Source organism: Trinickia terrae, from assembly GCF_005144415.1.
In the GTDB taxonomy this organism is placed as follows: domain Bacteria; phylum Pseudomonadota; class Gammaproteobacteria; order Burkholderiales; family Burkholderiaceae; genus Trinickia_A; species Trinickia_A terrae.
The window spans coordinates 1-56979 of the sequence record NZ_SWJE01000026.1 but is presented as its reverse complement, the minus strand read 5'-3'; the positions used below and the strand labels follow the sequence as shown (position 1 = coordinate 56979).

General features: G+C 64.2%; 51 protein-coding genes (1 of these 51 only partly in view). 18 read left to right on the top strand and 33 right to left on the bottom strand.

From position 1 onward, the window contains the following. Nucleotides 1–962 carry the 5' portion of an alanine:cation symporter family protein gene (locus tag FAZ69_RS31520; protein WP_240702546.1) on the bottom strand. It extends 19 nt beyond the left edge of the window, so the window shows 962 of its 981 coding nt (coding positions 1–962); it begins with the start codon at nucleotides 960–962; its stop codon lies off the left edge, out of view. Next, a complete protein-coding gene (locus FAZ69_RS31515) occupies nucleotides 959–1528 on the bottom strand; it encodes a cysteine hydrolase family protein (protein WP_136899143.1) in 570 nt (189 codons plus the stop codon). Before FAZ69_RS31515 ends, FAZ69_RS31520 begins: the two co-directional genes overlap by 4 nt. Before the next feature lie 121 nt (nucleotides 1529–1649). Between FAZ69_RS31515 and FAZ69_RS31510 the strand changes: the two genes are divergently transcribed. The 4 genes from FAZ69_RS31510 (at nucleotide 1650) to FAZ69_RS31500 (ending at nucleotide 5804) form a co-directional block, all read left to right on the top strand. Further along, nucleotides 1650–2234 carry a nucleotidyltransferase family protein gene (locus FAZ69_RS31510; protein WP_136899141.1) on the top strand — a complete coding sequence of 195 codons (585 nt, stop codon included), beginning with the start codon at nucleotides 1650–1652 and terminating at the stop codon, nucleotides 2232–2234. A gap of 75 nt (nucleotides 2235–2309) precedes the next feature. Then, nucleotides 2310–3878, top strand: coding sequence for a TIGR03915 family putative DNA repair protein (locus tag FAZ69_RS31505; protein WP_136899138.1), 1569 nt, complete (start codon nucleotides 2310–2312; stop codon nucleotides 3876–3878). A 48-nt stretch (nucleotides 3879–3926) separates the two neighbouring features. Further along, a complete protein-coding gene (locus FAZ69_RS33505; protein ID WP_169708832.1) occupies nucleotides 3927–4079 on the top strand; it encodes a hypothetical protein in 153 nt (50 codons plus the stop codon). Nucleotides 4080–4262: 183 nt separating this feature from the next. Then, the gene (locus FAZ69_RS31500; protein WP_136899147.1) at nucleotides 4263–5804 is read left to right on the top strand and encodes a methyl-accepting chemotaxis protein; all 1542 of its coding nucleotides are present in this window, start codon (nucleotides 4263–4265) and stop codon (nucleotides 5802–5804) included. A 70-nt stretch (nucleotides 5805–5874) separates the two neighbouring features. Here FAZ69_RS31500 and FAZ69_RS31495 read toward each other — a convergent pair whose 3' ends face one another. Continuing rightward, entirely contained in the window at nucleotides 5875–6186 is a 312-nt protein-coding gene (locus tag FAZ69_RS31495; protein ID WP_136899136.1) for a high-potential iron-sulfur protein, read from the bottom strand. A gap of 177 nt (nucleotides 6187–6363) precedes the next feature. Between FAZ69_RS31495 and FAZ69_RS31490 the strand changes: the two genes are divergently transcribed. Further along, complete coding sequence (locus FAZ69_RS31490; protein WP_136899134.1) at nucleotides 6364–7350, top strand: zinc-dependent alcohol dehydrogenase family protein; 987 nt, start codon at nucleotides 6364–6366, stop codon at nucleotides 7348–7350. Nucleotides 7351–7443: 93 nt separating this feature from the next. On the opposite strand, the gene FAZ69_RS31485 is transcribed toward FAZ69_RS31490, so the two are convergent. From FAZ69_RS31485 to FAZ69_RS31450, 8 genes are all read right to left on the bottom strand, one after another. Next, entirely contained in the window at nucleotides 7444–7644 is a 201-nt protein-coding gene (locus FAZ69_RS31485; protein ID WP_136899132.1) for a hypothetical protein, read from the bottom strand. A 31-nt stretch (nucleotides 7645–7675) separates the two neighbouring features. After that, on the bottom strand, nucleotides 7676–7960 hold the full coding sequence (locus tag FAZ69_RS31480) for a hypothetical protein (protein ID WP_136899130.1): 285 nt from the start codon (nucleotides 7958–7960) through the stop codon (nucleotides 7676–7678). 162 nt (nucleotides 7961–8122) lie between these two features. Then, nucleotides 8123–9844, bottom strand: a complete 1722-nt coding sequence (locus FAZ69_RS31475; RefSeq protein WP_255451595.1) for a methyl-accepting chemotaxis protein — start codon at nucleotides 9842–9844, stop codon at nucleotides 8123–8125. 78 nt (nucleotides 9845–9922) lie between these two features. Next, nucleotides 9923–10447: a chemotaxis protein CheW gene (locus FAZ69_RS31470; RefSeq protein ID WP_136899128.1), complete on the bottom strand. Its 525-nt coding sequence runs from the start codon at nucleotides 10445–10447 to the stop codon at nucleotides 9923–9925. Between the two features lie 331 nt (nucleotides 10448–10778). Further along, nucleotides 10779–11177: a hypothetical protein gene (locus FAZ69_RS31465; RefSeq protein ID WP_136899126.1), complete on the bottom strand. Its 399-nt coding sequence runs from the start codon at nucleotides 11175–11177 to the stop codon at nucleotides 10779–10781. Next, entirely contained in the window at nucleotides 11174–11875 is a 702-nt protein-coding gene (locus FAZ69_RS31460; protein WP_136899124.1) for an RNA polymerase sigma factor, read from the bottom strand. The genes FAZ69_RS31465 and FAZ69_RS31460 overlap by 4 nt, the downstream gene beginning before the upstream one ends. Before the next feature lie 20 nt (nucleotides 11876–11895). Continuing rightward, a complete protein-coding gene (locus FAZ69_RS31455) occupies nucleotides 11896–12252 on the bottom strand; it encodes a cupredoxin domain-containing protein (RefSeq protein WP_136899122.1) in 357 nt (118 codons plus the stop codon). After that, on the bottom strand, nucleotides 12245–12778 hold the full coding sequence (locus tag FAZ69_RS31450; protein WP_136899120.1) for a DUF4142 domain-containing protein: 534 nt from the start codon (nucleotides 12776–12778) through the stop codon (nucleotides 12245–12247). Before FAZ69_RS31450 ends, FAZ69_RS31455 begins: the two co-directional genes overlap by 8 nt. 189 nt (nucleotides 12779–12967) lie before the next feature. Between FAZ69_RS31450 and FAZ69_RS31445 the strand changes: the two genes are divergently transcribed. Then, entirely contained in the window at nucleotides 12968–14728 is a 1761-nt protein-coding gene (locus FAZ69_RS31445; RefSeq protein WP_136899118.1) for a peptidoglycan D,D-transpeptidase FtsI family protein, read from the top strand. Nucleotides 14729–14752: 24 nt separating this feature from the next. On the opposite strand, the gene FAZ69_RS31440 is transcribed toward FAZ69_RS31445, so the two are convergent. Beyond that, nucleotides 14753–15850 carry a GGDEF domain-containing protein gene (locus tag FAZ69_RS31440; protein WP_136899116.1) on the bottom strand — a complete coding sequence of 366 codons (1098 nt, stop codon included), beginning with the start codon at nucleotides 15848–15850 and terminating at the stop codon, nucleotides 14753–14755. Nucleotides 15851–16152: 302 nt separating this feature from the next. Between FAZ69_RS31440 and FAZ69_RS31435 the strand changes: the two genes are divergently transcribed. Continuing rightward, the gene (locus FAZ69_RS31435) at nucleotides 16153–16584 is read left to right on the top strand and encodes a cupin domain-containing protein (protein WP_136899114.1); all 432 of its coding nucleotides are present in this window, start codon (nucleotides 16153–16155) and stop codon (nucleotides 16582–16584) included. 14 nt (nucleotides 16585–16598) lie between these two features. Here the strand turns inward: FAZ69_RS31435 and FAZ69_RS31430 are convergent, their stop codons facing one another. Further along, entirely contained in the window at nucleotides 16599–17393 is a 795-nt protein-coding gene (locus FAZ69_RS31430) for a hypothetical protein (RefSeq protein WP_136899112.1), read from the bottom strand. 298 nt (nucleotides 17394–17691) lie between these two features. Here FAZ69_RS31430 and FAZ69_RS31425 point away from each other — a divergent pair, with 298 nt between their 5' ends. After that, nucleotides 17692–17934, top strand: coding sequence for a hypothetical protein (locus FAZ69_RS31425; RefSeq protein ID WP_136899110.1), 243 nt, complete (start codon nucleotides 17692–17694; stop codon nucleotides 17932–17934). A 105-nt stretch (nucleotides 17935–18039) separates the two neighbouring features. Here FAZ69_RS31425 and FAZ69_RS31420 read toward each other — a convergent pair whose 3' ends face one another. Together FAZ69_RS31420 and FAZ69_RS31415 are read right to left on the bottom strand one after the other, a co-directional pair. Then, a complete protein-coding gene (locus FAZ69_RS31420) occupies nucleotides 18040–18768 on the bottom strand; it encodes an OmpW/AlkL family protein (RefSeq protein ID WP_136899108.1) in 729 nt (242 codons plus the stop codon). A gap of 122 nt (nucleotides 18769–18890) precedes the next feature. Continuing rightward, entirely contained in the window at nucleotides 18891–20207 is a 1317-nt protein-coding gene (locus tag FAZ69_RS31415) for a polyhydroxyalkanoate depolymerase (protein WP_136899106.1), read from the bottom strand. Between the two features lie 186 nt (nucleotides 20208–20393). Here FAZ69_RS31415 and FAZ69_RS33500 point away from each other — a divergent pair, with 186 nt between their 5' ends. The 4 genes from FAZ69_RS33500 (at nucleotide 20394) to FAZ69_RS31400 (ending at nucleotide 23645) form a co-directional block, all read left to right on the top strand. Continuing rightward, nucleotides 20394–20552 carry a hypothetical protein gene (locus FAZ69_RS33500; RefSeq protein WP_169708831.1) on the top strand — a complete coding sequence of 53 codons (159 nt, stop codon included), beginning with the start codon at nucleotides 20394–20396 and terminating at the stop codon, nucleotides 20550–20552. An 11-nt stretch (nucleotides 20553–20563) separates the two neighbouring features. Beyond that, nucleotides 20564–21220, top strand: a complete 657-nt coding sequence (locus tag FAZ69_RS31410) for a glutathione S-transferase family protein (protein WP_136899104.1) — start codon at nucleotides 20564–20566, stop codon at nucleotides 21218–21220. 166 nt (nucleotides 21221–21386) lie between these two features. Further along, a complete protein-coding gene (locus FAZ69_RS31405) occupies nucleotides 21387–22583 on the top strand; it encodes a hypothetical protein (protein WP_136899102.1) in 1197 nt (398 codons plus the stop codon). A 459-nt stretch (nucleotides 22584–23042) separates the two neighbouring features. Continuing rightward, complete coding sequence (locus tag FAZ69_RS31400; RefSeq protein WP_136899100.1) at nucleotides 23043–23645, top strand: IMPACT family protein; 603 nt, start codon at nucleotides 23043–23045, stop codon at nucleotides 23643–23645. Nucleotides 23646–23722: 77 nt separating this feature from the next. Here FAZ69_RS31400 and FAZ69_RS31395 read toward each other — a convergent pair whose 3' ends face one another. Genes FAZ69_RS31395 through aldA form a run of 4 tightly spaced genes read right to left on the bottom strand, consistent with a single transcriptional unit; the run spans nucleotide 23723 to nucleotide 29400 of the window. Next, nucleotides 23723–25396 (bottom strand): GMC family oxidoreductase, encoded by a 1674-nt coding sequence (locus tag FAZ69_RS31395; RefSeq protein ID WP_136899098.1) that lies wholly within the window; start codon nucleotides 25394–25396, stop codon nucleotides 23723–23725. A 42-nt stretch (nucleotides 25397–25438) separates the two neighbouring features. Further along, on the bottom strand, nucleotides 25439–26656 hold the full coding sequence (locus tag FAZ69_RS31390) for a mandelate racemase/muconate lactonizing enzyme family protein (protein WP_136899096.1): 1218 nt from the start codon (nucleotides 26654–26656) through the stop codon (nucleotides 25439–25441). After that, a complete protein-coding gene (locus FAZ69_RS31385; RefSeq protein ID WP_136899094.1) occupies nucleotides 26653–27954 on the bottom strand; it encodes an MFS transporter in 1302 nt (433 codons plus the stop codon). The genes FAZ69_RS31390 and FAZ69_RS31385 overlap by 4 nt, the downstream gene beginning before the upstream one ends. 21 nt (nucleotides 27955–27975) lie before the next feature. Beyond that, complete coding sequence (gene aldA, locus FAZ69_RS31380; RefSeq protein ID WP_136899092.1) at nucleotides 27976–29400, bottom strand: aldehyde dehydrogenase; 1425 nt, start codon at nucleotides 29398–29400, stop codon at nucleotides 27976–27978. 759 nt (nucleotides 29401–30159) lie between these two features. On the opposite strand from aldA, the gene FAZ69_RS31375 reads away from it, so the two are divergent. From FAZ69_RS31375 to FAZ69_RS31360, 4 genes are all read left to right on the top strand, one after another. Then, nucleotides 30160–31047, top strand: a complete 888-nt coding sequence (locus FAZ69_RS31375; RefSeq protein ID WP_169708830.1) for a DMT family transporter — start codon at nucleotides 30160–30162, stop codon at nucleotides 31045–31047. A gap of 116 nt (nucleotides 31048–31163) precedes the next feature. Then, a complete protein-coding gene (locus FAZ69_RS31370; RefSeq protein ID WP_136899088.1) occupies nucleotides 31164–34499 on the top strand; it encodes a 3-keto-5-aminohexanoate cleavage protein in 3336 nt (1111 codons plus the stop codon). Between the two features lie 8 nt (nucleotides 34500–34507). Further along, nucleotides 34508–35947, top strand: a complete 1440-nt coding sequence (locus tag FAZ69_RS31365; RefSeq protein ID WP_136899086.1) for an FAD/NAD(P)-binding protein — start codon at nucleotides 34508–34510, stop codon at nucleotides 35945–35947. 88 nt (nucleotides 35948–36035) lie between these two features. Further along, nucleotides 36036–36704, top strand: a complete 669-nt coding sequence (locus FAZ69_RS31360) for an O-methyltransferase (RefSeq protein WP_136899084.1) — start codon at nucleotides 36036–36038, stop codon at nucleotides 36702–36704. 50 nt (nucleotides 36705–36754) lie between these two features. On the opposite strand, the gene FAZ69_RS31355 is transcribed toward FAZ69_RS31360, so the two are convergent. Beyond that, nucleotides 36755–37696 carry a LysR substrate-binding domain-containing protein gene (locus FAZ69_RS31355; protein WP_136899082.1) on the bottom strand — a complete coding sequence of 314 codons (942 nt, stop codon included), beginning with the start codon at nucleotides 37694–37696 and terminating at the stop codon, nucleotides 36755–36757. Between the two features lie 85 nt (nucleotides 37697–37781). Beyond that, the gene (locus tag FAZ69_RS31350) at nucleotides 37782–39047 is read right to left on the bottom strand and encodes an NRAMP family divalent metal transporter (RefSeq protein ID WP_136899080.1); all 1266 of its coding nucleotides are present in this window, start codon (nucleotides 39045–39047) and stop codon (nucleotides 37782–37784) included. Between the two features lie 336 nt (nucleotides 39048–39383). On the opposite strand from FAZ69_RS31350, the gene FAZ69_RS31345 reads away from it, so the two are divergent. Then, nucleotides 39384–40970: an inorganic phosphate transporter gene (locus FAZ69_RS31345; RefSeq protein ID WP_136899079.1), complete on the top strand. Its 1587-nt coding sequence runs from the start codon at nucleotides 39384–39386 to the stop codon at nucleotides 40968–40970. Between the two features lie 91 nt (nucleotides 40971–41061). Here FAZ69_RS31345 and ppk2 read toward each other — a convergent pair whose 3' ends face one another. Together ppk2 and FAZ69_RS31335 are read right to left on the bottom strand one after the other, a co-directional pair. Beyond that, nucleotides 41062–41985 carry a polyphosphate kinase 2 gene (gene ppk2 / locus FAZ69_RS31340; RefSeq protein WP_136899077.1) on the bottom strand — a complete coding sequence of 308 codons (924 nt, stop codon included), beginning with the start codon at nucleotides 41983–41985 and terminating at the stop codon, nucleotides 41062–41064. A gap of 99 nt (nucleotides 41986–42084) precedes the next feature. Further along, complete coding sequence (locus tag FAZ69_RS31335; RefSeq protein ID WP_136899075.1) at nucleotides 42085–42498, bottom strand: VOC family protein; 414 nt, start codon at nucleotides 42496–42498, stop codon at nucleotides 42085–42087. Between the two features lie 227 nt (nucleotides 42499–42725). Here FAZ69_RS31335 and FAZ69_RS31330 point away from each other — a divergent pair, with 227 nt between their 5' ends. Beyond that, nucleotides 42726–43760: a S1C family serine protease gene (locus FAZ69_RS31330; RefSeq protein ID WP_136899073.1), complete on the top strand. Its 1035-nt coding sequence runs from the start codon at nucleotides 42726–42728 to the stop codon at nucleotides 43758–43760. 39 nt (nucleotides 43761–43799) lie between these two features. On the opposite strand, the gene tssJ is transcribed toward FAZ69_RS31330, so the two are convergent. From tssJ to FAZ69_RS31280, 10 genes are all read right to left on the bottom strand, one after another. Then, nucleotides 43800–44333 carry a type VI secretion system lipoprotein TssJ gene (gene tssJ / locus FAZ69_RS31325; protein ID WP_136899071.1) on the bottom strand — a complete coding sequence of 178 codons (534 nt, stop codon included), beginning with the start codon at nucleotides 44331–44333 and terminating at the stop codon, nucleotides 43800–43802. Nucleotides 44334–44348: 15 nt separating this feature from the next. Continuing rightward, nucleotides 44349–45482 carry a type VI secretion system baseplate subunit TssG gene (gene tssG / locus FAZ69_RS31320; protein WP_136899069.1) on the bottom strand — a complete coding sequence of 378 codons (1134 nt, stop codon included), beginning with the start codon at nucleotides 45480–45482 and terminating at the stop codon, nucleotides 44349–44351. After that, entirely contained in the window at nucleotides 45479–47281 is a 1803-nt protein-coding gene (gene tssF, locus FAZ69_RS31315; RefSeq protein WP_136899067.1) for a type VI secretion system baseplate subunit TssF, read from the bottom strand. The genes tssG and tssF overlap by 4 nt, the downstream gene beginning before the upstream one ends. Nucleotides 47282–47294: 13 nt before the next feature. Next, on the bottom strand, nucleotides 47295–48893 hold the full coding sequence (gene tssA, locus FAZ69_RS31310) for a type VI secretion system protein TssA (protein ID WP_136899065.1): 1599 nt from the start codon (nucleotides 48891–48893) through the stop codon (nucleotides 47295–47297). An 11-nt stretch (nucleotides 48894–48904) separates the two neighbouring features. Continuing rightward, nucleotides 48905–52486, bottom strand: a complete 3582-nt coding sequence (locus FAZ69_RS31305; protein WP_136899063.1) for an ImcF-related family protein — start codon at nucleotides 52484–52486, stop codon at nucleotides 48905–48907. After that, nucleotides 52468–53661, bottom strand: a complete 1194-nt coding sequence (locus tag FAZ69_RS31300) for a KPHS_23130 family T6SS system protein (protein WP_136899061.1) — start codon at nucleotides 53659–53661, stop codon at nucleotides 52468–52470. Before FAZ69_RS31300 ends, FAZ69_RS31305 begins: the two co-directional genes overlap by 19 nt. A gap of 322 nt (nucleotides 53662–53983) precedes the next feature. Then, on the bottom strand, nucleotides 53984–54397 hold the full coding sequence (locus FAZ69_RS31295) for a lysozyme inhibitor LprI family protein (RefSeq protein ID WP_136899059.1): 414 nt from the start codon (nucleotides 54395–54397) through the stop codon (nucleotides 53984–53986). Between the two features lie 17 nt (nucleotides 54398–54414). After that, the gene (locus FAZ69_RS31290) at nucleotides 54415–54795 is read right to left on the bottom strand and encodes a hypothetical protein (protein ID WP_136899057.1); all 381 of its coding nucleotides are present in this window, start codon (nucleotides 54793–54795) and stop codon (nucleotides 54415–54417) included. Between the two features lie 224 nt (nucleotides 54796–55019). Then, a complete protein-coding gene (locus FAZ69_RS31285; protein WP_136899055.1) occupies nucleotides 55020–56030 on the bottom strand; it encodes a hypothetical protein in 1011 nt (336 codons plus the stop codon). After that, nucleotides 56030–56979 (bottom strand): glycoside hydrolase family 19 protein (locus tag FAZ69_RS31280; protein ID WP_304571750.1); only part of this gene is annotated, 950 nt, incomplete at its 5' end. The genes FAZ69_RS31285 and FAZ69_RS31280, both read right to left, overlap by 1 nt.

Here is a 56979-nt window from a genome sequence, read left to right as displayed (position 1 = left end):
GGCAATTCGGCCAGCAACGGGTCCGCACACGTCACACCGCCATCCCGCCCCGCCGTCCAATACTCCGTCACCACCCCGATCTCCTCCGACACGAACCTCCCGCCGCCCGTCTCGCGATAATGCGCGAGCGCCTTATAGACGATCCCCGCCCTCATCAGCACGATCGGCACGTTCAGCAGCACCATCACGATGTTCATCAGATCGGAAAGCGCCCACAGGTTCGGCAGCTCGATCCCCGCGAGCACCGTCAGCGCGCCGAACGGCACGAACACGAGCGAGCCCGCCACGCGAATCCCCTTGATGAAAACCGCGCTGCGCGAGATGAAATTCGCCGAGATTTCCGCAAACGAAATCATGCCGAGCAAGGTGGTGAACGCAAACAGCCCATAGCACGCGCACATCACGATCTGCACGACATGCCCCACCGGCGCCGGCACGAGCGAGCGCACCGAAGCCAGATAAACCGTGATCTTCGAAGCCCGGATCGACTCCCACGCCTGCCCGTCGACGGTATCCGTCCAGACGTGCGCCATCACGACGATGAAGCCCGTCAGCGTGCAGATCACCATCGTGTCGAAGAACACGCCGAGGCTCTGCACGAAGCCTTGCTCGCAGGGATGGTCGTTATCGGCGATCGCCGCGGCCATCGTGATCGTCCCCTGCCCCGCCTCGTTCGACATCAGCCCGCGCTTGACGCCCTGCGCCAGCGCCGTGCCGATCGCGCCGCCAAAGAGCGCGTGCGGCGCGAACGCCCCGGCCACGACTTCGCGAAAGAAATACGGAATCAGCGGCAAATTGATGACGACGATGATGAACGAGCACGCGATGACGAGGCCGACGGCGATGCAGTGGTACACCGTCGACTGCCGCGCGAGATGCTTGCCGGTCACGGTATCGGCGATCGTGCCGATGGCCGTGTAAAGATGGCATTGACCAAAACGGCATCGACCACGAATGCTCAAGCGCCGCCCGCGCGCTCGACGATCGCGGCCATCGTCGCCACCTGCGCATAGTCCATCGCGAGATTGGCAAGCGAGAGCGCATGCACGTCCTCGGCGGACCACAGCCGGCCGTTGAGATCGCGCAGGTCGAAGGTGAACGAGGCGTCCTCGACGACGATCGCCTCGAAACCGAGATTGCCCGCCGAGCGCGCGGTGGACTCCACGGAATTGTTCGTCGCGACGCCGGCGATAACCAGCTGACGAATGCCGCGCACGCGCAGCCAACGCTCAAGGCCGCTCGCGGCGAAAGCGTCCGGCACGTTCTTCTCGACCACGTGCTCGTGCGCGAGCGGCATGAGCGCGTCCTGGAACTCCGCGCCGCGCTGGCCCGGACGAAACGGCGAAGTCTCCGAGCGTGAGATGTGCCGCACATGCACGACCGGCCGCGCCGTGCGGCGCCAAAGCGCCAACAGCGTCTCGGCGCGAGCCTCGGCATCGGGATGGTTGCGGCGTCCGGCGGCGGGTTCGCGCATGCCCTTTTGCAAATCGATGAGAACGAGCGCGGCGCAAGAGTCGATCGGCTTCATCGCGGGTGCAATAGGTCAGTTGATTGGAAACCGCTCATTTTACGGACTCGCGGTCATTGCGCTTGCTGCGCTGCATCGCGCGTTGCACAATCGGAAGCGTCTTCCCCCGCGGCCCCGCACGATGACCTATGCCTCATCCGCCACCGGTGTGCTGCTCGCCGCCGGCCTCGGCTCACGCTTCGATCCGCTCGGTTTGCAAAACAAGCTGCTCGCGCCGCTTCCCGACGGCATGCCGGTCGCGCGCGCCGCCGCGCATCAGCTGCTGCTCACGGTGCCGCACGTGATCGCCGTCGTGCGGCCCGGCGCCGAGGCGCTCGCCCACGTGCTCAACGATGCGGGCTGCGATGTCGTGTTCTCGCTCGACGCCGAGCGCGGCATGGGCGCAAGCCTCGCCGCCGGCGTGCGCGCGAGCGGCGAAGCCGAAGGCTGGATCGTCGCGCTCGCCGACATGCCGTGGATCGCCCATGCGACGATCGATGCGGTCGCGCGCACGCTCGACGACGGCGCGTCGATCGTCGTGCCCATGTATCGCGGACAACGCGGGCATCCGGTCGGTTTTCACGCCGAGCATGGCGACTCGCTCGCCGCGCTCGACGGCGATGTCGGCGCGCGCAGCCTGCTGGCGTCGCACAGGGTCACGAAGATCGAAGTCGACGACGCGGGGATTCTGGGCGATGTCGACAAGCCGGAGGATTTGCGGCGGTGAATCTTGCTACGGCCGCCATCAAATACTGTATATTTATACAGTATTTGATGGCGGCGCGGTGCGCAGGAGAAGCCGATGAAAAGCATCCGAATCGAACCCTCATTCGCCGCGTGGCGGCGCTTCGCGCGAACGCTGCTTCTGGAGGCCGCCGCTCCGCATGAAGTCGAGTGGATCGAAGCCGGCGGTAGTGCAGCCCTGCTGACCGCCAACGGCATGCCCGCATTTGCCGAAAGTTCAGCGGAAGCAGAAACGGAAACGGAAGCGCCGAATACCGCCACGGCTACCGCCGCCCCCGCTGCGTCCGTCGCTCTTACCATCCCCCGCTCCCTGCTCACCAGGCTCGAAGCGGCCGCCTGCTATCGAGCGCCCGATCGCTGGGCCTTTCTCTATCGCATCCTGTGGCGCTGGGCCCAAGGCCAGCGTTCGGTCATCTCCGAGCAGGACGCCGACGGCGCGCGCCTCGCCATGCGCATCCGCGAAGTCGACAAGGAGCTCCAGCAGATGCAGGCCCTGCTGCGCTTCAGGCGCCGCGCGCCGCCGCTGGGTCCGCCCGAATTCGTCGGCTGGTTCGAGCCGCGGCACGACGTGCTCGAGCGCGCCGCCCCGCATTTCGCGAAACGCATGGGCCGCTCGAGCTGGGTCATCGCCACGCCCTGCGGCGCGGCCTTCTGGGACGGCGCGCTGTTGCGCGTCGACCGCACGACCGAGCCCGAAGAAGCGCTGACGTCGCTCAGCTCGACCGGCGAAGCGGCCACCGGCGACGCCGCGGAAGCCCTATGGCTCGCGTATTACGAAAGCACCTTCAACCCGGACTACCCCTACGAGGCCGCGTTGCCGTCGCACCTGCCCGTGCGCTACTGGAAGCCGCCCGCGAACGGCCGGCACTCGCCCGCGTTTGCCGTGAGGCCGCTCGCCAGCTCGCGGCAGGCGGCGCAGGCGGCGCCAGCCTCGTCCACGGTCAGCGTCCCCGCGCCCGAGCCCAAGCCCCCCGCCGCTTCCCCGGGCTCGCGCGCGCCGCCCGCCTCGCTTGCGGCCTGCAAGCTCTGCGGAATATGGCGCAGCAAGTGGAAGCCGGTCGCGGGCGCAGGCCCGGTCCCCGCGGCGATCATGCTGGTCGGCGAGCAGCCCGGCGAGCAGGACGAGATCGCCGGCGAACCGCTGCGCGGCGCAGCGGGCGAATTGCTCGACGAAGTGTTGCGCCGCGCGGAGCTCGAGCGCTCCGGGCTCTACCTGACGAATGCGCTCAAGCATGGGAAATGGGACGTGCTGGACTCGCCCAGGCAGACGGCCCACGGACAAAGCACGATCCGCGTGCACAAGACGCCCCCGCCCAGCGAAGTCGAGGCCTGCGGCTATTGGCTCGACGACGAGCTGAAGCGCGTGCAGCCGCGCGCCATCGTGGCGCTCGGCACGACGGCCCTGCGCGCGCTGACGCGGCAGCCGCTCAGCCTGTCGGAGTACCTCGGACAAACCGTTTCGCACGACGGCTGGCTGATCGTGCCGACCTATCATCCGGCGTATGCGCTGCGCACGTCCGACGCGAAGCTGCGCGAAGAGATCGTCGCGACCCTCGTCGCCGCGCTCGTGCGGGCGCGCCAACTGGCCGCAAAAAACGCAGCGAAGCGCGCACGGGATGACGTATAACTCATGACAAGGGCGCTTGACCCGCCCTCTTCCTTCGCAGGTGAGCTCATGAGCTACAGCATGCACACCACGCCGATTCCCGAGCGGCCCGCCGATCCGACACGCGATCCCGAAGGCGATCCGTTCGTGCCGCCATCGCCGGGACACCACAACGACGAGCCGCAGCGCCCCGAAGGCCCGCCCGACAAGGACCCGGTCTGAACGGCCCGTCCGCAAGCCGTTCACAGCCCGGTTCATTCATACAAATAATGGGAAAGATTAGGGGTTTCCCCTAGCTAATCCATATCAGTTGTGCTGCCGTCATCTCGGATGGGCGCGGCCTTTCAATCCCAAGCGAAAGGCCGTTGACTGACCGACCACTCGAGAAAGCAACTCATGCATAAACTGACCTTGAACCAGAAGCTCGGCTCGATGATCGCCGTGCTGTGGATCGGCCTCGTGCTGATCGGCGTGCTGGGCGCGTGGCAGAACCGCGCGTCGACGCTGGCCGACCGGCGCGATCAGTTGGTCTCGCTCGTCGACGAAGCGACGAGCATCGCCAACTTCTACTACACGGCGTCCCAGCAGCACACGATGAGCGAAGACGACGCCAAGAAAAAAGCGCTCGAAACGATCTCCAAGCTGCGCTACGGCAAGGACGGCTACTTCGCGGTCAACGATTCGCAAGCCACCATGCTGATGCATCCGTTCAAGCCGGAGCTGGTCGGCAAGAACATGGCGAACTTCAAGGACCCGAGCGGCCGCAACCTGTTCACGGACATCGTGAGGGCCGCGAACCAGGACGGCGGCGGCTTCGTCAGCTACGACTGGCCGAAGCCGGGCCACGACCAGCCGGTCGCGAAGACGAGCTACTCGCGGCGCTTTGCCCCGTGGGACTGGTGCCTCGTCACCGGCATGTACATGGACGATGTGCAGGACACCGTGATCGCAGGCGCGCTGCGCTGGTTCGGCATCATCGCCGTGCTCGGCATCGTGGCCACCATCGCGGTGGTGCTCTTGCTGCGCAGCGTGCGCCGCAGCCTCGGCGGCGACATCGAGCTCGCGGTCGAGTCCGCGCAGCGCATCGCGCAAGGCGACCTCACGGTGCGCGTGCCGCTCCAGCACGGCGACGACTTCAGCCTGATGCACGCGCTCGCGACGATGCGCGAAGGGCTGGTTGCCGCCGTCAGCCGGGTGCGCACCGGCACCGAGAACATCAACGTCGGCGCCAACGAAATCGCAGCGGGCAATACCGACCTGTCCCAGCGCACCGAGCAGCAGGCCGCGGCGCTCGTGCAGACGGCGTCGAGCATGGATCAGATGACGTCGAACGTGAAGCAGAGCGCCGAAAGCGCGACCCAGGCCGCGCGCCTGGCCGAGCAGGCCGCGGGCGTCGCGATGCGCGGCAGCAGCGTCGTCGACGACGTCGTGCGCACGATGAGCGAAATCACCTCGAGCTCGCAGAAAATCGGCGACATCATCGGCGTGATCGACGGCATCGCGTTCCAGACCAACATCCTCGCGCTGAACGCAGCCGTCGAAGCGGCGCGCGCCGGCGAGCAGGGGCGCGGCTTCGCCGTCGTCGCCTCGGAAGTGCGCAGCCTCGCGCAGCGCTCGGCGACCGCGGCGAAGGAGATCAAGGTGCTGATCGAATCGTCGACGCACACCGTCGATCAGGGCGCGGCGCTCGTCGCGAACGCGGGCTCGACGATGGGCGAGATCGTGCAGTCCGTGCGGCGCGTCAACGAGATCCTCGAAGAGATCAGCCATGCGGCGCGCGAGCAAAGCGCCGGCATCGAGCAGGTGAACCGCGCGGTCGGCGAGATGGATCAGGTCACGCAGCAAAATGCCGCGCTCGTCGAAGAGGCCGCGGCGGCGGCGCACTCGCTCAAGGATCAGGTGGGCTCGCTGCGCGAAGCGATCTCGAGCTTTGCGTTGCCGGCCTGATCGTCAAATCCCGCCTCAAGTCTGAACGGACCGTGCGGCTTCCCAGCGAGCGCCGCACGCCCCCCTCCTCCTACGCTTTCTTCACATACGCGTTGCACCATCCCTTCGCATAGACCGGCTTGCCGCCATAGGTCACGCACGGACCAGTCGCGGCGCCGGGCTTGCCTTGATGGAGCTGGCAACTGACGCAGGTCTGTCCCTGCACGTATTTCGGAAACCGGGTCTTGCCGACCTGCGCGGCATCGGCCTTGTAGCCGAGCGCCTGCGCGGTCGGATCGCGCTCCGAAAGCAGCGGCGCATCCGAGCGCGCCTCGCCGGGAAGGAAGACCGCCGAGGCGGCGGATGCAGCGACTATCATGAAACGACGACGGGAAATGGGCATCTCGATGCCCCCTTTTGCAAAAGAGTCGGCGGCGCACTTCCCTGAATCGAAAGGCAACGGCCGCCGGCGCAATACGCATGCCGGCGCCGCTTCTCCCGTTTTCCGTTAGCCGCCTGCTGAAGACGCCAGACGGCCGGCATATTTCGAACCCGGCTCGCCACGCCGGAGGAGAGGTCCATGCGAGCGATGGTTTTCGACGGAAGCACGCCGGTTTTGCAGGAACGCGAGGTGCCCGATCCGCAACCGGCCGCCGATCAGTTGCTGATCGACATTCATGCGTGCGGCGTCTGCCGCACCGACCTGCACGTGATCGACGGCGAGCTCGCGCATCCGAAACGGCCGCTGATCCCGGGACACGAAATCGTCGGCACCGTGGCCGCGCTCGGGCGCGACGTCACCGGGTTTGCGATCGGCGAGAGGGTCGGCGTGCCGTGGACCGGCCAGACCTGCGGCCATTGCCGCTACTGCGCAAGCGGCAGGGAGAACCTTTGCGAGACGCCCGGCTTCACCGGCTACACGCTCGACGGCGGCTACGCCGAGCGCACCGTCGCCGACAGCCGCTACTGCTTCCGTTTGCCCGCGCGCTATCCGGATCTCGACGCCGCGCCGCTCCTGTGCGCGGGCCTCATCGGCTACCGCACGCTCGCAATGGCGGGCGACGCCCGGCGCATCGGCATCTACGGTTTCGGCGCGGCCGCGCACATCGTCGCGCAGGTCGCGCGTCACCAGGGCCGCGAGGTCTACGCATTCACGCGCCCCGGCGCGACGGCTTCGCAGCAGTTCGCGCTCGAGCTGGGCGTGACCTGGGCCGGCGGCAGCGACGAGACCGCGCCGGCGGCGCTCGATGCCGCGCTGATCTTCGCGCCTGCCGGCTCGCTGATACCGGCCGCGCTGCGCGCGGTGGCCAAGGGCGGCATCGTCGTGTGCGGCGGCATTCACATGAGCGACGTGCCGTCGTTTCCTTACGCGCTGTTGTGGGGCGAGCGCCGCGTCGCGTCGGTCGCCAACCTCACGCGCGCGGACGGTCATGCGTTCATGCAAATCGCGGCACAAACACCCTTGCAGATCAAGACGACGCCCTACCCGCTCGCCGACGCGAACCGCGCCTTGGACGACCTGCGCAGCGGAAGGCTCGCGGGCGCGGCGGTGTTGACGACGCGCTGAGCGATCATGCGCCCGGCGCGCCGCCGGGGCGCTCGAAATAGCGAGGCAAGCGGCACACTCCTTGGCGATGCCAATGACGATGGCGCGAAGCCGTCAGTCCTTGATGACGATGACCACGCCCGGCGCCGCGAAGGCGTCGATGCGTCCCGCGCGAACGTCCAGCGTCAACTGCTTGAGCGAATCGATGCGCTGCTGAAGCTCTCTGCGCTCGCCGTCCGTCGCGGCTTCCTTGTGCTGAAAAACGAACTGGTCCAAGGTCGCAACGAGATAGGCGACGGCTCCCCGGCGAGACATGAAACGGCGCTCCATACTGCTCCCGCGAAAATCAATGGCTTGCGCTGCGCGCCTGACGGTCGATGTTCAATACCGCAAGATACAAGTTCGTCAATTCCAGCAGCGTCGAGTGATACGGCCCCGGCATCGCGATGTCGTCCACGCACGCCATGGCGTCTTCGATGCCGTCGCGGAACGCCCGCTCGACCTCGACGCACTGCACCAGCGTGAGTTGCGGCAGCATCGCATCGAGCAGCTTGCTCATGACCACGACCTGCGCTCCGATTCGCGCGACACGCTCGACGTTCTTCGCCGAGGCCTGCCTCAGTGCTTCCATCCGTTTCTCATCCATCATCGTTCTTCACTCACGCTCACATCGATCATCCTACGCCGCGGCCGGCCCCGCTTCGCTGCGCCGGTCACGGCGCCTCCTCCATGGTTCTGCGGCGGCGATCGGGCGCGTCCGTACGGGCCTCGTCCCCGATCGCCCTCGCTGCCGTCAGAATGTCTCCCACACTTCTTCTGCGCTGTCCGCGGGCGCAGCGACAACCGCGCCTGCCGCGACGCCGGACGGCAGCGCGCTCGCCTTTGTCTGCTTGCGAGGCTGCGGTGCCGTGCGCGCGACGATGCGCGGCCGGCTCTGCGGCACCACCGCTCGCGACACGGCAAGCGGCGTGGCGGCCACGGCGCCGGCGAGCTTGAACACCGACACGGCATCCTTCAGGCTGCCCGCCTGCTCTTCGAGCGACTGCGCGGCCGCGGCGGCCTCTTCGACGAGCGCCGCATTCTGCTGCGTGACTTCATCCATCTGCGTGACAGCCTGGTTGACCTGCTCGATGCCGCGGCTCTGCTCTTCGGAGGCCGCGGCGATTTCGCCGACGATGTCCGAGACCTGCTTGATCGCCTGCTTGACCTGCCCCATCGTCGTGCCGACGTCGCCGGCCTGCTTCGCACCGTCCTCGATCATCGCGACCGACGAGCCGATCAGCTCCTTGATCTCCTTCGCCGCGGCGGCGCTGCGCTGCGCCAGGCTGCGCACCTCGCTCGCGACGACGGCGAAGCCGCGTCCCTGCTCGCCGGCGCGCGCGGCTTCCACCGCCGCGTTGAGCGCCAGAATGTTGGTCTGGAACGCGATGCCCTCGATCACGCCCGTGATTTCCGAAATCTTGCTCGAACTGCCGCTGATCTTCTCGATCGTGCCGACCATGCCCTGCACGGCGTCGTTGCCCGTGTCGGCCAGATCGGTCGCGCGCGTGGCCAGCGCATTGGCCTGCCGCGCGTTGTCGGCGTTCTGCTTCACGGTCTCGGTCAACTGCGTCATGCTGGCCGCCGTCTCTTCGAGCGAGCTTGCCTGCTGCTCAGTGCGCGCGGACAGATCGGTGTTGCCGCTCGAGATTTCCTGCGACGCGACCGTCACCGATTCGGTGGTTGCCTTGATCGCGCCGACGGTGTCGCAGAGCTGGCGGTCCATTTTGCGGAGCGCGTCGAGCAGCAGCCCGGTTTCGTCGCGCACGGAGCTCGCAACGTCGTTGCCGAGCTTGCCGTCCGCGATGTGATTCGCGACGCGCAGCGCGTCGTGCAGCGCGGCCGTGACCGCGCGCACCACGTACAGCCCGAGCGCGAGCGCGCCGAGGGCCACGACGGCGAGGGCCGCGATCGACAGATAGCGCGTGCGGACTGCGGCGTCGTCGTTGGCGTTCACTCGCGTCTGGGCCGTGGCCTGCACGTTGCGCTTCATGTCCGACAGGATGCCGAAGACCTGGTTGGCGTTGTCCTTCACTTCGAGCCGGTTGACTTCGGCCCCGCCCTTGATGTCGCCGGCCTCGATCTTTTCGACCTGATGCTTCATGCCGGCCTGCATGCGGTGGTAGGCACTCTGCAGGTTCGCGACGGTGGCCGCCTGCGCGCTGTCGCTGCTCGCCGCGAGCGCGTTCAGGTCCTTGTCCACGGCGGCAAAGCGTTCTTCGTTCTCGCGCTTCCAGTTGGCGATCGACGCCGGATCGCCGATGGCGATCATGCGCAGGATGTTGATGTCCGAGCGGGTCAGCAGACCGTCGATCTCGCCGATGGTCGCCCCGTTATGAAAGTCCTGCTGAAACAGCGCGGCCGAACGGTCGTTGGACTGGTCGAGCTGGACGAGGAGGAAAAGGCTCAGGCCTATCATGCCGAGCACGGCCATCACGATGACGGCCAAAAGTTTGTTGCGAACAGTCAGTTGCACTGATTGAACTCCATGGGTCGTAGGGTGTGTTGTCGTCTTGGGAAGCTTCCTGGGTCGAGCGTCCCGGTTCGGTTCGGCTCAGCTCTCGCGCACCATCGCTGCGAGATCGAGCCGATGGGAATCGTCGTCCGCAAGCACGCCCTGGATGTCCAGCACGATCAGCATGCGTTCGTCGCGCGAGGCGACGCCGACGATGTGCGCCGTCAACGCTGCTGTGCCCAGCTGCGGTGGCGGCATGATGTCTTGCGCGGCGATCTTCACCACGTCGGAGACCGCATCGACGACCACGCCGACGACGCGGTTCAGCACGTTCAGCACGATGACGATGGTCTGGTCGTTGTAGGTCGGGCTGGCGTTGCCGAAGCGGATGCGCAGGTCGAGGATCGGCACGATCACGCCGCGCAGGTTGAGGATGCCTTTGATGTGCGCCGGCGCGTTGGCGATATGCGTCACGTGGCTGTAGCCGCGAATTTCCTGCACGCAAAGAATGTCGATGGCGTAGTGCTCCGCGCCGAGCACGAACGCGAGGTATTCCCTCGCGGCGTGTTGGGCCGATGCCGGCGTCTGATGCAAACCGTTCGGCAACTGCCGTGTCTGGTTCATGTCCGTCCTGGATTCTTCGAAGTGGGTGGGCCCGTCCGTATGCGGGTGCCGCTGGTTGCCGTGCGAGCCTGGGTGCCGGTTCGACCCCAGGCCGCGAAATCGAAGTCCGCGGGTGAAAGCGCTTACATCGGAAGCTGTCTGAACGGTCAGGATCAGAAGGCTAGGCGAAAGTCTTTATATCGGTACTGCCCCAATAAGGCAGAGTCGGGCCGCACTGATTCTTCGGTAAGGATTCGCTTAATTTTTGCCAAGGCCTCAGGAGGAGGAAGTCTGAACCCGTTGATGAGCAAGGTTGCGCGGCGATGATCTAGGCCAGATTGCCGCGCCCTCGCTATTTGCCCGCGCCCGTCGGCCTCACGCAACTCAACACGAGCGTGCTGCCCGGCGTGGCTTCGGGGCTCAGCGCCGCGACATGGCGTTCGGTGTGATTACACTTCCACGCCGCCTGAAAATCGGCCTTGCATGCAGCCTGCAGCGGAACGGCAGGCGGCTGGTCGACGACATAGCGGCACGTCATCCGCCCATCGCATCGACGCGCGAGATCGCGCGTCGCATTGCTTTGCGGCGCGCCGCAATTTCCGCCATAAGTGCCCGACACGATTCGGATTTCACGCGCCTCGGCACCCCATGCGCTCACGAAGACGTCCGCGCCCAACATTACGAACGCGCTGCACAGCACGCCAACCCTGAAAACGGCGTTGCCGTACACACGAAGCGAATTCGCGCTCATCGCGTCCACTCCCCTTCCGCTGCGCCGAGCCGATGCAAGACTTTCGCGACCACCCCGTCGCACTGCCTGCCGCCAAACTCGAACAGATCGCGCTCGGCCAGGTCGATCTCGCGCGCGAGCGATTCGCGCAGCATGCTCTTCGCGCGAAAGTGCCGGCTGCGCACGGTCGCCTCGGGAATCGCGAGACACTGCGCAGTCTCCTCGACGCTCATTTCCTCGACCGAACGCAGCATGAAGACCACGCGAAACGCCTCGGGCAGCGCGTCGAGCTTGCGCTCGACGAGCGCTCGCACTTCGGCGCGCGCGGCGGCGTTGTCTGGAGAATCGGATTCATTCGCGCTCATGGCTTCGATATCCGCGGACGAAGGCAGCTCCACGATCGGAAAGACGTTCTGGCGGCGGTTCTCACGGCGCAGACGGCCAAAGCATTCGTTGAGCACGAGCCGCGCAAGCCAGGTGAAGAGCGCGGCGTCGCCGCGAAACCGGCCGATCGAGCGGTAGGCCGATACGTAGGCGTCCTGCAGCGCGTCCTCCGCCTCGGCGTCGTTGCGCAAAGCGGCGCGCGCCAGACGGTACAAGCGCCGGTTGTGGCGGCGCATCATCAGCTCGAACGCGGCGCGGTCGCCGGCGGCGATGCGGCGCGCGATCGACAGGTCGTCGTCGGCGGCGGACTGCAAGGCAGTGCGAGCACGGTCCATGAGGTCCTCGTCTCTTTGCGTCACCTGACGATCAGTGTGCCACGCATCGTCGGGTGGAAGTCGCACCCATAGGGAAAGCTCCCGGGCATGCGAGCGACGTAGCTCCAGGTCGCATTCGGCGCGATGCTGCGTGAGTCGAACGCTTTCGAGGCCGCGCTCGCCGTGTGCGGAAACAGGTCCTTGTTGACCCACACCACGCGATCGCCGCGCCGCACCGTCAGCACGGGCGGATCGAAGCGCATCTGCTCGATCGTGACGACGAACGTCGCGGGTGCGGCATCGGCATGAAGAGGCGCCGCCGTTGCGAGCAAAACGGCAATCGCAACGGCCAGCCCGACCCGCGCTCTCGCGCCCGAAGCGCCCCGGCGCTCACGCACCGCTCTTCCCCAGCGCTTGCTGCAGATGCTTGGCGTGGTCGAGATGCGCGATGAACGCCGGCCGCACTTTCACGAGCAGCGCCTTCAGCTCTGCGTTCTTGGCGCTCGGTATCAACGTCTTGTCGAGCGCGTCGATCACGCTCTCGTGATAGGCGACTTCGTGATCGATGTAGGCGCGATCGAATTGCAAGCCGCTCAGGGTCTTCAGGTTGGCGAGGTTCGCGTCGCCGCCAGTCTTGAGGCTCTGCGCCGTCGCGTTGTCTTCCGGCGTCACGCCGAGCTTGTGCACGAGGTCGACGGCCGCCTGGTTGACGCCCGTGTGGTCCGTGATCATGCGTTGCGCGAAGGCCTTGACGTCCTTCGACTGGGTTTTCGATTCCGCGAGCTTGCCCGCGTCGATGTCGACCTGGTTGGCGGTCACCACGATGGCCGCGATCTGCGGATCGGTGGGGCCGGCGCTTTGCGCCTGCGCCGCGCCGGCGAAAAAGGCCAAGGTCCCGAGCCAGGCAATGCTGATCAGCTTCATGAGAGGTCTCCTGTCGGCCGCGCGTCCGGCTCCGCGCCCGCGGCGCCGTATTTTTCGACGTTGCGGCCGGTTTCATGGCATTGGATGTCGCGTCGGAAACCCCTGTTCCGCGTTTCGCATTCATATTACGTTTTCATTACAATCACTGGCTTCACTCAGCCTCACGCGTTTGCACCCCGTACTCGGACCATGATCTTCAAGAAGAAAACGCAGTCGCAGGACCTCTACGCGCCGGTGGCGAAGAACGCAGTGCTCGCGCCGCGCTTGCCGGCCTGGCGCTCGACCTTCATCGTCGTGCTCGTGTTCATCGGCTTTTCCGCACTGGCCGCGCGCGCGTTCTGGATCCAGATCGCCAATCAGGACTTCTACGCCAATCAAGGACAGAAACGCTATCAGCGCACGATCGAGCTCGATGCGATGCGCGGGCGCATCGTCGACAGGCACGGCGCGCTGCTTGCCGTCAGCCTCGCCACGTACGAGATATGGGCGACGCCCAAGCTCGTCGACAAAGGCTGCTACCCGGCGCTCGCGAAGCTGCTCGATGTGCCGGTCGCGGAACTGGAACGGCGCCTGGACCCGAGCCGCTCGTTCGTGCTGCTCAAGCGTCAGATCGATGCCGACACCGCGAACAAGATCGCCGCGCTCGATCTCGCGGGTATCACCCAGCTTGCCGATTCGAAGCGCTTCTACCCGGAGGGGGAATCGGCCGCGCACGTGGTCGGCTTCACCGACATCGAGGACAAAGGTCAGGAAGGCGTCGAGCTCGCGGCCGACGCGCGCCTCGTCGGCGCACCCGGGCAGCGCGAAGTGATCCGCGACCGGCTCGGCCGCATCGTCTCCGATACGCGCCCGCTCGTGCCGCCGCAGAACGGCGCGACGGTGCGGCTCACGATCGACCGCCGCGTGCAACAGCTCGCGTTCGCACAACTGAAGGCGGCGGTCTCGCTGAATCACGCGGAGGCGGGCAGCGTCGTCGTGCTCGATGCGAAAAACGGCGATATTCTCGCGCTCGCGAACTACCCGACCTTCGATCCGAACGATCGCACGCGCCTGACGGGCACGCAGCTGCGCAACCGCGCGCTGACCGACACCTTCGAGCCCGGCTCGACGATCAAGCCGCTCGTCGTCGCGCTATCGATGGACGAAGGCAAGGTGGGGCCGCAGACGCTGATCAACACCGGGCCCGGCAGCTACAAGATCGGCCCGAGCGTGATCCACGACACCTCGAATCACGGCACGATCACGGTCGCCGAGGCGATCCAGAAGTCGAGCAACATCGCGCTCGCGAAGCTCGCGCTCTCGCTGCCGCCCGAGACGATCTGGACCAAGTACCAGGAGTATGGGCTCGGGCGCGCGCCGGACCTGACGTTCCCCGGCGTCGCCTCGGGCCGGCTGCGGCCCTACAAGCGCTGGCGGCCGATCGAGCAGGCGACGATGGCGTACGGCTATGGCCTCTCGACCTCGCTCCTGCAGATCGCGCAGATCTACACCGCGTATGCGGGCGACGGCACGTTGCACCCGGCGACGCTGCTCGTCGATAGCGATGCGGCCGCCGGCCTCGATGCAGGCTCCGGCGCACAAGCGGGCAACGGCAGCCCGTCGCGCCCGGGCACCCGCGTGACGAAGCCCGCCACTGCCGCTCAGATCCGCGCGATGCTGGAGATGGCGGTCGGCACGGGCGGCACGGGGCGCGCCGCGCAGGTCGCGGGCTACCGCGTCGGCGGCAAGACGGGGACGGCGCGCAAGCAGGCCGGCGCGTCGTACGCGAAGCACAAGTACCGGTCGCTCTTCGTAGGCATGGCGCCGATGAGCGATCCGCGCATCATCGTCGCGGTGATGATCGACGAACCTTCGGGACGCGGCTTCTACGGCGGGACCGTGGCCGGACCGGTGTTTTCCGCCGTGACGGGCGGGACGCTGCAGCTGTTCGGCGTGCCGCCCGATGCTTGATCGACGAGCCGGCGTGAACAGGCCCTAACCCGCCTCTTCCACCCGATCGCGCCCGTTGCGTTTCGCGCGATACATCGCCTGATCGGCGTCTTCGATCAGCTCATGCGCCGCCTCGGCGGCGTCGCGGCCGGCGTCGATCGTCCTCACGGCGATGCCGAGCGACAGCGTCAACGCGATGCGCTCGCCGCGCTCGTCGAGCACTTCGAGCCCGGCCACCGCGTCCCGGATCCGCTCCGCGACGATCCGCGCTCCGGCCAAATCCGTCTGCACGAGCAGCGCCGCGAACTCCTCGCCGCCGTAACGCGCGAGGATGTCGGTCCCGCGCAACTGGTTGCGCACGCAACCACCCGCCGCGATCAGCGCGCGGTCGCCGGCCGCGTGGCCGTGCGTATCGTTGATGCGCTTGAAATGATCGATGTCGGCGAACAGGCACGCGACCGGCATGCCGTGGCGCGCCGCGCGCATCACCTCCTCGCGCAGCCGTTCGTCGAAGTGACGCCGGTTCGCCAGACCCGTCAGCGCATCCGTCATGCCGAGGCGCTTCAGGCGCTCGCGGTGCGCGACGTTGTCGAGGCTCGCCGTCACGATGCTCGCGAAGCGCTCGAGAATGTCGGTCGCCATGCCCGGCGCGAAGCGGGCCGGATCGCTGCTGGCCAGGCACAGGTAACCGAGCGTCGCGCCGTGCTGCGTGAGCGGCAACATGAGCGGCAGCACGATCGCGCTCTTGGGCGGCGCGTCGCCGAAGAATGCCGCGAGCCGGCGCTCCGCGCTGTCGTCCGTACGGCCGAGCCACGGCGCGCCGTCCGCGCAGAGCTGCGCGCCCGCGTCGCGGGCCGCCTCGTCGACGAGGAGTCCGGTACGCGGCGAGCCCGGCTCGGCATCGGACGTGAGCAGATCGCCGAGCAGCGCGCACGTCTGGTCCGCCCACAGGCGCACCGAATGCAGCCGGAACTCCTGCGGCAGGCGGACGAAGAGAATGTCGAGGAACGAAGCGAAATCCTGCGCGCCGATCAGCGCCAGTTCGACGTCCTGAAAGCGGCGCAGCGTCCGCTCGTTTTGCTGGACGGTCTGAACGAGCACGCGAAGCTGCTCCGATAGGCGCTTCTGAGAGTCGTCGGTCACGTTGTGCGGGGGACGGCCTCGAACCGTTACGAGGCAGATGAGCCTCAACGCTCTTGATAACGGCTGGTGCGGGGAAGTCTTGAGGGAGAGCGCCGGCGCTTACATGCCGCTTACGGCCACAACGACGAAGGAAGCAGCACATTCCAATGCGGTGCGCGCGCCACAACCGGGCGCGTCGATGCACCGTTTCCCGGCCCCGCAGCGCCGTGTCCAAGCACGGCAACCGCCGCCGCACGGCGCCAGGCAACATGGAACGCCAGATGCTAGGCTTTAAGCGGGCCCTCCGGCCGAGGAGCATCGACATGACTGCCTCACTCGCAACCCGGTTCTCGCATGTCCGTCCGCAAGACACGCCGTACGTCGACAACGGTCTGCGAGACTTCTTTCTCTACCGCGATCTCGGGATCGCCGAGGCGACGGGCGGCAAGGTGCTCGCGCAGCTCGTGAAAGCGAACATCCCGCCCGCGCATGGCACCGGCTGGCACCGGCACGAGGCCGAGTTCCACATCGTCATCATGCTGAAGGGCTGGGCCCGCTTCATGTACGGCGGCCAGGAAACGCTCGTGGCGGCGGGAGACTGCGTACATCAGGCGCCCGGCATCGTGCATTACCTGTTCGACTATTCGCCGGATATGGAGTATCTGGAAATCGTCGCGCCCGCCGGCTTCAAGACGATCGACGCCGAACCGGTCTGCGAAGTGCCCGCTGTCACGCCGTGGCCCGCCGCGACGTAAACCGCGGCCTTCCGTCAACGGCGAAAATCGCCGGCACGGCCGGCTGTGCCCGGTCCTCCCGCACCGGATAGGGCGGCGCCGCCCGTCAGGCCCGCCGACACGCCGTCCGCGAGACTTCCCGCGGCGCGTGCCGCGCGTGTGCGCGCGACGCCCGCGGTGCGGCTCGCGTCAGGCCCCGGCGCAAGCACGAGCGACTCTCCCCGATACACGTAAGGCTGGGTCACCTGCACCATGACGCTGAGCTCCGGATTGCAGCCCGCGCTCACGAGCACGCTCTCCTGCGTAAACGCCCCTCCCGTGCCCACGCCTGCCGCGACCATGCCGTTCGCGCGCACAGCCTCGCACTGCGACGAGGCAAAGACGACAGCGTTCGCCGGCACGTCGACGTCGACGAGGTCCGCACCGCCTGCCAGCACGGTCAGCAGCCGGCCCTCGGCGAGCACGCCGTCGTGCGTCGCGCCGATCTTGATGAAAACGATCTCGGCTCCGAAACCCGTCAGCCGCTCCGCCTTCGGCGGCAGCGCAACTTTGTACGGAGCCGGGCGCGCGCCATCGTCGATGCCCGCGAAGCTTCCGCCGCTCGCGCTCACCCGCATGCCGATGCCGGCGACATTGGTGCGATAGACGTCCTTGAAATCCGGCACGGGCACCGGGTCCCGCGTCAGCCGCACTTCGCGCGCGTTCGATTCACCGCTGCATTTGAGCGGAATGTCGCTCACGGCGGCGACATGGAGCGTCCCCAGCGTCGCCCCCACCGGCGCGTTGAGCGGCACCGCGATGCGCGCCGGCGGCAACGAAAGCGCCAGCACCGACCCGCTGCTCGAAAGGCAGTCCGCATGGGCCGGCGCCGCACCGTTGAAACAGGCCGCGCAGAAGACGGCAAGAAATCGCAGAAATGTCAGAAAACGCGCCACGTGCGCCGGCTTCCCATTCACCAGACCACCTTGCAAACAATGTGCTCGGGCCATTGTACGAAGCGAACGGCGCCGCAACAGCGCCCGTTTCCTACCCAATCTGACCGGCCCGCTTACCGCCCCTTTCCAACGCTCAAGTCAAAAGATGCCGGCGACGTTATTCCGCACGTAACCACAACTCGCGGAGGACCCGATGCCAATGGCAACGCAAGAGCAGATTGCTCGCATGGTGCGCATCAACCCGATCGTGATCGTCAGCGGCAGCGGCGACACGACGCGATCCTTGCGCTACCGGGGCAAGCACACCATGCAGGCGGTACTGGGCTTTCTCGGCTGCCATCGCGGCGAGGCGCGCGCGCTCGTGTACAGCCACAAGACGGATGGGCAAATGTTGTGGGTGGACGTGAGCACGGGCGTCTTCTGCAGGCTGTCCTGAAGGCCCGTTCGCGCGTCCACGCGATGGCGTTCGCGGCCGGACGCGGCGGCGCAAGAACCGGCCTGCGCGCCGCCGCGAACCGCGAAACAGGAAACGCGGCCGGTCTTAGAACCGGTACCCGATGGATGCATACGTCACGATCGGATTGAGCTTGATCTTCGAGGTGCTCGTCACCGTTCCGACGCTCGACTGAGTCGTGAGCGTTGCGCGCGTCGACAGCCACATGTAGGAGACCGACAGCCCCGCCGACCAGTGCTTGTCGAAGTTATAGACGAAGCCCGCATTGGCGACCGGCGCGAACGAACTGCTCAGCTTCGCGGTGGTGGTCCCCTCGAGCGCCGTGCCGTAGGTCGACGAATACAGAAACGCGCCGCTCGACACGGCCGAGCTGAGCTTGACCCCGCTGTACCAGACATAAGCGGCGCCCGCGCCGACGAACGGCCGGAAGTGGCTTTGCGCATCGTTGAAGTAGTACTTCGCGAGCAGGGTCGGGCTCCACTCGTAGGCCGAGCCCATGGTGCCGAGCGCGGCGAGCGTTCCGGCGCCTGACAGCGTGTACTTGGGCGGGACGCCGAACACCGCTTCGGCCGCGATGTGATCGGTAATGAAGTAGGCCGCGGTAAAGCCGATCGTGTCCGCGCTGTCGACGCTCGCTCCCGAGCCCGCCGACGTCGTGCTCGCACCGAGTGCGTTGATGGTGAACGGCTGGCTCGACACCTGCGGCGACAAGTGGAACCAGCCTACGTTGGTGACGAATTCGCCCGCGCTTTGCGCGTGCGCCGCCGTGCTCGCCAGCAATGCGACCGCCATGCCGATCGCTCGGTTGTGCTTCATATCTCCTCCATGTAGTTGACTGCGTGAAGGCGATTCTATGTGCACGACCGTTCGATTCGGCGGCTCGCCAATAGAGGATGACCTCTGGAATTTGGTAAGGATTCGGCGCGCGCCGGCCGGCGCTAGTTCGGCAACGACGCGGCTGCCGAGGCGTGCGAGCCGTCGTCGCTCGCCGGCGGCGCGGGCTGCGCACGCGCGGAGAGCGTCGGCGCCGCCTCGTTGTCGTGAATCACGGCGCGCACGAGCGGATAGATCTGCCGCTCCCAGCGCTTGCCGTTGAAGACGCCGTAGTGTCCGACGCCGGTCTGCACGTGGTGCGTCTTCAGATACGGCCGCAGGCGCGAGCACAGGTCCTGCGCGGCGAGCGTCTGGCCGATCGCGCAGATGTCGTCCTTTTCGCCTTCGACCGTCAGGAGCGCGGTGCGCCGGATCACCGACGGATCGACGAGCCGCCCGTCCACCTCCAGCTCGCCGAGCGGCAGCGCATGCTGCTGGAACACGGTGGCGACCGTCTCGATATAGAACTCCTCGGCGAGGTCCATCGTCGCGAAGTATTCCTCGTAGAAGTCGCGGATCGCCTCGGCCTTTTGCGGGTCGCCTTTCGCGCGTTCGCGGAACATGTCGGCGATCGAATTCGCGTGGCGCTCGGCGTTCATCGAAATGAACGCGCTCAATTGCACGAAGCCTGGATAGACGCGCCGATGAGCACCCGCAAAGCCCGGCGGCACCGCGCTGATCAGGTTCTTGACGAACCACTCGATCGGCTTGCTCTTCGCCAATTCGTTGACGCGCGTCGGATTGATCCGCGTATCGATCGGCCCGGCCATCAGCGTCATGCTGGCAGGCTGCGCCGGATGGCGATCCTCGGCCATCAGCGACACGGCCGCGAGCGCGGCGACCGTCGGCTGACAGATCGCCATCACATGCGCGCCCTCGCCCAGGTGCGCCAGAAAATCGATGATGTGCCGCACAAACTCCGCGAAGCCGAAGCGCCCGTGCGTAAGCGAGACGTCGCGCGGGTTGTGCCAATCGGTGATGTAGACGTCGTGTTCCGGCAGCATCGTGCGCACCGTACCGCGCAGGAGCGTCGCGAAGTGGCCCGACATCGGCGCAATCATCAGCACCCGGGGCTGCACCGCTGGCGTATCCTTTTTGAAGCGCAGCAGCGAGCAGAACGGCGTGCCGGCGACAACCTCCTCGATCACCGCGGTATCGCGTCCGTCGACTTCGACGCTCGCGATACCGAACGGCGGACGCCGGTGCGTGAGCGTCGCGAGCGTCAGCACGTCGCAAGCGGCGCTGTAGTAGCGCACGCTGTCGAGCGCAGCGAGGCCTGACGGCCAGATGTCGATGAGCGAGCCCGTCATGCGGGCGAGGCCTGAGACGGGACGCGTCAAGTCGGACACTGCCTGGTAGGTCGGATACGCTAGCCAATTCATGATCGCGCCGCCGGAAGCCGGAAAGAAGCAGGCCGAAACGACGCAATACGTATGCCACTGTGCACCGCGTCACGCGTCATCGTCCGCGCCTGGACAGTATCGCGCGATGGCGCGCAGGCCGCTTCGCGCGGTGCGCGGGAAATGCGTTGCTGGCATGGCTATTGCGCGCCGCCTCGCGTGAGGCGCATGGCGCAGGCAGCGTTGCCTCGCGACGATTGCGAATCTCTTGCGATCGACGGCGGCGCCATACCGCAAGGCATCGATCCAATCGCCCGCGACAGCGACGAATTGGTGCATCGGCGCCTCAACGCGGTGCATGCCCTTTCGCTCGCCGCGCCGGATTAGGGGACATCGACATGTCGAAAGCAACTCTGACCATCAGCAGCCGCAACTACTCTTCATGGTCGCTGCGGGGATGGCTTCTGACGAAATTCAGCGGCCTGCCGTTCGACGAAATCGTCATACCGATCGACGCCCCCGGCGTGCGCGCCGAGATCCTGCTGCTCTCGCCGTCGATCCTGGTGCCGTGCCTGCAGCACGACGGCATCAAGGTCTGGGACACGCTCGCGATCGCCGAGTACCTGAACGAAGTCTGCCCGCAAGCGGGCCTCCTGCCCGAGGACCGCGCGGCGCGCGCCCATTGCCGCGCGATCTGCGGCGAGATGCACTCCGGCTTCAGCGCGTTGCGCGGCGCGCTGCCGATGAACCTGAAGGCGCATTTTCCGGGCTTCAAGGTGTGGTCGCGGGCGCAGGGGGATATCGAGCGCGTGATGGAAATCTGGCGCGATTGTCTCGCGCGTTACGGCGGTCCCTTTTTGTTCGGCGAGCACGCGTGCGAGGCGGACGCGATGTATGCGCCCGTGGTCACGCGCTTCATCACCTACGACGTGCCGCTTTCCGGCGAGATCGCGCAATTCTGCGCGCGCATCGTCGAGCTTCCGGAGATGAAGGCGTGGATTGAAGCCGCGCAGGCGGAGACGGAGGAGATCGATGAGCTGGATGTGGAGTTTTAGGGTATGCCCTAGACTATCGGCCCCGCATCGATATCAAGAATTCGCACAGGTGCCATGTCGGCTTTCCGCCCCTTTGGCGAGTCAATAAACAATGCTATGCTGGCCCGCCAGCTGCATTAAAAACGAGTTGCATAATAACTAGAAGCCAAATCGGGAACGCCGCCATATGTCCGCTTCCATTCGCTACGCAATTAAAATTTGCGCCGGGTTAGTGCTCGTTGCCGTAGTTGGGTTGATGGGATTCGCAGGGGGACGATGGACCCACCGGGAACAACGAGCGGATTGGATCGTCAAGCAATGGTCCGAGATCATGCATGCCTACAATATCGATCCCGTATACCCGCCAACCGAGGACGTTCACGTCGGAGACATATTCGGCATCGCGGAAGATCTGGATCCGAAAAGCGGAGAGCTACCCGAGGGCGGTTTGTTTGCCTCGGCGAAAATCGCATACGTTCCCATGACGAGCGAACTCATGAATTACTATGCGAAAGTAGCCGTATTCCCTGAAACTGGACCTGCGCCTTCAAGTCCAAATGGCGTTTGGGAACAGTTGCCTGCCGGGACGGAATGCGACGGTACGGGTTGCAAATCGAATAACAGCAAGACTCCCAATATCTTTTCGGAAGCCGGAACCCTCGTTCGTCTTCCGCTTGTCGCGCTGCCCAATTTTTCGGTCAGCCGAAGCTTCGACGAGAGCGCGGCCGTGTCCCTGCCTGCTCGACTTATGAGCGTGGTTTTCGGTGAAACGACCGCTTCGAACCAGGTTGAATCCATTACCATCCGCGCGGCCGAAACCTATGGCGTGCCGGCAGGCGTGGCGCTCGGCGAGCTAAACAGCTTCTGCTCGCCTCAGAAATTCAGTTCCATCGATTGCTGGCAAAGCACCATTTCGGCAATCCTGGGATCGCTTCGCAACAAGCCACCGACAAAAACAGCGGTCTCCATCGTTTATCGACTCTACCTGACAAGATCAATCGAATACACGTTCGATACATCGTCGGCGATCGGAGCGCAGGCGAAAGCCATTGCATCCCTTGAAAATCGAATCCAGGAAAATTCCAATGTAACGCCCGAGACATCCAAAGCGGGGCCTGTTTCACCGTCATCGTCTGCAGAGGCTCCGAACCCGGGCAGCGCTCCCAATGACGCAAAAACTGCAGCCAATCATCTTGCGGCACTACATGCCTCATTGGATGCGCAATTGAAATCCCTTGGCCATCTTGCCGCCGGACATACGGCGCCGGGCGGCACCTTCAGTGTTGGCGCAGTAAGCGAAGCGGGCGTTTCCTTGGTACAAACATTCGAGCGGCCCGTCGTGATCGGATATCGAGCCATCACTTTGCCGTCGATCAAAAATTGACTTTTACTCCGGAGACCAGAATGAAGCCGAAGATCCTGATTTCGTTAGCGGCACTATCCTGCTTATGTGGCCTTTCCGTCAGCATCTCTCACGCTGAGGACAGTCTTTTCGATCAATGCAAAAAAAATCCGAACGTATCCCCTTACTGCGCTCACATTAGTCACGCAAGCGAAACTCCACTCGCCCCTCCCCTGGCGGGCGCCCCCGCTCCCCCCATAGCGAACCGCGTGCCTTTAGGTGGCATTGTCGCTCCCAACATCACGCATGATGCGGCTCCGCCAGCAGCGAAATCGCCTTGAAAACAATATTAGAGGCCTGACTATCAGGCGGCGGTCGCAACGAAGACACCGCGCGGCGCAGGCACGCGATGTCATATTCAATCCATCGGGAACAATACAAAGACGATGGGAAAGCGGCAATTAAGCCACTGATTTTATTGATTTACACAGCTCGATCAACGTGAGTCACACTCTAGCAACTGCCGTATCCAGCGAACTCGAAATCCGCAAAAGCCGCTTCATCGCGCACGCGCTGCCTGTCGCCGATCGCGATGCCGCGATGGACGAGCTGCGCCGTCTGCGCGAAGCCCATCCGAGCGCGACGCACGTCTGCTGGGCGCTGCTCGCGGGCGGGCAATCGGGGATGTCGGACGACGGCGAGCCGTCGGGCACAGCAGGGCGGCCGATACTCGAAGTGCTGCGCCATCACGACCTCGACGGCGTGCTCGCCGCCGTCGTGCGCTACTACGGCGGCGTGAAGCTCGGCGCAGGGGGGCTCGTGCGCGCCTATACCGATGCGATCGCGAGCGCGCTCTTGAACGCGCAGCGCGTCGAGCGGATCGCGCTCGCAAGCCTTACCGTCGAGATCGGCTACCCCGACGAGGCGCGCGTGCGGCGCTGGATCGAGCAGGAAGGCGCAGAGCTGACCGATAGCGCCTACGAGATGAACGTACGCCTCGCGATCCGCATGCCCGCGACTTTTATCGATGCTGCACGCGACGCGCTGCGCGATCTGACGCAAGGGCGCGCCGTGTTTCCGGATAGCGATGGCGGCGCCCGGTAATCCCGCGACGTAAACGAAAAAACGGCCCGCACGAACCGCCTGGGCTCGCGCGGGCCGCCAAAGCAGCTGCATCCGCCTCAATGCGAATGCACCGCCTCCGCAGCGCGAGCAGCGTCGCCGCCGCGCGCACCCGCAGCCTGAGCATCTTCGAGAATCATCTCCGCACCCTTCTCCGCAACCATCATCGTCGCCGCATTGATGTTCCCCGACGTCACGTTCGGGAACACCGACGCGTCGACGATCCGCAATCCCTGCATGCCATGCACCTTCAGGCGCGCATCGACGACCGACGTCGTTGCATCGTCGCCCATCGTGCACGAGCCGCACAGGTGATAGATCGAGCCCGAGTTCTCGCGGAAATACTTGAGCATGTCCGCATCGGTCCTGTACTGCGGGCCGGGCGAGATCTCCTCGATCGTGATCTCCTTCAACGCCTGTGCGGTCATCAGCTTGCGGATCAGCATGCAGCCCTGGATCGCCTCGTCGATGTCCTTCTGCGTGGTCAGCGCGTTGAGGCGGATCTTCGCGGCATCTTCCGCGCGATTCGAGCCGATCTCGATCGAGCCGCGGCTCGTCGGCCGGCACGGGTTGAACGCGATCAGGAAGCCCGAGTACGGTTCCGGCTCGAGGCTCGCCTTGCTGCTCTGCGGAATCCGGTACGAGAGCGGATTGAAATAGAGCTGGATGTTCGGATGATCGAGCGATTCATCGCCCTTGAAGAAGCCTCCGCCCTGGTTCACGCTCATCGAAAGCGGCCCTTTGTGCGTCAGCAGGTATTGCAGGCCGATCTTCAGCTTGCCGAGGAGCGGGCGCATCTCGTCGTTCAGCGTCTTGCAGTTGGCGCGGAAATAGAAGCTCACGCAGAAGTGGTCCTGGAGGTTCCGGCCGACAGCCGGCAACTCATGCACGAGCGGCACATCGCACTTCGCGAGCAGCGCCTTGCCGCCGACGCCCGACAGCTGCAGCAGCTTCGGCGTATCGACCGCGCCCGCAGCCATGATGACTTCCCGGCTCGCGCTGAACTCGCGCGTCTTGCCCGATTGCGTGAGCGTGATGCCGACCGCGCGCTTGCTCTCGTCGAACAGCACGCGCGTGACGAGCGCCTCGCGCTCGACCGTGAGGTTCGGCCGGCTCAGCGCCGGATGCAGATACATGAAGCTGCTCGACGCGCGCTGCCCATTCTTCGTGTTCAAGTCGTAGATGCCGGCGCCTTCGATCGTCTCGCCGTTGAAGTCCTCGTTGCGGCGATAGCCGAGCTGCTCGCAGCCTTTCAGGAAGGTATGCACGATCGGATGCGCGCCTTCCTTCATCGACGTGATCGCGATCGGCCCGTTCGCGCCGTGGTACTTCGTGTTGCCGAGCGGGTGCGATTCGAGCTTCCTGAAGTAAGGCAGCACGCCTTCGTACGACCAGGCGGCATCGTCCGCGGCAGCGGCCCAGTCGTCGAAATCGTGACGCTGGCCGCGCACGTACACCATCGCGTTGATCGAGCCCGAGCCGCCCTGCACCTTGCCGCGCGGGCAATAGATCGAGCGGTTGCCGAGCTCCTTCTCGGGCTCGCTGTAGTACATCCAGTTGTAGGTCTCGTTGTAGTAGGTCTTCGTGAAGCCCACCGGGACCTTGAACCAGAACGAGCTGTCCTCGCCGCCCGCTTCGACGAGCAGCACGGTGTACTTGCCGGATTCGGTCAGGCGATTGGCCAGGATGCAGCCCGCGGATCCCGCGCCGACGATGATGTAGTCGTATTTCATTTCAGCATGCCCTATTCGAAGGTCAGTCTCGATGCGCGGCGCTCAGCCCTTGGCCGGCGAAAAGTCCTTGACGTCCTGCGGCTTCGACGCCATTTGCAGGTGCAGGCGCTCGCCCGTGTACGGGCTGTGCATCTTCACCACGTCCATGTTCAGCTCGATGCCGAGGCCCGGCTCCTTCGACGGAATGATGTAGCCCTGTTCCCAGCGAATCGGCGTCTTCACGACTTCAGCGTGGAAACCGCCCCACGTCATGATGCTTTCCTGAATCAGGAAGTTCGGCGTGCAGGCGGCAAGCTGGATGCTCGCTGCTGCGCCGACCGGCCCGTTGTAGAGGTGCGGTGCGATCTGCGCGTAGTAGACCTCCGCGAGCGTCGCCACCTTCTTCGCCTCGAGCAGGCCGCCCACGCGCGCCACGTTCAGCTGGATGATCGACGCGCCGCCCGCTTCGAGCAGCTTGTGGAATTCGTACTTGGTCGTCAGGCGCTCGCCGGCCGAGATCGGAATGCTCGTGTGCTTCGCGACTTCGGCCATCGCGCCGGGCTGCCCCGGCGGCACCGGCTCTTCGAACCAGAGCGGATCGTATTTCTCGAGGCGCTTGGCGAGGCGGATCGCCGATGACGGCACCATCTGCCCGTGCGTGCCGAACAGGATGTCGGCCTTGCTGCCCACGGCCTCGCGCACCTTGCGGCAGAACGTTTCGCAACGATCGAGCACGTCGAGCGAAAGCTGATGGCCCGAGTACGCCGTGTAGGGACCGGCGGGGTCGAACTTGACGGCGGTGAAGCCTTTCTTCACGTTCTGCGCCGCGCATTCGGCGGCGAGATCCGGATCGTCGTAGTCGTATTCGCCTTTAGAATTCTTCGGATACAGGTACGTGTACGAACGCAGCTTCTCATGCACGAGGCCGCCCAGCAGCTCGTAGACAGGCTTGCCCGCCGCCTTGCCGATGATGTCCCAGCAGGCCATCTCGAGGCCGCTCGTCACGCCCATCATCGTGAGATCGGGGCGCTGCGTGAAGCCGCTCGAATAGGTCTCGCGAAACAGCCGCTCGACGCGGTGCGGATCGTGGTCGAGCAGATAGCGCTGGAACACGTCTTCGATGACGGGCGCCATCGCCTTGGGATGGAACGTCGCCGAGTAGATTTCGCCGACGCCTTCGATGCCGCAATCGGTCTTCAGCTTGACGAAGATCCAGTACATGCCGCCCACGTGCGGCGGCGGAACAGCGACGACATGCGTTTCAAGCGAGACGACCTTCATTTCTTCACACCTTGTCCGTTGTTGAGCCTGCTTCGCAAGACGAGCGCGGCGACTGCGCCGAGCAGCGCCATGCATGCCACGTAGCCGAAATAAATCTGATATCCGAGCGCGCCCGGGAAGTTCTGCGTGAGGTAGCCGTTCAAGAGCGGCAGGAACGCGTCGGGCGAATAGCCGAGCACCGAGATCAGGCCGATCGCGAGACCGGCGATATGCGGCGGCACGTTGCAATCGTCGAGGAGCGCCCAGTAGAGTCCGCGGATCGCATAGGTCAGCACGCCGATGAAGAGCACGAGGAACACCAGCGACACGTTGTTATGAAAGCCCGGCGACACGATCAGCGTGACGAGCGAAAGCGCCGCGAACACGAGCGCGAAAACCAGGATGTCGACCTTCGAGAAGCGGTCGCCGAGAAAGCCGCCGCCGATGCCGCCGACCGGCCGCATCCAGAGCTTGAGCGTCGTGATCGTGCCGGCCGCCACCGCCGAGAGCCCGAAGCCGCCTTCCTGCAGATACGCGGAGAAGCTGTAGGTCGCCCAGAACACCTGGTAGCCGCAGAACACGATCGCGGTGACGAGCCACAGTTCGGGAATCGACGCGAGCTGCTTGAGATCGGTCAGCACGTTGCCGCCGCGCTTGCGCTTCGCCGTGCCCGAGCCATGCGACTCCGGGTCCTTCACGAGCGCGAGCAGCACGCCCAAGCCGATGCAGATGAACGCGTACATGTGCACGACGAGCTTGAAGCCGGTGGCCACCCCTTCGCCGCGCGTGTTCGCCACGTACGCGAACAGGCTGATCGCGATCGTCGCCAGGAGCGCTTCGATCAGGCCGCGTCCGCCGTCGAGGAAGCCGAAGAAGCGGCCCTGCTCGTCGTGAGCGATCATGTTCACGCGCTTGATGACGGCGGCCCAGAACGTCAGCCCCGTGGTGATGCCCCAGCCGCAGTAGATCACCATCAGCATCGGATACGACGGCACAGTCGCATACCAGACGCCGAGCGCGCCTGTCGCGATCAACGAGAAGCAGATCAGGAAGCGCGGCGCGATGCGGTCGGCGAGCCAGCCGCTCGGCAGGTAGCTCACGAGAAACAGCGTGCCCAGCGACGAATACAGATAGCCGAGCTGGCTATCGTTGATCGCGAACACCTCCAGCATCGTCGTCTGGTACACCTGACGCAGATACAGAATCGGATAGATCGCCCCCGCCGCGACGACCAGCAGCATCAGCTGCACATAACGTTGAGCGCGCGTGCTCTGCGCGCCGCCTACGGCTATCGCTTGCGATACGTCACTGTCTGACATCGAGTCACTCCTGGGCGCCGGTCAATACTTCATGACGACGAGACGCGTCTGCGTGAATTCGAGCATGCCGTGCTTGCCGTCGTCGCCGCCGAGGCCCGAGCGCTTCCAGCCCGCGTGGAAGCCTTGATACGGGTCGGCCGGCGTGCGGTTCACGTAGAGCTCGCCCGCCTCGATCGCATTGGCGACCTTCATCGCCGTGCGGTAGTTCTCGGTATAGAGCACCGACGACAGGCCGAACTGATGATCGTTGGCCATCTCGATCGCCTCGTCGATCGTGCTGTACTTGAGCACCGGCATGATCGGGCCGAAGGTTTCTTCCTGGACGATCTCCATGTCCTGGCGCACGTTCGTGAGCAGCGTCGGCGGATAGAAGAAGCCCTTGCCTTCCGGCATCACGCCGCCCGTCTCGACCTTCGCCCCCGCGGCCGCCGCGCGCTCGACCATCGCATGAACGCCCTCGCGCGACGCGGCGTTCACGAGCGGCCCCATGCGCCCGGGATGCTCGCTGCGATCACCGAACTTCACGGCGCTCATGTTCGCCTTGAGCAGCGCGACGAAGCGCTCATAGACGCTCTCCTGCACGTACACGCGCTCGATCGCGGTGCACAGCTGGCCGCAATGCGTGGTCTTGGAGGCGACCAGCGCCTGCGCGGCCTTCTCGAGATCGGCATCGGCCTCGATGATGGCCGGCGTCTTGCCGCCCAGCTCCAGCGACGGCTTCGCGATGTTCGCCTTGCAGTAGTCGAGCACCTTGCGGCCCGCGTTGACGCTGCCCGTCAGCGTGATCATGCCGACCGCCGGATGCGTGCAGACGGCTTCGGCCGTGTCGTGATCCATCGCCACGATGTTGACGACGCCCGCGGGGAAGCCGGCGCGGTGCACGGCCTTGGCGATCTCGAACGCGGAGGTCGGCGTGTTGTTGCTCGGACGCACCACCACGGTGTTGCCCGCGATCAGCGCCGGCGCGACCTTGCGCATCAGCGTATAGACGGGGTAGTTGAACGGAATCAGGCAGGCAACGACGCCGATCGGCTCGCGCTGCAGGAACAGGTTCTCGTCGGGCGTATCGCTCGGGATGATCTCGCCTTCGATGCGGCGCGCCCATTCGGCGTGATAGCGGGTGATCTGGCCGGCGTAGATCGACTCGTTGGTGGCGTCGGCGACGCTCTTGCCCGACTCGGCTGCGAGCGCGCGGCCGATTTCCGGCGCGAGCTCGGTCAGTGCGTCGGCGAGCTTGTGCATGCAGGCGGCGCGCTCGGCGGCCGGCAGCTTGCGCCAGCGCTTCTGGGCAGCGGCAGCCGCTTCCACGGCGGCGATCGCTTCGGCCCGGGTGGCTGCGGAGATCTCGGCGATCTGCGCTTCGGTCGCCGGGTTGTAGACCGCGATGCGCGCGGCGCTGGCGGGCTCGGTGAACTGACCGTTGATGTAGTTTCGATCGACTCGCATAGTCATTGCCAAAGTGGAGGGACGCGATGCCGCTCGCGAGCGGCGCCAAATACGTAATCAGTCGGCGCTATGAAAGCGGCGCTGCCGGTGCAAGAACTTAATGCGCGTAGCAAAACGCCCCATACGCGGAGATGGCGGAATTCTTGGCGGCGCGGGCAGGCGCAGCAAGCGAGTATTTCGACGGGGAAACATTCGAAAAACTCACGTTACCCAGGGAAGCCCGATGGGCATTGAAAGGCGGCAAGCCGCGCCGAAAAATGGAAACTCGAAAAGGAATTAATTTCCACTGAATTATGCCGGTCAGATAATTCGGCAGATAATTCCGACCCCAAGGCAATTCAATCCAGCCGGCTGGCATCGAGATTACGAATTCTTTCCAAAAGCACTCACCAGAAACAATCAAAATGAATAAGCATGCCACCCGGAACTCACCCACACCCCCTTGAAAGCCACGCCCCGCAATCCTTGCCGAGAATCACACCCAGCCAACCTCCGAGCTCTTTCCATTCCACGCATCGATAGTGCATTTCCGCTCAAAGCTAACTTCAGTCTCGTGAATATCAATTTCTCATATATCGCTTTGCATTCGCATTGCATTGCCCTAGAATCAGCGCTCCTCGAATTAGAAGACATTTAATCAAACACCTTAAACCAAGCATTACGACACTCAGTTCAATCAAAAGGAATAAACCTATGAGGCGACACCCAGAGGTGTCATTTGGAGCGGGTTCGCACGCCGCAATGGCCGACCAAGGAACGATGAATCCGCTACCGGGATCGGATTACGCACGACGGGTCAGCCTGATACTGATGAGCCTCGCCGGCCTCTCCCAGGGGTTTATCGGGCCGATTGTCAAGCTGGTGAATTTCGCCCCGCTGCCGCTTGTCGTAGGTCGCAGCCTAATAGCGGCGCTGGCCCTCCACCTCATTTGCCTCCTGACCAGGCGCCGCCTCGACAAGGCAGACCGCTTGAACACGGTCATCTGCGGGCTTTTGCTGGCCGGGCATTTCGCCACGCTGTTCATGGCGTACAAGAAAACCGACGTCAACCTCGTGCTGATCGCGCTTTTCACCTATCCGATGATGACGAGTCTGCTGGAGCCCGTATTCTTCGGCGGCCGCCCCCAGCGGCGGCAGGTCGTCTCAGCGATTCTCGTGACAGCCGGGGTAGCGTGCCTGCGGCCGGCCCCCGGCGGTAGCGGGGACATGCTCGCGGGGATCGGTCTCGCCCTGCTATCCGCTTTGCTGTTCAGCGTGCGCAACATCCTGAGTCGCAAGCTCGTCGCCAGAAGCGACGGACTCGCGATCATGGGGTGGCAGACCACGATCGCCGCCCTCGTGTTCGCGCCCAGTTGCGCGGGGCTGAACCTGGCCGAGGTCCCCCTTACCGTGTGGCTCGGCGTACTGGCACTGGGCATTTTCTTCACTGCCATTCCGCACACGCTGCGGATTCTGGTCAAGCGTCACCTGACGACGGCCACCGTCGATATCCTCGCCGCGCTGCAAGTGGTCGGTGGCCTGCTGCTCGCGTGGGGGCTGGTGCACGAAGCGCTGACCGCCAATGTTCTCTTGGGCGCCTCGCTCGTGTTGACTGCCGTGCTGGCCGAAGCCGTGAGCACCTGGCGCCGCGGCGCCGCGCCCGAATAAATCCGTTGTTGCCTTAAGCCAAGCGTCTTCTTCCGATCATCAGAGGAACGGCACCAGTGTGCCGGCGGGTCTTCGCCCGTCCGGCGGCGCCGTCTCGCCCAGACAATAGGAATGCCATGACCAAAGCGCTTTACATCACCGCAGCTCCCGTGGGCGCGGTGCCGAAGTTTCTGGACCCGCTCTCCCCCGTCTTCGTGCCGGCCTCCTTGCTCGATTGCTTGGACGAGGATCTGCGCGCAGCGATCTTGAAGACACTGCGCGAGGAAGGCTGGGAAGCCGCCGATGAAGGCGGAATCGCCCTGCAGCGCGGCTTTGCCGCCACGCCCGACGACGTCGCCGCCATCGAGCCGCACGGCGCACCACCCGTCGTCCCGCACGAGCTGCTCTGGCGCATCGCACCGGTCGGCGTGGCCCGGCAGGTCGTGCTCCAGTTGACGACGTTCGGCTGGCTCGTCGATGACAACGGCAACCTGTCGTGGCCGCACGCGCGCGTGAACAGCTATCTGCCGCCGGAACTCGTGCAACAGATCCGGAATGCGGATGCGACGATTCTCGACGCACTCGTTGCGGCGGGCTGGGCATACCGGGGAGCGGGCTACTGGCAGCCGGGCAAAGGGCGCTCGCCTTATCTGCCGATCACGGCGGAACAAATCGTGGACGATGCCCGCAGGTCGCTCGTCGAGGGCGCCGCAGTGGTTCATTTCCACACCCGCGCGAACGACGACCGCGGGCAGCTCGAGATCCCTGGTCTCGGCGCCCCCATCTCGACCGGGGCGCAGCGCAACCAGATCGTCCTGGACGACTACGAGCACATCGTCACGTCGCTGCGCGACCTCGAGCCGGCCGCCATCCTCAACCTGTCGACCAGCGCCCGCGGCAACAAGAGCGCGTCGGAGAGCCCGCTGCGCCGCGCCCACCTGAAGCACTACGGTCCCGCCCTCGCGCACCCCGACGTCGCCTCGTTCAGCCCCGGTCCCGTGGTGTTCCAGAGCGGCGGCGGCTATGACAATCCGCACGGCTTTCTCGTCCAGCAGCTCGAACACTTCATGAAGATCGGCGTCCGGCCGGAAATCGAAGTGTTCAACCACACGATCGTCGAGAACGCGACGAGCATCTATCGGGACGCCCTGCAGAAAAGCGGCGTGCCGGTGCTGTTCATGCTGGTCGCCGCCGTCGACCAGCATCGGCGCGATGCTGTCAGCGGCGAGCTCGACGACGATTCGCTCATCGACGTGGCGTCGCGCAAGCAGATTGCCACGCTGCTGCAAAGCGGCGACGCCGAATCGGCGGCCGCCGCCGTGCGGATCGCCGCCGATGCGCTGCGGCCCACGGTCGAGAAGCTGCGCGAGCATTTTCCGTCGTCGAGAATTTCGATCCTGCTGCCCGGCGCATTCCACGCCATTCTGGTCGGCCTCGCCTTGGCGCTCGATCTCGACGGTGTTCGCGTCGGCCTCGAAGATGCGCTCAACGTATTCGATCCGCGCGTCCCAGGAGGGATCAGGCGGGCATGCGGCACGGGCGATCAGGTACGGGCGCTGCGGCTCGAGCTGGAGTGCCGAGGCATCGCAATTCTCGATCCGGAAGCGCTGCGCGACGAGCTCGGCATGGCGCGAGCCGAAATCGCGCTGTTCCGGAAGACAACCAAAGCGTTGTCGCCCTATGTGCCGCTTGCCGCAAATGCGCAGGCCCTGCCGAGCGCGGCACCGCTCGTCGCCGCGCTATCGTCCGTTCTCGACGCTTACCGGCAGTTGGAAGACCGTTTCGCAGCAGAACTGCTCTCGGCCGCGGCGTCCCTGCCGACAGACCCTGCGGCGCTCGCCGCGGCGGTGCGCGAAACCGCTCGCGTACTCGGGGTCAACATCCGTTTCTTCATCGAAGAGCAGGACCGCTATAGCGATCACGAGCATCTCGTCTTCAGCGACATTTATGCGCCCCAGGCCCTGAACTTCGCCCGCGAGATCCTCGCGCAACGCGGCCACTCCACCGCACGCTACGACGACGCGCTCGCCTGTTACGCACGCCCCGGGGAAACGGTCAGCCGCGAGACCGCGAGCTACCGCATCCGCGCTGACCAGTTCAAGTCGCTGCCGCTGCGCGGCCTCGAATACCTGGCGTCGATCCCGTGCCGCTACAACAGCGACCGCACCCACGTATTCAACCGGCAGTTGCGCGGCGACCCGCACTACAGCGCGACGATGGCGCTGCTGTTTCACGCGATCCGCGAACTGACGCTCGAGCTCCGCGCACGTTCGAACGCGCATCAGAAGGCGCCGGGACCGGTCTGGTCGATCATCAGCGCGGCGGACCCCAACGGGCAGCCGGAGCGCCCCATCCGCCAGGTGGTCGCCGCGCGCGAACTGCCGGCCGTGGCGGCCGGCATCGAATGGATCGTGCTGCCGAGCACGCCGACGACGCACTATCCGCTGGGCCTGAAGCTGTCGCAGGGGCTTGCCAATACCTTCCACGGCTTCCTGGACCAGATCGTTCGCGACGCTTCGCTGCCCGGCTCCCATCGTCCGACCCGCCATGCCGCGCTGCGTCTTGTCGGCATCACGCACACGGGACGGCAGCTCGACGGCGAAACCGTGGTGGAGGCCAGCATGCTATACAACCGCTTCGCCCTGAATGCCGACGCCACCGGCACGTTCCACGGCCATACGGCCCGGGTCGTGTACGAACGGCTTCTGCTGCCGCGGCTCGTGGACCGGCCGCGCGAGCTCGCCTACACCGAATCGCAACTGGCCGCGCGCGACGGCGACGGCTTCCCGCTCTATACCGACGGCAGCCGCGCGCGCCGCATCGACAACAGCTCGATCGGCAGGCTCACGTTCCTGAAGCTGCTCGCGCACAGCTCAGGCATTTCGACGGCGCAGCAGCTCGACGTCCTGACGCGCCTCGACGCGCAGCGGCTCGGTTTTGACGAAGACGAATTGCGGGCCGTGTTCGACCGCGCCATCGTCGTTTCCTTCGCTTCGGCCTCCGACGTCCGCCTCGACTGGCCTGGCACGCCGGTGCTCGACGTCACGGCGTTCAACGACGTGCGCAGCCTTGCCGGCACCACTACCGCCGACTATCTGCTCGCGGCGGGCGAGCCGCTCGACGCGCTGCGGCGCACGCTGCAGCGCTCACGCAGCGGGCTCGTGCCGGAAGGCAGCTACCGCTACGACCATGCGGGGATCGTCTGGCACACCGGCGTGCACGGCAAGACGGTCGCCCGGCTGACCGGCGTCTTCCTGATGGACGATGCTGCCCGTCAGCACGACGGCCATTCGATTCGCCGCTACCTGGAAGGAACCCCGCGCTGGCTGAGGCACTGGCTGTCGGTCGTCTACCATGCGCCGGCGGAGGCCGGTGCGACCTCGGTGCTGCGCGAATTGCGCAGCGGGCCTGACGCTGCCGGCGAGGCGGCAACCGCAACGGGCCGTTCGGCCGACTCCCTGTCTTTCGCGTGAGGTGCCCCATGCGTATCGCGATTGTTGGATTGGGCAGCAGCGGAACGCTGGTGCTGCGCGCCATTGCCGACCGCCTGTCGGAAGGCAGCCCTGTCGAGATCCTGATGTTCGAGAACCAGAAGGAGCTCGGGGCGGGCGTGCCCTACGGCCGCGCGTTCAATGATGAGCGCTTCATCCTGAACATGCAGGCGTCGCTGCTGGGCGCCCATCCCGAGCGCCCGGATGAATTCATCGATTGGCTCTCGCATCGGTTTCCTGGCCGGGTCGACGCGACGGACTACGTGGAGCGGACGCATATGGGCGGGTATCTGGCGGACGTCCTCGAGGCGTCGCTCGCCAAACTGCGGGCACTGCGTATCCGCCATGAAGTCGTGCGCGATGAAATCGGCGACATGCAGGTCCGCGGGAACGAGTACCTGCTGTTCGGCGCGACGCAAACCTACACCGTCGACCGCGTCGTGCTCGCCATGGGGCATCTGCGCAAACGCGAGCGTGTGGCGGGCGGCCGGCGGTACATTGCCAATCCGTATCACGCCCTCGATGCGGTGCGCGCCATTCCGCCCGATGCGCGGGTTGGCATTGTCGGCAGCAAGCTGACCGCCGTCGACATCGCGCTGCTGCTGCACGAACAAGGGGTCCGCCAGGTTGCAATGTTCTCGGGCTCGGGCCGCCTTCCGCTCGTGCGCGGCAAGCGGCTCCCCGAGCATGAGCTGCCCGTGGCGCGCCCCCCGGCGGAGTCGTCGCTGCGCGCCTTCGTGCGCGCGATACGCGAGTATCTGGACGCCGCCGGCGCGAGCGCCGAATACGCGGGATTCGTCACGGAAAAAGACGAGGCCGCGCGGCTCGAGCGAGAACTCGAACAGGCAGGCGCACCGCGCCTCTGGCACGCGCTGCTCGACGAAACCAAGCATTTCATCGACGCGTATTGGCTGCGGCTGAGCCCATTCCACAAACGCCTCTTCCTGCGCAAGTACCAGGGCTTGTGGATGAGCTACCGCCATCCGATGCCGCCGTCGAACGCCAGAACAATCGCGAGGATGCTGCGCGAAGGCTCGCTGCGCATTCACGGCGGCTATCGAGGCGCAACGCCCGAGCCGGACGGCACCCTGACCGTGGCCATGCGCGACGCGCACGTCACCGTCGATTATTTGATCGATGCGAGCGGCACGCCGGCTGACGTGCGCGAGATCGATTCGCCGCTGCTGGACAACCTGCTGCGCAGCCGGATCGTGGCGCGCTGCGAGTTCGGCGGCATCGAATGCGATCCGGCGACCCATCGGATCCGGCCCTTGTCGAACGTCTATGTCATCGGCCAATTGAGCCGCGGACGCGTTTTCTACGTATCAGCGCTGGAGCGTCTCTCGATCCATGCCAAGGTCATTGCCGCCGACCTGACGCACTCGCTCGCCGCGAGCACGGAGGAACTGCGAGTCGAGGCCGCGGCCTGAGCGCGTACGGCAGCCTCGTCGCGAATCGCGCAGGCCGGCGCCTCCAGCCGGCTTGCCCACGTTTTCAACCCACCTGAAAGGACGATTCATGAGCCAAGAACAATGGAACGCCGTCGACAGCTATTTTTCCGGCGCACTGGTGCCCTCCGACGCGGCGCTCGACGCCACCTTGAAATCCAGCGAGGAGGCCGGCCTGCCCACCATCAACGTCGCGCCCAATCAAGGCAAGCTCCTGCACCTGTTCGCCAGGATCAAGAACGCCAGGCGGATTCTCGAAATCGGCACGCTGGGCGGATACAGCACCATCTGGCTCGCCAGGGCGCTACCGTCCGACGGCACGCTGATCTCCCTGGAGTCGAATGCCGAGTACGCCGAGCTGGCGCGCCGGAATATCGAATCGGCTGGCTTGTCGAAGGTCGTCTCGGTGGTCGTCGGGACCGCCGTGCAGAGCCTCGAGCGCCTCATCGAGGCCGAAACGGAGCCGTTCGATCTGGTGTTCATCGATGCGGACAAGGAAAGCAACCCTGCCTATCTGCAGCTTTCGCTCAAGTTGTCGCGCCCGGGCACCGTGATCATCGGCGACAACGTCGTCCGCAAGGGTCGCGTCGCCGACCCCGGCAATCACGATCCGGACGTCGTCGGCGTCCGGCAGTATTTCGAATTGCTCGGGGCGAACCCGCGCCTCGATACGACCGCCGTGCAGACGGTCGGCGCCAAAGGCTGGGACGGATTCTCCGTCACGGTCGTGTCCGCCTAGGGCCTGTTCACACCAATAACAGGCCCTGGGGCACTTCTTCCGTGCTCGTCTCAAAGACGCGCCTGCAGCGGCTCGCGCGACGGCGAGGACGGCTCCTGGTTGCGTCCCGCGAGCCAGACTTCGTGCTGCAGCCACTCCTTGAACTGGACGAGATGCGGCAGCGCGGTCTGCTCGGGGCGCGTCACGAGCCAATAGGACTGGTGGCCGTCGACGTGCACGTTGAGCACCTGCGTCAGCTGCCCGCTCGCGAGCTCGCGCGCCACCATGTTGCGATCCGCGATCGTGATGCCGAGGCCGTCGACCGCCGCGCGGATCGCGTGGTCGAGCAAGTCGAACTCGTAGCCGCCCCGCGTATCGACGCCCTCGATGCCCGCCGCCTTCAGCCAGTGCTGCCAGGTCAGGTAGCGCTGGTCGTCGCTCGCGAGCACATGCAGGAGCGTGAAGCGGTTCAGGTCGATGCTTTCCTCGTCCTGCCGCCGCACGAGGAGCGCCGGCGCGCAGACGGCGATATGCCGCTCGTGCATCAGGAGCACGTTGTCGAGCCCCTCCCACTCGCCGTTGCCGAAGCGGATCGCGCAGTCGAGCACGCTCGATTCGGCGAGGCTGTCCTGCGTGCGTGTCGTGAGGCTGATTTCGAGCTCCGGATGCTGCTCGCGCAGCCGGCCGAGGCGCGGCATCAGCCAGCGGCTCGTAAAGGTGGGCGGCGCATTCACGCGCAGGCGGTTGAAGTGCGTCTTCTCCTGGATGCTGCGCACCGTCAGCTCGATCTTGTCGAACGACTGCTGCAGCGCCTGCAGCAGCAGGCGGCCCGCGGCGGTCAGCTCGAGCCGGTGATGGCGGCGCTCGAGGAGCGTCTCCTCGAGCTGCTCTTCCAACTGCCGGACCTGGCGGCTGACTGCGCTTTGCGTCACGTTCAGCAGTTCGGCCGCACGCGTGAAGCTGCCGGTGCGGCCGGCCACCTCGAAGGCTTTGAGCGCGTTCAGCGCGGGCATTTTTCGTTTCAAGTCGCGGGCCCAATGACAAGGATCGGAAGGGTCACCGGCATGGCGAATATGCCGGATGACTCAAACGGGGCGCTCATTTTACGCCGCAGATCCACCCCCACATCGCGCCGAACCAGCCCACCGCGCAGAGGACGGAGGTCGCCGCGGCCAGTATCCATCGGTACGGACGCGAGAGGCGCGCGGCTTCGGGCAGCGCCTTCACGGCGAGCGCGATCAGCAAGCCGAGCACGAGCGGCAGCAGGAAGGCATTGACGACCTGCGCCGCGATATTGAGCCAGACGAGATCGGGCGCCCCCCAGACGAGCGCGGCGCTGCCGGCCACCGCCACCAGATAGACGCCGTAGAACCACGGCGCCTGCTGCGGCCGGTATTCGAGCGAGCGCCGGAAACCGGCGACCTCGCCGATCCCCCAGGCGAGCGCCAGCGACGCGACGATCGCCGCCACCATCGCCGCGCCGAGCACGCCGGCGCCGAACACGGCGCGCCCCCACTGCGCGCCGAGCACCGGTGCAAGCGCCGCGCCGATCTCGCCGACGCTGTCGAGCGAGCCGCGCATCCCGTTCGCGCCGTGCGCGCCGCCCAGCGTCGCCGCCGCGGCGACGAGCACCGCCCCCGTCAGCGCCTGCGTCAGCAGGGCGCCCGCGGCCGTATCCCAGCGCTCGGCCTGGCAGTCGGAGGGCGTCAGCCCTTTGTCGGCGACGGCCGCCTGCTGGTAGAACACCATCCACGGATTGAACACGGCGCCGATCAGCGCCGCTGTCAGATACAGGAACTCGCGGTTGCCGAGCGGCAGATCGGCGACATCGGCGGCGAACACACGCCAATCGGGATGCGTCGCCCAGGCGACCGCGAAGAATGCCAGCTCGAAGAGACCGATCGCGAGCGCGGTCCGCTCGATGCGCCGGTACGATCCGGTCGCGACGACAGCGAGAAGCGCAAGCGCGGCGGCAGGCAGCGTGAGCGAGCGCGACACGCCGAACATCTCGCCGATCCCCGCCACGGCCGTGAACTCGGTGACGAGCGTGCCGGCGGTCGCCACCGCGAGCCCCGCGACCGATAGCCACGCCCATCCGGCGCCGAAGTGCTCGCGTATCAGCTCGCCGTGCCCACGGCCGGTGTAGATGCCGAGCCGCACCGCCAGCTCCTGGACCATATAGAGGAACGGCGCCAGAAGCATGAGCAGCGGCAGCAGCCGATAGCCCCATTGCGCGCCGGCCTGCGCGGCCGTGACGACGTTGCCGGCGTCGGTGTCGGCCAGCATCACGAGGAGCCCGGGGCCCCACACGGCAATTGAGCGAAGCACGGGCAAACGTTTGGCGGCAAGCCGGAATTGATCCATTCAATCCTTCAATAGCTGATTTGAGAAAAGTCAAAGAATACCGCTTGCAGATTAGACTTACTTTTAAAGATAATGCCCGTCACGGCGATGAAACACGCCGACGTTCAAATAATCGCGAGGCATGCACGATCCGCATGAACTATCCAGTTTGCGTACCCGCGCAATCCCGCCGCGAGCCTCTTTGCCCGACTCCCGATTTTCAAATTTATTCATATCAAATAGCCCGCGCTATTTATTTCGCATCACCAAGCTTGTAAGAAAAGCGACACAAATCCTTCATCATCCACGCGAGACTTGCGCAGTAGCATGGCAAGTCTCGCGACCACGGAGCCGGCCATGCCAGACCTCTCCTATCCTCAGACGAGCTCGTTGACAGGACGCGGACGCAACATCAGTTTCGCCATCTTTTTACTAATCATCGCGGCCGGCGCCATCTACGTCGCCACCCACATCGCCACCGACCTGCAACCCGTCAAGCTAGGCTCCACGCTACCCTACCTGCTTCTCGCCGTCGCACTGCTCATCGCCCTCGGCTTCGAATTCGTCAACGGCTTTCACGACACGGCCAACGCCGTGGCAACCGTCATCTACACGCATTCACTCGAACCGCATCTCGCGGTGGTCTGGTCGGGCGCGTGGAATTTCCTTGGCGTGCTCGTCTCGTCCGGCGCCGTGGCGTTCGGCATCCTGCAGTTGCTGCCCGTAGAGCTGATCCTGCAGGTCGGCAGCGGCGCGGGCTTCGCGATGGTGTTCGCGCTCTTGATCGCCGCGATCATCTGGAACCTCGGCACGTGGTTCTTCGGCCTGCCGTCGTCGAGCTCGCATACGCTCGTCGGCTCGATCATCGGCGTCGGCCTGATGAATCAGCTGATTCACGGGCCGTCTGGCACGAGCGGCGTCGATTGGGGACAGGCGTCGGGCGTCGGCAAGGCGCTGCTGTTCTCGCCGATGGTCGGCTTCCTGCTCTCGGCGCTGCTGCTGCTCGTGCTCAAAGCGCTCGTGCGCGTGCCGAAGCTCTATCAGGAGCCGGTGAAGGACAAGCCGCCTCCCTTCTGGATTCGCGCGCTGTTGATCCTGACCTGCACGGGCGTGTCGTTCGCGCACGGCTCGAACGACGGCCAAAAGGGCATGGGTCTCATCATGCTGATCCTGATCGGCACGGTGCCGACCGCCTACGCGCTCAACAAGGCCGTGACGCCCGCGGAAACCGAGACCTTCATCGCCGTGGCGCAGCATGCGTCCGCGACGCTCGCCAAGTACACGAACGGCGCGCCGTCCGTCGCCGATCCGCGCGCCGAAGTCGAAAAGTACGTGCGCACGCGTCAGCTGGCCCCCGAAACGATGCCCGCGCTCAAGCAGGTCACCGACATCATCGGCGAGCAGGTCCATCAATCGGGCTCGATGGCCGCGGTGCCGCAAAACATCGTCGACAACGTCCGCAACAACATGTACGTCACGTCGGAAGCGATCCGGCTGATCGAGAAGTCGAAGGCCGTCGCGTTCGCACCGGACGACAAGAAGGCCATCGACAACTACAGGAGCCAGATCGACCACGCCACGAAGTTCATCCCGACCTGGGTGAAGGTGGCCGTCGCGATCGCGCTCGGCCTCGGCACGATGGTCGGCTGGAAGCGCATCGTCGTGACCGTCGGCGAGAAGATCGGCAAGCAGCACCTGACCTACGGGCAAGGCGCCTCCGCCGAAGCGGTGGCGATGGCGACGATCGGCATGGCCGACGCCTGGGGCCTGCCGGTCTCGACCACGCACGTGCTCGCCTCCGGCGTCGCCGGCACGATGGCGGCCAACGGCTCCGGCCTGCAATGGAGCACCGTGCGCAGCCTCGTGCTCGCGTGGGTGCTGACGCTGCCGGCGTCAATCGCGCTCTCTGGCGCGCTTTACTGGGTGTTCCGGCAGTTGTTCTGATCTGACGGGCTTGCTGAAAAACGAACCGGCCGTCCCCTAGCGGGACGGCCGGTTCGTTTTTGGCGCTTCAATACTTCAATACTTCAATGCTTCAATAGATCTCCGGCACGATCATCTCGCCCGGCACCGGCTGACGCAGGTAATCGGGATGATGCACGCGGGCGGGCAGCTTCACCGTCGGATGCTCGACGTCGGTGTACGGCACTTGGCTCAGCAGGTGGTGCATGCAGTTCAGGCGAGCGCGCTTCTTGTCGACGGCCTGCACGACCCACCACGGCGCCTCGGGAATATGCGAGCGCTGCAGCATCACTTCCTTCACCGCCGTGTAATCCTCCCAGCGGCGCCGGCTTTCGAGGTCCATCGGGCTCAGCTTCCATTGCTTGAGCGGATCGAGGATGCGGCTCTGGAAGCGCACTTCCTGCTCTTCGTCGGTGATCGAGAACCAGTACTTGATGATCTGGATGCCGCTTCGCACCAGCATCTTCTCGAACTCCGGAACCGAGCGGAAGAACTCTTCATACTCGGCATCGGTGCAGAAGTTCATCACGCGCTCGACGCCCGCGCGGTTGTACCAGCTGCGGTCGAACAGCACGATTTCGCCGCCTGCCGGCAGGTGCGCGACGTAGCGCTGGAAGTACCACTGCGTGCGCTCGCGGTTGTTCGGCGCGGGCAGCGCGGCGACGCGGCAGACGCGCGGATTCAGGCGCTGCGTGATGCGCTTGATCGCGCCGCCCTTGCCCGCGGCGTCCCGCCCTTCGAAGATCACGACGAGCCGGTGGCCGGTGCTCACCACCCAGTCCTGCAGCTTCACGAGCTCGCCCTGCATGCGGAACAGCTCGCGGAAGTAGACCTTGCGCGCATGCCGCGCTTCCAGGGAGAACACCCCCTCGCCGTCGAGACTGCGATCGTCGACCTCCATCTCGAGCTCTTCGTCGTAGGCGTCGATCAGGTCCTCTTCGAAACGGCGCTGGCGTTCTTCGTTGAGCGCGTCGGCGCTGGCTTCCTTCTCGTTCATCGCTTCTCTCCTCTACGGCAAATGAATGGCGCAATCGCTGATTATCGAAGTTCACAGTGTCAACCGTATTACTTTTGTTCGTGGATCAGCAAGGTCTGCTTACATCGGCGACGGGGGCTGGTTCAAAGGCTTCGCAAGGCTCAGCTCGTGCCCGTCCGGATCGACGATGTGGAAATAGCGCTCGCCCCAGGGCGCGTCCGACGGCGCGAATTCGGGCGTCAAGCCCGCGGCCAGCGCCTTGCGGTACATCGCGTCGACGTCCGATACGTAGACGATCGTGCGTCCCCAGCCGGGGCGCGGCCCGCCCCGCGATCCCGCCTCCGCGCTCAGGTTCAGGAACGACGACCCGAACTCGAATGATGTAAACGGCGCCTGCGGCCCGCCATATTTGCGTTGAAAACCGAGCGCTTCATAAAAGCGCACGGCAGCCGCCATGTCGCGCGTCACGAGCGTGATGGCGCTCAGGCGTCCGATGACGGGCTCGGGCGGCGCAGGGGGCGGATTCGTTACCATCGCAGCGTTTGTCGTCAAGTGTCGTGGAACAAAACGAGTTCGTCACGGGGGCGGCGCGGCTTGCGTGCGCCGCCTGTCATCCACAGATTCTAGTGCTCGCGATCCGGCGCTGAACCCTTCCCACCACCAGGCAGCCCTCGGCGAGCCGGCCGCGGCTTTCGGTCCACGTCTTGAAAATGCGCCGGCCGCCCCGCATTTGCGGGCCTCATCCCCTCAGGAGCGTCAGCATGGGACGCCGTCCGCAATTCATCGACGACCTGGCACGCAGGCCGTCAGGCGCCGCCGAGCCCGCGCCCATCGACAGCGACGACGCGCTGCTCGACGCCTACTCCCGCACCGTGATCGGCGCGCTCGCCCGCGTGCAGCCGGCGGTCGCCTATGTGGCCGTCGAACGGCGTGCGCCCGGTGGCGGCTCGCCGCAGAGCGCGCCTCGCGGCGGCACCGGCTCCGGCTTCCTCTTCACGCCCGACGGCTACATGCTGACCAACAGCCACGTGATCCACGGCGCGGCCCGGATCGGCGTGACGCTCGCAGACGGCTCGCAATACGCGGCGAGCGTCGTCGGCGACGATCCGAATACCGATCTCGCCGTGCTGCGCGTGGGCTCCGCAGAAGCGTTGCCGCACGTCGAGCTGGGCGAATCGGGGCGGCTGCGCGTCGGGCAGATTGCGATCGCGGTCGGCAATCCTCTGGGCCTCACGCAGACGGTGACGACGGGAGTCGTCTCGGCGCTGGGCCGCTCGCTGCGCTCGTATTCCGGGCGGATGATCTACGACGTGATCCAGACCGACGCCGCGCTCAACCCCGGGAATTCCGGCGGCCCGCTCGTCAATTCGGCGGGACAGGTGATCGGCGTGAATACGGCGATCATTCCCGGCGCGCAGGCGCTGTCGTTCGCGACCGCGATCGATACCGCGAAGTGGGTCGTCATGCAGCTCTTCGCGCACGGGCGGGTGCGGCGCGCGTATATCGGCATCGCCGGGACGACGACGCCGATTCCGCGCAAGGTACAGCGCTTCTTCGAGCTGCCGGCGCCGACCGGCGTGCAGGTGATGGAGATCGTGAGCGGCAGCCCGGCTGCGCTCGCCGGGCTGCGGGCGGGCGATACGCTGGTGGCGATCGACTCGGTCGCCGTCGACGGGATCGACGGGTTGCAGCGGGCGCTCGATGTGTCGCGGATCGGGAAGACGGTCGAGCTCGCTGTGGTGAGAGGCACGCAAAAGCTGGTGATGAAGGTGGTGCCGAGCGAGCATGCTGGCTGACGGGCACCGGGGTCGCGCTTCACGCTCACGCAATTAACATCAACTCCCCGGCCGCTCCCTGGCCACATCCGACGGCAGCACGAGCTCGTTCGCGACCAGCTCCAGCTTGAGCGGATCGTCGGCCGAGAGCGCCTTCTTCTCGATCACCCTGCGCCAGGGCTTGTCCTGCACCGGATCGCGAAAGAACGCGACGACCGCCACGTATCGCGCATCGGCCTGGATCGGCTGCGTCACGCTCACCGCGCCGCCCGGCGTGACGCGCACGCCTTTCATGTCGAGCAGATCCTGCGCGAGCAAAACGCGGTCGTTCTTCAAAAGATCGTCGTAAGAAGCACTGTCAAACGTCTTGCGGTCCTTCAACTGATAAACGCGCACAACAACCGACGTCGGCCGCTGCGCCTCGTCAGGATTCAGCGATGCGCGCGCATTCAAATCGACATCGAGCACCTTGACCTGCTTATGGAACACTGCGTGATACGCACTCGCCGTGCCGTCCGACACGCTTTGCCAAGCGCCGCACGCCGACAGAACGAGACCCGACGCAATGGCGGCAACAACAGAGGTCATTCGCATACAAAACTCCATATTTCACATACCGTGTGCAGCATTCAAATCCGCACGCGCCCGGGATATCGTTTTCGGAAAAGCCTCGTAACGCCCGATCGGAATCGTCAGCGTGCGGCCTGGCGCGGGTTTCAACACGCTGGTCCAGCCGAGGCGGCTCGCGTGGGCGTGCGCGGTTTCGCCCGCGTCGCCCGGCCGCGCGCGCGTGGCGCCCAGTTCGAGCAGCGGCGCCAGCTCCGACGGCACGTCCATGCGCAACATCACATCGGCCTTGACGCCCACGTAGATGCGCAGGAATGCCATCAAGTCGCGATGGAGCGGCGCATCGGGCAGCAAGCCGTTCACGTGATCCGCGCTCGACGCACGCAACGTGACGCGCACCGCCTTGCTTCGATACGCGATGCGCCGGCCCAGCACATAGTCGCTGCCAAGACCGCGCGGCGCGCGCTCGCCGTCGCCGGTCGCGCGTCCCCGCGAGCCCAGCCCCTTCGGTTCGGAGACCTTGATCCGCATCGGATGAAATTCGTCGACCTTGACGTCCACGCCCGGCACCGCCAAAGCGACAACGCCGGCCAATCCCTCGGCCGTGCGCGTGCGCTGATTCAACAGGCCGGCGATGGCCAGCACGCGCGAGTCCGGCAGGCCGGCGCGCGCCGCCTTGTCGCCGATGCCGAAGCCCGCGAGACACAGCAGATCGCGCGACCGCTCATCGGTGCCGCCCGCGCGAAACCCCACCGGATACCGATACTTCTTCCACCCGCGATAGAGCAGCGTGACCACGCGGTGATTGAACTGGTCGAGAAACGCCATCACCGCGTCGTGGCCTTCGCGGCGCAGGACGATGTCGTCGATCAGGTGCGAAGGCATCGCCGCGTTCACGCCGTAGAGACCGAGGAAGGTCGTGCGCACCGTCGGCGGCGCGCAGGGACGTTCGTCATCGAATTCGACCGCCGCCACTTCGCTCGCGGGAAACCCCGTCTTCGAATGAGGCCTGAATCTCACCGGCTCGTGCGCCGCCGAATCGAGCGTGCCGAAGCCCGCGCGCCCGGGCGCCTGCAATTCCAGCAACTGACAGAGCTGAAAGAAGTTCATGTGCGGCGCGCGCGCGAGCAGCGCGCCGACGAGCGGCTCCAGATCGGGAATATCGTGTGCGTTCATAGCGGCGCGCGTCCTGTCTTGCTCTTGGGCCATTCGATTCGCTGCCCCGTCGGCAAGCTGACGATCGCCAGCTTCGTGAACAGGTTCAACTCCGCATAGAGCGCGAAGAAGCGGTGCAGCAGTTCGCCGAACAGATAGACGTCGCCCTCGCCCGCGAACGCGTGGCTGTCGAGCGTGACCTCGATCAGCACGCCCCGCTCGACCGCGCCGCCCGATATCTGTTCGAGCAATTCCTGCCCGACGTGCCGGATGCCCGCGAGACGCCGGCGGTTCAGCTCATCGTCCGTCCAGTCGTAGAGCGCCAGCGCGCCGCGCAGCACCTCGGCATCCAGCAGCGACAGAAAGTTCGGCGCGAGATGCGAGAGCACGCGCCATTGAAAGCGGTCGTCGAGCGGCGGATAGACGGGCAGCGTCGGCGCGCACAGGTTCGTCACGCGCGCGATGCTCGGCGCGCTCGACACCAGCGTATCGATGCTCGCTTCGCGCAAGCCCTTGCGCGGCAGCATGCCGTTGGTGCCGGTCACGCGCAGCGACAGCGTTTCCTCGGGCAAGTCCTCGAGCGATTCCCAGGCGTGGCCGCCGAGGATCAGCCAGGTGTCGTAGAGCCCCGTCACGCCCTGCCGCACGCGCGTATGGAAGTAACGTTCGGGCGCCTCGTGGCGCATCATCCCGCCGCGATGCTTGAAGGTCGAGAACGGCACGTATTCATGGCGGCCGGCCGAGGCGTGATCGAACGATTCGGCCGCATCGACCGAATAGGCTTCGACGTGCGCGCCGTGATGGTCCTCCGCGGTGACGCGGTACTCCGTGTCGTGGTGATCGACGTGGGTCGACTTGGCGTCGAGCTTGAACAGGTTGATGACCGGCGTGCAGAAGAGGCGCACGTTCTCGGCGGTAAAGCGCAGGTCCTGCGGGTAGCTTTGCGCGAGCAGCAGCTCGAGATCGAACTGCCGCGCGTTTGGCGGCAGCTTGCCGATGTCGAGACCGCATAGATCGACGAACAGGAATTTCTCGCGGAACGTGAAGTATTCGAGCAGCAACTGATAGCCGGAGAACGCTGCGTCTGCCTTCGGCCACAAGCGCTCGTCGGCCGCAAAGCCAGCCGGTTCGGCATGCACGCCGGCAAGCTCGACCGCCTCGCCGTCGCGCACTTCGGGAATGCGCCACGCAACCGCTTGAACGTGCCGTGTCAACGCGAGATGAAGCGCGAAGGCGACCGGCAAGTCGGCGTTCAGGTAGAGCCGGATGCGCGACAAGTCGACCGATTCGCGCTGCGCCGAGCCTTCGATCTCGAAGCGCAGGCGGATCACCGAGCGGCCGTCGTGGCGCACCGACGGCTCGGCCAGCGTGAGCCTGATCGGGTTCAGCGCGACCGCTTGCGTCGTGCGGTACTGGCATTGCACGCCGGCTGCCGCATCCGGCGCGCCGGAGGACCCGAGCGCGATCGTGCCCGTGCGCACCTGCAAGCCGGCCGGGATCGTTTCGGCTTGCTGAAGCAGCTCGGGCTTGGGCTGCAGCTCCACGATCGATAGCGATGGAATCATGCGCAAGTAGTGCGGCCAGAGCAGGCTCACGAGCCCTTCGGTCAGCTCGGGCAGCTCGTCGTCGAGCTTCTGGCGCAGGCGCGCCGTGAGGAACGCGAAGCCTTCGTAAAGGCGCTCGACGTACGGGTCGCGATCGCCGACGCGATCGAGATTGAGCATCCGGGCGCGATCCGGATGCGCTTGCGCAAACTCCTTGCCGGCTTCGCGCAGATAGCGCATCTCGGCTTCGTAGTAGCGGAGGATGGAGTCGTCCATGGCGGGGTCCTGTTCAAGCAAGCGCGACGGCGCGCGCCGGATCGAGCACGGTCAGCTCGCCTTGCAGTTGTTCGATGCGCCGATAGAGCGCGGCTTTGTCGGTGTCCTTGTGCGTGAGGCTCGCTTTGAGCACGCGCAGCAGATGATGCTTGACCTCGAACGTCAGCGAAGGCTCCCAGCCCGGCAGATCGAAGCCCTTGGCCGCGACGTCGAGTTCGGCGAGCAGGTGCCGCGCGGTATCGGTCTTGCCGGCATGGTCGGCGATGCGCGCCATCAGCCAGCGCTGCAAATAGCGCTGCCGTTCGGAGCGCATGCCGGGCAGGCTCGCGAGCCACGCGAACGCGGCGTCGAGACCTTGGCTCGCGAGCAGATCGCGTGCTTGCGCTTCCATTTCCCGCCAATCGCTGCTGGCGCCGTCGTCGCTCCCGGCCGAAACCGGAAGCGGCGTCAGCGCTTCGCCCGCTTCCAGGTCGCGCACCACGGCGTGACGCGCGATCCATTCGAGCGCCGCGTCGTCGGCAAACGGCGTGCCGTCGCCGAACGCAAGGCGCTCGACGCCCGGCAGTCGTTCGAGCAAGAGCGCGAGATCGGTGCGCAGCTGATCGCGCCATGTCGTGTACGGCTCGCCCGCATGATCGAGCGCGATGTGCAGGAAATGCTGCAAGTCGAACCAGAGATGATTCGCGCCTTCCATGAACGCGCCTTCGATGCGCTCCAGCAACTCGTGCCATTGCTTCTGCAGCACGAGCCGCTTGAACTGCTGGCGCAGCTCGGCGCGCGGTGCGACGAGGCGCGTGCGCCCTTGAATATCGGCGGGCGGAACTTCGTGAATCGTGTCCCAGCGCACACAGCGCACGAGCCGCGCAGACGGCAGATAGCCGTTCTCCTGCGCACGCAGGTATTGGGCGATCGCGCGGGTTTGCTCGAGCACGTCGCGGGCCGACGATACCGCTTGCCCGCCCGCGGCAGGCGGATTCGACGCCGACGGCATCGCGACACCCGATGCCGCGAGCACCGGCGTCCCGTCGCTCCCGAAGCGCGACACGAGCGGCTGAAGATTCGGCCGTGCCGCCTCGGGCCACTGGCTCGTGCGTGCGATCAGCAGATTCAACGCGGCCATCGCGCGTTCGAGATCGGCGGACGAAAAAGCATCGTGACGGTCGAGCTGATCGAGCATGCGCGCCGTCGCGAACCATTCGAGCGCGCCTTTTTTCGCTTCGGCGCGCGAGGGCAGCAGCGCCTGGCCAAAGCGCTCGACGAGCGCCGCGGCCAGCTCGAGCCCGTCGGCAAAGCCCGCGGCCCCGTCCTGCCGCAAGCGCGCGAACGCGTAGTAGCCCGCGAGGCGCAAGTCCTTGCCGACTTCCTTGAGCAACTGCTCGCACGAGCGGACGATCAACGCATCGTCGATATCGGAGAGCTTGGTGACTTCGTCCTTGATGGTGAAAAAGGCGTCTTCGTAGCCGGGGTCGCGGCCTGCGCCTTGGGTGTCGTTGACCGATGACGTGCCGCCCGGAAAAGGCTGCAGCCAATCGGACCAGGTGTTGATGCGCGCCAACGCAAGCTCGTCGGGATTGCGCGCACCGAACAGATTCTTGATGAACTTTGCGAACATGGTTCTTCGTTTTAGTTGTAGTCAGGCAAGCCGTTGGACGGCAGCGGGGTTTGCGCATGCCGAGCCGATTCGAGCATCGCGGCGGGCAATGGCGGCGGGCTCGACGCGCTCGCACCCGTGCGCTTGGCCGCGCCGCGCGAGACGATGAAGATCTGCGGCGGCAACGTGAAGTGGCGCAACGTGAGCGCTTCGAGCGGACCACCGCCTGCTTCGCTGCGCAACTGCACCTGCAGCGGCAATCCCGTGCTTTGATCCGGCATCCACTTGAGCTGATAGCGCGCGTTGTCCTGCTGCGCGACATCCGCTTTTTCGAGCAACCGGATCAAGCCGAAGCGCCCTTCGAAATCGAACGATGAGCGCAGCCCGCTTTCCTGCGACTGCCATTCGACATGCGCGTTGTTCTCCAGCGCTTCGCCCGGCCACAGGAACGGCGTCCACTCCTGCTTCTGGTTGAAGTAGTGCAGCTCGCGGCCCGACAGCTTGAATGTCATCTCCGTGATGCCCGGCGTAGGCGCCGCACGCAACTCGTAGCGCACGTGCGCATCGCCCGACGGAAACAGCACGTTCGATACGCGCGCAAGCCGGTTCAGCGAGGCGAGGAACGCCGGGTCGACGGTCAGCGCATTGCGGCCCGCGCCTTGCACGAGCGCCCAGCGATCGCCCTGACGCTCGACGACGCCCGCCAATTGCGTCGACACGAACTGCGCGATCACGCCGTTGTCCGCGCGCAGGAAGCGCGTCAGCTCGGCGATGGAGGCGTCATTGTCCGAATCGGCGAACGGATAGCGCCCGCCGAACGCCTTGTTCCAGTCGGCGACGATCGCCGTGCGCCATGTGTCGTTCAGGCTTGCCGCGGCCGGTTGCAGCACGACGTCCCAGGTCTGGTCGAGCGGACGCTGGAACAGCGCGTCGCCAAAGCCGCTCCACCGCTCGCCGAGACTCGCCGCGACGCGGCTCGCGTAGTCGCGGCTGTCGGCGATATCGGAGGTCTTGCCTTGCAGCACCGCTTGCGCGGCGATGCGCGACATCGCGTCCGGGTCGGGGTTGGAAACCATCTGCTGCACTTTCAAGCGCATCGCAGTGACGCGTTCGAGGTAGCGCGCGAGGCTCAGGTCGCCGGTTGCGGCTTGCTGCGCCGCGTTTTTTCCGTCTGTCGGCGCGGCCAGCGTCAGGTCGCTGCCCGCGAGACGCAGGATCGGACCGAACGCCGCCGCGAGCGGAGCCTGCGGCAGTTGGGCTTGTTTCGATGGGTCTTTCTCGTCGGCGCCGACCAGCTTCTGTGCTTTGTTGATCAGCGTATCCGAGAGCGATTGCACCGATGCGCCCGTGCCCGCTTGATAGACGATGGCGTTCATCAGCGCGACGAGCGGCGAGCGCTGCGAGTCGCCGAGCAGCGAGAGCTGGTCGACGGTGCCCGAGAGCGTCGTCGCGCTCTGCCAGCGCAGGCTGTTGAGGAACTGCTCCCAGGCGCGCGCGTAGTCGGCGAAGTAGCGCCGGCGCAACTCGTCTTTCAGGGTCGACGGTTCGGCATCCGTGCCTGGCTTCGCGTCCGAGAGTACCCAGTCGCCTGCGACGGCGTGCTGCTCGCTTGCGTCGTCGATGGCCTTCGAGATCCGATCGTCCCAGGCTGCACGCGTGAACACGCCGGGCACCGTCGCTGTCGTGTTGAAGAGGCCACGGCTCGTCGTGCTGCCGAGCAGCGTCGCGAGCGACACCGGCGGGTACTTCGGTTGCGCTTCATCGATGATTTGCTGGTAGATCGCGTCCGTCGAGTTCTGGATGCCGCGTACGCCGATGATCGATTCGCGCGTCGCGGCGACCAACGGGCCGTCGAGCACGATCGCCTGCGACGAGCCGCTTGCCGTCGGCCGCTGGTTCAGATGAGACGCGTAGAACGCGAGCAGGCGCTGGCGCAGGTCTTCCCAGGCGCCCGGCGAGAGCGAAGCGTTCTGCGGACGCGCGGGCATCGCGGCCGCGATCAGTTGCGGGGTCAGGAACGCCGTGTTCGCGCGCGCCGGGTAGGCGAGCATCAGGTAGGTTTTGAGCGTGTCGTAGGCTGCTTGCACCTGCGCGTTGCCGCCGCTGGCGATCTCCGCGTCCGGGAGCGAGGCGAGCTGGCGCATTTTTTCTTCGAGCTTCTGCTTGATCGGCGCGGCAAGGATGCGGACCGCGGCGTGCTCGTAGCCGGGCCAGAGCGCCGCGATCAAAGCGGCGTCGCGGTTCAGGCCGAAGCGGGTCGTCCACGGCGCGCCGGCGCGCTGGTGGGTTTCGAGCGTGTCGATCTGCTTTTGCAGACTGTCGAGCGCGAGTGCCGATTGCGTGCGGTCTTGTGTGGTGGAGAGCTTGTCGAGCGTGTCCTCGGCGGATTGGATCGTTGCGCGGTTCGTCGCGCCGGAGAGCAGCATGCCTGCGGTCCATACGCCGATCGCTGCCGTTGCGGTCCACGCGGCGGCCGTCGATAGCGATACGCCGACGCGGCGGCCGTGCACCGTGCGGCTGTGGTCCGCAATCGTTTGCCACGTGGTGCGTTGTTGGGGCTGTGGCTGGGTTGACTCGTTGTCGTCGTTGGGACCATTCGCAGCGGCTGGCGGGGCAAGTTCGCGCTCCTTGAAGAGCGGGGCGAACAGGAGTCCATGCACGGCTTGACGCCAATAGCGCGATTGGCTGGTTTGTGTCACCAGATCCGAGAGCGCTTCGTGCAACCGCGAGATGTGCTGCGACAGCTCGGCGGGGTAGCGGTCCTTGCCGTCTTTTGCGAGACGTGCGACGCCTTCGTCTGCGAGATTGAAGGTGAGGTTGGAGAGCGTCGCCTCGAATGTTTCGGGCTGGATGCGCGGTTCCTGCCATGTGAAGCCGATCGGTTCGTCCGGCGTGGAAGATTCGTCGCCGAAGTCGGTGACGTTCAGCACATACGCAGGCGCGGACCAGCGCAGCGCGCGGGCGTGGCGGGCTAGGCGCTGGGAGATATCGTCGGTGTCGAACGACGGAGCTTTGGCCGACGTGCGGTTGCGCGTTACCGCGACGATCGCGTCGATTGGGCGGCGGCGGCGCATGCGGCGGATTTGGTCGAGCCAGGCGGTGTCGAGGGTGTCGCGGGTTTGGTTGGCGTGCAGCAGGACCGTGCCGCCCGTGATGGCGTAACCGGTTTCGGCGAGGCCGGGGGCCAGGCGTTTGACCAGCGGGTCGTCGCCGGCGACGAGGATCCAGCGGTCGCGGTAGCGCCAGAAGCGGCCGTGGCGGGTTTGGAGGCGTTGGCGTAGGCGCAACGCATCCGTTTCGGGTGTGTGCGTTTCCTCAACCGGCTCAGTAGATTCGTGCTTATCCTTCCGCCGTCGATCAAAAAAACGCGCGACGCGTGAGTCGGCTACAAATTCACGAACACCGAGCTCGTAGAGCGCCGCCAGGAACATGCAGGCTAACCAAGCAGCAACCAGTACAGCAGCCATGAATTTCCGGTTGTTTGCAAACCATCCATGCGGAGGCTCTTCATTCGACATCCACATCCAAAGGCCGGTAAAAAGCGCAGCAAGCGCGAGCCCCAGAAAGATCAGCACTTTTGCCGAAGCGTTCTCGTTCAATTCTTCTTTCGACATATCATCGCGACCACGTCGCCGTCTTGTTGATCCAAAATGAGTTGCGCACCCGCGTTTTCCTTCGCGCGCGCGGCGGCAAGTGCGAGAGCAAGCCACGGAGCAGCAACCCCTACGTCGCCGATAGTTCGCGCCAGTTCTACGACCGGTGCGTCGTTCACGGAACTCTCGAGGTTCTTGAATGCTTGTGCCAGCGGTTCTTGCAAACCGGTATCCCACAGCGTGTCGATATTGCCGTCCGAGCAATGCCCCCAACGCAACGCATTGGCAATTCCCTCATCGAGCGTTGCGGCCTCGCTTCTAATAGGACGATGTGCGCAGATGGTTAACGTCTGGTCGGGTAAGTCGCCAGACGCTTGGCCCAGAAGCACTGCTACGCCAGCCTCGGCCTCGCCTGCTTGCATGCCGCCGCTGATCGCGCCTCTCAGTTGCACCGCAATCACAAGATGCACTGGCATTTGCAGCCTCTTGTCGAGCCAATCGTCAATCGAGTAAAGCGACATCGTTCGAATAAGTTGCACGCTTACCGGCAACTTCAGCCCGAGCGTCGTCCACGCGCGTGCGATCGTCATCTTGGTAGCTTCTGCAGTCAAAACGGAATCGATGCTTAGCCATATCTTGCTTGCGTTCGGATTTGTGCTCCCCCTGAGACGCGCTTTGAGAGGCTTGACGAGTTCGACTAGCAGCCACTCGAGAATGATTTCTTGCCTCCACGCTTCGTCCGCGTGATTTCCCTGAAAGAATGCTTTGTCAGGAATCACTAGTCCGCGTGGCTCCTCTGGAGTATCGGCAGGCTCCCTGGCGGTCATCGCGTCTTTGAGCTTGTTCTTCTCGGCATCCCCGGAAAAGCACCATGATTGCCCTATCACCGCCATTGGCACACTTGCGTCGCCGTGCAAGCGCTTCTCCTTGCGATCAATCGCCTCGTTGTCAGCCAAAGCGTTACGCCGGCGATGTGCACTTACAAATCGCCAGCCGGAATAGAGCACTAGCCACACAAGCGACGGCATCACGAAGGCGCGAATCCAGAACCACGGAGATTGCGTAGAGCGTCCGGCAGGCCAAGTCGCAATGCTGATAGCTACGATAAGAACCAGTGCTATTAGCCAGGGCACGACTGCCGTTCGCTCATTAGGAACGGTTGTACGTGCAGGCAGCGCGTCGAAGTCGATAGGCATCAGCGAATCCCTGCGGGTCCCGACAATACGATCAAAACGCAATCGCAACGCGTGCAATGGCCCGCCAGCGTGGGCAGGACATAGCCATCCATTGCTTGCTCACTTCCGCCAATAATCCTCTCTTGCATATCCTCCAACCCATCGAAGCAATTGCACCAAAATCGAAACCGTTATTACCAGCTCTTATAGAAATTCATTCTCGCGACACAAACATTACGTTCCCCCTAAGTTTTTCTCGGGTTAACGCACAGTTCGCGTCAACGTATCGAGCCCAGTTCGGATTTTTTCCATCCGGAGTGTCATTGATCAATTTATCGATTACTCACCTCTGATCTCCGCCCTCGTAATAACGGGCAACAAAAGTTAAAGCACGATAGAATCCCGTCATATCAGACGAGGCATCAATGTAGCCAAGTTCCCTAGTTCTTTCCGCGGTAACTGATTCAAGACATGCCCATTTTTCCACGGCAGCCTCCGCTCCTGGATTGGTTGCATCAAATGCAGCCTCGCAATACCTATCTTTGTAAACGACCCAATATCTCTGCGCAGACCTGAGATTTTCCCTATCAACACCGTCAAACTTCCCAATTAATCCTCGATATTTTTCGTTGAGATCTTTATCAGCCAACTGGAAATTTGACCTTGCGCACGACTCGATTTCACTCGTTACCTGACTATCGCATACCATTTTCGAAAAAACGCTTCCAGAAAATATCAAAATACCAGTCACAGCCACGATTTTTTTCGCACAAGTCACCTCCAACAGTTACACGCCATTCCCTTTTCAAACAGATCCGCCTCATTGTCACGACGTATGAGCAACCCTTTTTGAGAAGCCGGATCCCACAGAACCTTCATTTCCCTAATCTGAAACGGGATATCTGCTACCTTAGCTTCATTGATATCCTTTCGAATCTCCCTCATTTGGAGACGCATTTTTTGCCCAGGCTTGTCTACCAAACCCGGTCCCCGATTTACAATTAAGCTCAACAGTGCACCCTGGCTGTGCGGATGTAGCTTGGCAACCCCGGGAAATGCATCAACAGTATATTGAGCATATCTTTTCTTCATGACTACCGCCAACTGAAGGGCTTGATCCTTGGTTATTTCGATACCCATTAGGCTCGGCAGCATTTCCCGCGCTTTATCGCCACGCTTTCCTGATGCCGTTTGCAATCTAGCAATACAAAAGTCGCCACAGACAAGCTAGTTAGCAAGCCACAAATAAAAGCGCCCTCAAATTCCATAAACATAGATTGACGCCTCCCGAAAATGATATGGAGTTTTTTCGGCGCCTAGCGAATCCATGCGCTGCATATGAACGCACTTTTCTGAATTATGCTAGTAGATGCAGCCAACTATTTATTTGGCAAGAGAAAAGGCTCAACCATTTCCACCTCACATTGTTGCTTGGAGATAGTGATACCACTTTTCTCAACCACAACCCCTTGCCAAACATTGTCGCCATATTTAACAATATACCGATACTCACCACGCTCAAACACCCCCAATTCATGACTATCGAAAATACGTTGGGACATCGTTTTTGAAAGTGAAAGCTCAACATTTCGATCACGGCCAATGCGATACTGGATAACATCTTCACCCTCTCGATTACTAGCACAAACAGCAAGCGTCTTCTTTCCAATTTTACAAACAAAAATATCGAATTGATTCTCATCACACAAACTAATTTGATTACCGACAAACCGACGCCTAATCAAGTTCGCAAGCGATGAATCTACTGTTTTGTTAAGAACCATTGAAAAATCAATTAGAAAAAGAGCATCTACTCTTCGAATTTTCCCCATCAATTCAGGGATAGAAAAAAACAAAAAAGCGCCATCAAAAGATTGAGACGAGCTTGAACCGACAAGGTCACCCCTATGCACCAAAATTGAATCGAATAAACTATCGAGCTCTCTTGCGCTAGCAGCTTTAGTCCATTTCGGAGAAATCGCCACCGCATCAACGAATCTCCCATTATCCAAACTCGATTCGGCACCGCCTATAGCGATCAATCCGCTTTCAGTTGGGCGAAGATAAATCACCCTATAAATTCCATTCATCCCCCCAATTTTTTCGGAGACTACTAGCAGCCCAAATGGAGCTTTCCGGATAATAGGTGGTGCATACACCTCAAAAGAGTAAACTTTTGGCTTCGATTTTTTTCCAATATCGTAAATTAAATTCACCTCCCCCCATATTCCATCTGGATTTGGAAGTTTCTCAGCAGCACGGACCGCGACATGATATTCCTTTCCCAAATTGGTGAAGCCAACCAATTCTTCAGAAAAGGCAACCCCTCCTCCAAATGCAGTTAACAAAATTAAAAAAACAAATAGAATAGCTTGACTAATAAATTTCATCACCTAACCCAACCAATATCGCACAACTCATAGAGACGACAAGATACCTTCGACTTCCGCAATCTTTCTTGCATTTTTTTATGCCATCCCGATTTACTCAAAGCGCTTTCCGAAAATATGAAATTCTTCAATTTGACGTTGACAGCGCTATGGCATTGATCAAGCTTCACAAGGGAAGCCATTTTTATCAAAAGTAAGTTTCGCTCCTTCACATGGCGGTATCCTCCATTAACTGCCATCGTCACCTTGAGAAAATCACTTTGCTCAGACATGGGATTGATGTCTCCCCACGCGCTCCCATGCCGCCAATACCAACAAGCGGAATCAACTGTAAGCTCAACACTATGACTCACGATATCTGGGTCAGCGTCAATTCTCTTGTTACCAATTGCATCGCCATATTCAGAGTATTTGTCTACATGAGTTAGCTGAATCAAGCCTCGCCCGTGATAGCTCCATCCGCCACGATACTCATCCCATCCACGCGGAATCGACCCATCGGAATTTCGATATTCTTCGTTTGTCTTAATTTGATCGCACTCGTGGGCAAGTTGAGATAGAAAATGAGCTTTATGGAGGCATCTCGTAATCCCATATTTCTCCATCTTCTCATTCAATATTTTCAAAAAATCAACAATCGGATAACCTCGAACACCTGCGTAATATGCCTCACAAAAAGCACCTTTCCGAAGAACATCGTCGTGAACAATTGCCTGTAGCTGCTCTAATGTGAGTGGTTTTCCACATGAGCATCCACCAACCATGAGATTTCCCACCATCGCGACGGGATGAATATGAAACACATCCGGACTCGCCGGAAACTCCCCCTTCACCGCGTTGCGCACCTCATCCCACCACACCAGCTTCTTGACCCGCTCGATCTCCGCATCGTGATACGGCTCCTTCGCCACGCGCCGCAGCACCTGCTCGAAGAAACTCAAATACTCGC

What these genes read in the sequence shown, in the direction of transcription:
- FAZ69_RS33500 (WP_169708831.1), top strand. Translation starts at nt 20,394, where the DNA reads ATGGCGCAGGCAGCGTTGCCTCGCGACGATTGCGAATCTCTTGCGATC.
- FAZ69_RS31345 (WP_136899079.1), top strand. Translation starts at nt 39,384, where the DNA reads ATGCCAGACCTCTCCTATCCTCAGACGAGCTCGTTGACAGGACGCGGA.
- tssA (WP_136899065.1), bottom strand. Translation starts at nt 48,893, where the DNA reads ATGTTCGCAAAGTTCATCAAGAATCTGTTCGGTGCGCGCAATCCCGAC.
- ppk2 (WP_136899077.1), bottom strand. Translation starts at nt 41,985, where the DNA reads ATGAACGAGAAGGAAGCCAGCGCCGACGCGCTCAACGAAGAACGCCAG.
- FAZ69_RS31335 (WP_136899075.1), bottom strand. Translation starts at nt 42,498, where the DNA reads ATGGTAACGAATCCGCCCCCTGCGCCGCCCGAGCCCGTCATCGGACGC.
- FAZ69_RS31470 (WP_136899128.1), bottom strand. Translation starts at nt 10,447, where the DNA reads ATGAACCAGACACGGCAGTTGCCGAACGGTTTGCATCAGACGCCGGCA.
- FAZ69_RS31385 (WP_136899094.1), bottom strand. Translation starts at nt 27,954, where the DNA reads ATGTCAGACAGTGACGTATCGCAAGCGATAGCCGTAGGCGGCGCGCAG.
- FAZ69_RS31405 (WP_136899102.1), top strand. Translation starts at nt 21,387, where the DNA reads ATGTCCGCTTCCATTCGCTACGCAATTAAAATTTGCGCCGGGTTAGTG.
- FAZ69_RS31445 (WP_136899118.1), top strand. Translation starts at nt 12,968, where the DNA reads ATGATCTTCAAGAAGAAAACGCAGTCGCAGGACCTCTACGCGCCGGTG.
- tssG (WP_136899069.1), bottom strand. Translation starts at nt 45,482, where the DNA reads ATGAACGCACACGATATTCCCGATCTGGAGCCGCTCGTCGGCGCGCTG.
- FAZ69_RS31350 (WP_136899080.1), bottom strand. Translation starts at nt 39,047, where the DNA reads ATGGATCAATTCCGGCTTGCCGCCAAACGTTTGCCCGTGCTTCGCTCA.
- FAZ69_RS31450 (WP_136899120.1), bottom strand. Translation starts at nt 12,778, where the DNA reads ATGAAGCTGATCAGCATTGCCTGGCTCGGGACCTTGGCCTTTTTCGCC.
- FAZ69_RS31490 (WP_136899134.1), top strand. Translation starts at nt 6,364, where the DNA reads ATGCGAGCGATGGTTTTCGACGGAAGCACGCCGGTTTTGCAGGAACGC.
- FAZ69_RS31515 (WP_136899143.1), bottom strand. Translation starts at nt 1,528, where the DNA reads ATGAAGCCGATCGACTCTTGCGCCGCGCTCGTTCTCATCGATTTGCAA.
- FAZ69_RS31420 (WP_136899108.1), bottom strand. Translation starts at nt 18,768, where the DNA reads ATGAAGCACAACCGAGCGATCGGCATGGCGGTCGCATTGCTGGCGAGC.
- FAZ69_RS31395 (WP_136899098.1), bottom strand. Translation starts at nt 25,396, where the DNA reads ATGAAATACGACTACATCATCGTCGGCGCGGGATCCGCGGGCTGCATC.
- FAZ69_RS31360 (WP_136899084.1), top strand. Translation starts at nt 36,036, where the DNA reads ATGAGCCAAGAACAATGGAACGCCGTCGACAGCTATTTTTCCGGCGCA.
- tssF (WP_136899067.1), bottom strand. Translation starts at nt 47,281, where the DNA reads ATGGACGACTCCATCCTCCGCTACTACGAAGCCGAGATGCGCTATCTG.
- FAZ69_RS31300 (WP_136899061.1), bottom strand. Translation starts at nt 53,661, where the DNA reads ATGCCTATCGACTTCGACGCGCTGCCTGCACGTACAACCGTTCCTAAT.
- FAZ69_RS33505 (WP_169708832.1), top strand. Translation starts at nt 3,927, where the DNA reads ATGAGCTACAGCATGCACACCACGCCGATTCCCGAGCGGCCCGCCGAT.
- FAZ69_RS31290 (WP_136899057.1), bottom strand. Translation starts at nt 54,795, where the DNA reads ATGCTGCCGAGCCTAATGGGTATCGAAATAACCAAGGATCAAGCCCTT.
- FAZ69_RS31355 (WP_136899082.1), bottom strand. Translation starts at nt 37,696, where the DNA reads ATGCCCGCGCTGAACGCGCTCAAAGCCTTCGAGGTGGCCGGCCGCACC.
- FAZ69_RS31435 (WP_136899114.1), top strand. Translation starts at nt 16,153, where the DNA reads ATGACTGCCTCACTCGCAACCCGGTTCTCGCATGTCCGTCCGCAAGAC.
- FAZ69_RS31510 (WP_136899141.1), top strand. Translation starts at nt 1,650, where the DNA reads ATGACCTATGCCTCATCCGCCACCGGTGTGCTGCTCGCCGCCGGCCTC.
- FAZ69_RS31330 (WP_136899073.1), top strand. Translation starts at nt 42,726, where the DNA reads ATGGGACGCCGTCCGCAATTCATCGACGACCTGGCACGCAGGCCGTCA.
- FAZ69_RS31425 (WP_136899110.1), top strand. Translation starts at nt 17,692, where the DNA reads ATGCCAATGGCAACGCAAGAGCAGATTGCTCGCATGGTGCGCATCAAC.
- FAZ69_RS31410 (WP_136899104.1), top strand. Translation starts at nt 20,564, where the DNA reads ATGTCGAAAGCAACTCTGACCATCAGCAGCCGCAACTACTCTTCATGG.
- FAZ69_RS31370 (WP_136899088.1), top strand. Translation starts at nt 31,164, where the DNA reads ATGACCAAAGCGCTTTACATCACCGCAGCTCCCGTGGGCGCGGTGCCG.
- FAZ69_RS31480 (WP_136899130.1), bottom strand. Translation starts at nt 7,960, where the DNA reads ATGGAAGCACTGAGGCAGGCCTCGGCGAAGAACGTCGAGCGTGTCGCG.
- FAZ69_RS31460 (WP_136899124.1), bottom strand. Translation starts at nt 11,875, where the DNA reads ATGGACCGTGCTCGCACTGCCTTGCAGTCCGCCGCCGACGACGACCTG.
- FAZ69_RS31285 (WP_136899055.1), bottom strand. Translation starts at nt 56,030, where the DNA reads ATGAAATTTATTAGTCAAGCTATTCTATTTGTTTTTTTAATTTTGTTA.
- FAZ69_RS31415 (WP_136899106.1), bottom strand. Translation starts at nt 20,207, where the DNA reads ATGAATTGGCTAGCGTATCCGACCTACCAGGCAGTGTCCGACTTGACG.
- aldA (WP_136899092.1), bottom strand. Translation starts at nt 29,400, where the DNA reads ATGCGAGTCGATCGAAACTACATCAACGGTCAGTTCACCGAGCCCGCC.
- FAZ69_RS31365 (WP_136899086.1), top strand. Translation starts at nt 34,508, where the DNA reads ATGCGTATCGCGATTGTTGGATTGGGCAGCAGCGGAACGCTGGTGCTG.
- FAZ69_RS31495 (WP_136899136.1), bottom strand. Translation starts at nt 6,186, where the DNA reads ATGCCCATTTCCCGTCGTCGTTTCATGATAGTCGCTGCATCCGCCGCC.
- FAZ69_RS31375 (WP_169708830.1), top strand. Translation starts at nt 30,160, where the DNA reads ATGAATCCGCTACCGGGATCGGATTACGCACGACGGGTCAGCCTGATA.
- tssJ (WP_136899071.1), bottom strand. Translation starts at nt 44,333, where the DNA reads ATGCGAATGACCTCTGTTGTTGCCGCCATTGCGTCGGGTCTCGTTCTG.
- FAZ69_RS31305 (WP_136899063.1), bottom strand. Translation starts at nt 52,486, where the DNA reads ATGTCGAAAGAAGAATTGAACGAGAACGCTTCGGCAAAAGTGCTGATC.
- FAZ69_RS31485 (WP_136899132.1), bottom strand. Translation starts at nt 7,644, where the DNA reads ATGTCTCGCCGGGGAGCCGTCGCCTATCTCGTTGCGACCTTGGACCAG.
- FAZ69_RS31505 (WP_136899138.1), top strand. Translation starts at nt 2,310, where the DNA reads ATGAAAAGCATCCGAATCGAACCCTCATTCGCCGCGTGGCGGCGCTTC.
- FAZ69_RS31465 (WP_136899126.1), bottom strand. Translation starts at nt 11,177, where the DNA reads ATGAGCGCGAATTCGCTTCGTGTGTACGGCAACGCCGTTTTCAGGGTT.
- FAZ69_RS31390 (WP_136899096.1), bottom strand. Translation starts at nt 26,656, where the DNA reads ATGAAGGTCGTCTCGCTTGAAACGCATGTCGTCGCTGTTCCGCCGCCG.